Genomic DNA, 57,671 nt, shown 5'->3' on the forward strand with positions numbered 1-57,671 from the left:
GCGTAACAGTAACGTCTATTTGCGCGATATTTTTAACCAGAGTTTCGGTTTTACGGCTGCCGACCTGCGCCCGGAAATAGCTTGCGAGGCGTTTTTTCAGGTCTTTTGCCTTACCAACATAGATAACCGTGCCGCCGGCGTCATACATACGATAGACGCCGGGCTGGCTGGTTACGGTCTTAAGAAATGCTTTAGCATCAAAACGATCATTCACCGCTTAACAACGTCTCCGCATTGAACAATCCATGTCTGATAGCCAGGTGAGTTAACTCCACATCGCCGCTGATGTTCAGCTTGCTGAACATCCGGTAGCGGTAGCTGTTTACCGTTTTGGGACTGAGGTTCAACTGCTCGGAAATTTCGTTAACCTTCTTTCCTTTGGTAATCATTAACATAATCTGCAGTTCACGGTCAGAAAGGCAGCTGAACGGCGTTTCGGCTTCCGGCTCAAGCTGGCTTAACGCCATCTGCTGGGCAATGTCGGAGGCGATATAGCGCTGCCCGGCATGCACAGAACGTATGGCGTTCACCACTTCCTGCGGTGCGGCTCCTTTGCTCAGATAGCCGGCGGCCCCCGCCTGCATCACTTTCGCAGGTAAAGGATTTTCTGTGTGGATAGTCAACATGATGACTTTAATGTCGGGTGCATAACGCACAATCTTACGGGTGGCTTCCAGCCCCCCGATACCCGGCATATTCATGTCCATCAGCACGATATCGACTACATTGTTGCGACACCACTTTACGGCATCCTCACCGCACTGGACCTCACCGACAACCTTTATGCCTTTGATATCTTCAAGAATGCGTCGTATCCCTGCGCGCACCAGTTCGTGGTCATCAACAAGAAGAACGCTAATCAAGGAACAATCTCCAAAAAATAGGGGAGTAACGCAATCAGTCTCTGTTATTGCGACAGATATTACTTGTTTTTCAACAAAGAATGAATACAGATTAATATGTATACCCGATAAACTCTGCGGAACAGGCCTAATTTTTCGTATTTTCACACCTGACGACGCGAGCTTGCGACGTTGCGGGCGGATAAAAATCCGACTGCGCATATACCTGATCGAGGGGTCGCAGACAAAACAAGGGTGCAGTAAACACCCCGCCTGAGTAAAAATCAACGCGAGCAATCATAACCAGGCGTAATAATAACATCCTTTTCGCCGAGAATTAACTCTTTAAAATCACGGCGCGATAATAGCACATGCCTGACTGCAACGTTATCACTTTAGGCCTAAAATCATTGCCTGTCGCTATATGTATCAGCAAAGCCGTATTATTTACGATAGCACCCGCCAATCAGCTCGCAGAAACATGCACATAAAGTGCTTATTAATCCTTTAAAAATATGCGTAATGCAATGTTGCAGACTTAATTCAACATACCTATTCACCAACGCGCAATAACTGCCAAGTATAATAAATACCATTAATATTCATCAGTCGACGAGGCTGCTGGCCCCACTGCAGTTTATGTTATACTCGCCAGCAGAAAGCGGCGCGACGCCTGGATGATGCGGGCGCCGGCGCAGCGCACATACGCACCTTTTTACGGCTATAGCCGCAGAGAACAGGAGATAAAATGAGCAACATCGATTTCACTACGTCCGCAAATCCAGAGACTCTGGCAACCGAAGTTGCCTGCCTGAAAGCCACATTAACGCTGATACTGAAATCGATTGGTCAGGCTGATGCGGGCAAAGTCATTATCAATCTGGAGCGCTTTATTGATCAGCTCGAAGACCCGACGCAGGCAGAAGTGTTTAAAAACAGCCTGCAGCAAATCAAACACGCCTACCGCCAGTAAGCTACGCAGGAAGCAGGCCGGCGCTGCACCGGCCTGAACGATTTAGCCGCGCCCGGGCTTCAGGGTAAAGCCGCTCTGCATGTCGCCGCCAATTCGCAGGTAACGCACGTCCCCGGCGCGCAGGGTCATCGGCTGCTGCCCGGCGGTCTCGCGCCAGATGCACAGATGGCTCTCAATCATATCCTGGCCAATGCTGACCACGTGATTGCCTACCGGCATACGAAATTCCGCCTTCTCTTTCGTCGCCAGCGACGCGGCGAATTCGCCGTCAACATAAACACCGGTACGGCAGGAGCCGGCCAGCATGCCGCTATCACGCACCACAACGACCGTGGCATACGGTGTGGTCGGCAGGTTTTGATAAAGCATCAGCCGGCTTGGCGGCGGAGATTTAGCCTGCTGCGGCGGTACCGCCTGGGTAGCGCAACCGGACAATAACACAGAGGAAATAAGTAACGCAGCGTAACGCTTCATCCTGAACTCCTTAAAAAAACAGGCCCCAATAGTAACAAGATAATCCCGGCCTGCATCTAGCATCCCGCAGCTTGGCAAAAAATAAGATTAATCCCCACAGCGTCCTGAAGCAACGCCTAGATTACCGGCCAGACGCACAACGATGCAAACCGACATATCTAACGGCTGCAACCGGACTGCCACCCTCGTCCGCCAGACTATCACAGCAATCCTTGACGCCCGGAAAATTAAACGTCAAACGTTCGCCTTGGGTATTGTTAAGAACAAGCCTCGCAATTTATTTGCATTCAAATAGAATTATCCTAGCCATAATTATGCATTAATCTAAAATTCACGATATTAATTACGCTATAGCGCATCGACACAATAATATAAATCTCCGTTATTTTTCCTAATCGTTTATTTTTCCTATAATGCCGGACGTTATCGGCCACCACGCCAGCGTTTTCCCGTGCAGTTATGTCCGCCGGTAATGATAACGACGCGTCTGCCAGCATCACGCTGACAACGTGATACCCGCAGCGGTGCGATACGCCATTTTTATCATCGGCGCTAAAGGAAAGAATCATCTTAATCAGAAACACGTCGCGCTTGATTATAAACAAGCGAATAGGGATATAATGAAAACATACTGATTTTTAATGATCATTCCCGCACGTTTCCTCTCCGGGTGCGTTCAGTGGGCGCGTAACGACGCCAGTAACACCATCTGGCAGGCCGAATATGCCAAATGCAAGGAGCGTGGGTACCTGCACTTTCCGCCAGACGTCGTCAGAGACGTCGAGGTTGATTACCACGATCGATACGTTTCCTGTGAAAAGAACAAGAAAATCTGCCTGGACGGCCACCGTTATGAACACTACATAGCGACAACAACAAAGACGCCTGCAACGCCATCATAAAATCCTGCATGTACGCGAAAGGTTGATATGAAAAGGTCTACGATTGGCCACACAGCTAAACCGACCTGAGCCTACTCGTCATCGCCGTGCGGCATGCCGGTTTTTGGCTTGCTTTTGTCGTCATGCGGCTTATCCTTTGCCGCTGATAATGCCTTGCCCATCAGCCATAACAGTAATGGCACTAACAACAGGCATAATCCCAGAGTAATCAGCGCGTTTGTCATCCTTCATCCGCCTGTTTCGTGGAGTATTATGCCTGAGTGTAGCAGTTTTATGCGTCGGATTCGCGCTCTGTGCCGTGCAGCAGGGTCGCCGTGCGCACCGGCGTCAACGGCGCCCGGGGCGTTGCCAGCGGCCAGCCAAACAGGTAACGCGCCGCCGTTGCGCAGACTTTCCCCTGACAGGCGCCCATCCCGCAGCGGCTGGTCAGTTTGGCGCTGCGCCAGTCTGTCTGTCCGGCCACCTGCCCCAGCGTCACATCCTCGCAGCGACACAGTAGCGTTTGCGCCGTCGCCAGTTTTTTTAACGCGGGATCCAACCGGAACGTCCCCGCGACCACGGCGGCAAAACGCTGCCAGCGCTGACGCGCCCGTAACAGCCTCGCCGGCAGTGACGCACCGCTGGCGGCATAGCCGGCTATCGCCCCCTCCGTCAGCGCCAGTTCACTGCCCCCAACGCCGGCGCACTCCCCCGCCGCGTAAATATGCGCCACGCTGCTCTGTTGCCGGGCGTTCACGGCCACCGCCTGCCGTGCTATCCGGCAGCCCAGCAATAGCGCCAGCTCAATATTCGGCACCAGCCCATAGCCGCAGGCCAGCCAATCACAGGCCAGCCGACGCACGCGTCCACGTTCTTGCACCTCGATACTGCCCAGCCGGTGCTCGCCATGGGCGGCCAACACATAACTGTCGCCGCGGTAACGCGCGTTAAACAGCCGCACGGACTGCCGTAGCTTGCCTGGCCAACGCCATAATCCCCCGACAAAACGCGCCGTGCGCCGCAGAGGCGCCTGTTCCGCCAACAGTACCACCTCGCCGCCGGCCCGGCGCACCGTATCCGCCACCGCCAGCAGTAACGGCCCACTGCCGGCGATCGCCACCCGCTGGCCGCGGATGTCCAGCCCCTGCTTGATTTGCGCCTGCAGGCCGCCGGCGCCGGTCACGCCCGGCAATGTCCAGCCGGGAAACGGCAGCAACAGCTCACGCGCGCCGCAGCACAGGATAAGACGCCGATACTCAATCATCCCGCAATGCTGCGCATCCTCATACAACAGCCGCCGCATGCCGCACAGCGCCACCACTTTGCAACTGTGCAGCCAACGGATATTGCGTTGCGCCGCCACCGCCTGGCGGTAATAACGCGCCAGCGCCGGCAGCGCCACCGCCGGTCCGGTGCGCCAGATTTGCCCCCCCGGATGTGGGTTATCGTCCAGTAACAGCACCGATTTGCCGCTTTGCGCCGCAGCCAGCGCGGCGGATAATCCGGCCGGCCCCGCGCCAATCACCACGATTTCACCGTACAGATCAGCCATTGTCGCTCCTGGTTATATGCATATCGGCCTGGCACAACGTCTGGCAAGCCAGGCGTCGGACGCCGTTAATGCTGACACGGCACTCCTGACAAATACCCATGCTGCAAAACGGCGCGCGCGGTTGCCCAGAGACCGACAGGCGACAGTGCGGTTGTGACGTCATACTCAACGCCGCCGCAACGCTGATGCCCACCTTGACCCACAGGCGTTCCCCATCAATCGTGATGGCAATCTTGCTCATGCGGAAACCTCCTCAACCGTCAGCAGCCGAACAGGCCGGTAAGGCGTATCGTCAATCGCCGGGCGCTGCCGCAGCAGACGGTCGGCGATCAGCGCCGCGCTGCCGAGCGCGGTGGTCACGCCCAGTCCCTCATGCCCCAGCGCCAGCCACAGGCCGTCATGGACAGGATGAGGGCCCAGCAGCGGCAGCCCGTCTGCCGACGCCGCGCGCTGGCCGGTCCAACAGCGGATGATATTCATCTGCGCCAGCGACGGTACAAACTGTGTCGCCCGCTGCAACATTGTCGCCAGCAGCGACATATCCAACACGTCGTCCGGCGCGTCAAACTGGCGTGAAGAGCCGAGCAGCAACTGGCCGGTGGGGCGCGCCTGCAGATTAAACGCCACTGAGGTGCCATTGCTGGCGTGCGCGCTGGCGCCGTACCCCAATTCCACCAGTTGATGACGAACCTGCGGCGGATAGCGGTCGGTGATCGCCAATTGTCCTTTTTTAGCCCGCAACAGCGGCTCTGCCAGCAGCGCATTGGCCGCCAGGCCGCACGCCAGCAGCACGGCATCGGCCGTCAGCCGCGTGCCATCGGCCAGCCGCACCGCCTGTGGCTCCAGCGCCACGGCGCTGCCGCGATAGCGCACGATCGCCTCTCCCCCCTGCTCTATCAGCCAGCGGGCCACATTCGGCGCGTATACAATGCCGTCACCGGGGACGTGCAGCCCGCCGGCCAAACCGTGACGCAACAGCGGCTCACACCGCCGCAGCTCACCGGCGCTGACCAGACGGCTCTCCGCTTCAGCGGCGGCCAACCGCTGCTGCTTTTGCTCCGCCAGCGCCAGCTCATCTTCATGCTCAGCCAGCCACAGCGTGCCGCAGCTGCGCCAGGCGCAATGCTCCGGCATCTGCGCAACCAGCTCGCGCCACAGACGCAGCGAATAGGCGCAGAGCGCCAGCTCGGCCGGGTTGTCGGCCATACAGACCAGATGCCCCATGCCTGCAGCGGTCGCCCCCGGCAGGCCGTCATCCACCAGCGCTACCCGTAGCCCCCGACGCGCCAGCTGCCAGGCGCAGGCGCTGCCGATAATCCCGGCGCCGACCACAATCACGTCGGCGCGTTTCATGCACGGATCCCCCAGACAAAGGGATCGCGCGGGTCGAGCAGCAGCCGGCTGTCGGCGCACACATAGGCCTTGCCGCGAATCGACGGCTGGATCCCATGGGCCAACGGCTGATAACTGGCGTGAAATTCACTGCCGATAACGCTAGCCTGACGCCAGATCGCCCCCGGCGACAGCTTGCCGTCGTCCGCCAGACAGGCCAGCTTGGCGCTGGTGCCGGTGCCACAGGGCGAGCGGTCATAGGCCTTGCCAGGACACAGCACAAAGTTGCGGCTGTCGGCGCGTTCGTCATCGGCAAACAGTTCGATATGATCAATCACGCCGCCATCCTCGCCGCATATGCCCGCCTGTTCCAACGCCTGCCGCACCGCCCAGCTGAACGCGGTCAGCGCGTCAATATTGCCACGCGTCACCGCCAGTCCATGTTCGGCGATCAAGAAGAACCAGTTGCCGCCCCAGGCAATATCGCCGCAGACGCTGCCATAGCCGGGCACCTCAATGGTCACCGCGCGGCGATAGCGGTAGGCCGGTACATTTTGCACCGTGACGCTGCCGTCCTGATGCAGCCTGGCACTGACCGTACCCACCGGCGTCTCAATCTGGTGGTCGCCGGGGCGGATGCGGCCCAGATAGGCCAACGACGCTATCAGACCGATGGTGCCGTGCCCACACATGCCGAGATACCCCGTATTATTGAAAAAGATCACGCCGGCGCTGGCCGTCGGCGAGCAGGGACGGCACATCAGCGCTCCGACCAGCACATCGTTGCCGCGCGGTTCAAGAATAATGGCGCTGCGCCAGTGGTCATGGCATTCGGCAAACAGCGCCTTACGTTCCGCCATACTGCCGTCGCCCAGATTGGGGAAACCGTCAACGATCAGGCGCGTGGGTTCACCTCCGGTGTGGGAATCAATCGCCCGTAGTGCGGTGATGGACGTGGAATCGGTCATCGGGATCTCCAGCGAGTTGATAAAATCTTCACGCCAGCCTGACTGAATTCCCCGCCGCCGGCTTGATGCATTTCGGCGCAATGCATGGCGAAATCAGCACAGTCGCCCCCGCCTTCGGCCTGTCGGTCACTAACAACCCATAATAATCTCTTATTTATCATGGCATTATTTTTATGCCAAATCAGCCAAAGCGCATGGTGCGCCAGCGCAGGCGGCCTGGCAGCGGTAAAATTATGCGGTGATCCGCAGTTTTGGCGGACGACGCTTGCCAAGTTAAATAAAAGTTAATATTGATCCAAAACCGTTAAATCCAGCGGCCAACAGAAAAGGTACAGCGATGCGTTTAGCCAGCAATCCCCCGTCTTCCCCGCCCGCGCCTGAGATGACGGCAAGGGCGGCAGACGACGACTTTGCCGTCGAAAAACTCAGCCGGCTGTGCGACGGCCTGGCGCAGCAGCGCCCCCACGACCTGCATAGCGTACTCAATGCTCTGGCGCTGATTGCACCGCTGCTAAACGCCATTCCCAACGTGGTGTTTTTCCTGAAAGACGCCCAGGCCCGCTATCTGCTGGCAAATCTGACGCTGGCAAAGCGCTGCGGGTTCAAAACGGTGACGCCGCTGCTGGGCAAAACCTCCGCCGATGTGTTCCCCGCGCAGCTCGGCGCCGGCTATACCGAGCAGGATCTGCGCGTTCTGCGCCACGGCGTACATATTCAGGATCAGTTGGAAATGCACCTGTACAGCGGCCGAGAAACCGGCTGGTGCCTGACGCAAAAGCTGGCGCTGTGCAATACGCAGGGCAAAATCATCGGCATGGCGGGCATTTCACACGATCTGCAGGAGGCCAAAGCCAACCACCCGGCCTATCAGCGGTTGGCGGCGCTGGATGACTATATCCGCCGGCATTACGCCAGGCAGATTGCGCTGGAGGAACTGACCGCATTGACCGGGCTGTCGGTGGCGCAGATCGAACGCTACTGCAAGCGCATCTTCCACCTGACGCCACGCCAGATGATCCACAAAGTACGGCTAGAAAAGGCCAGTGCGCTGCTGGCCGGCGACACGCCGATTACCGATATCGCCCTGCAGTGCGGCTATACCGATCACAGCGCCTTCAGCCGCCAGTTTAAAGCCATGACCGGCTCAACACCGCGGGATTTCCGCACTTCATTACACGCCTAACGCCCTCGCCGTAAAGCCGCCAATGGGCTTTCCGCTCACGGCAACGGTCGGCGTTGTTCCCGCTGACTGTGCTGATTTCGTCATGCCCGGCGGCGAAAAGCGTCAAGCCGTCGCCGCGGATTCCGGTCACTCTGTTATCGAATTTCACCAATAACTCACCCTCAATTAACACATTCGACGACAGGAAAAACAGCATGAGCCAAAAAGCCATTAACTGGAGCGGCGTGTTCCCCGCGGTCAGCACCCAATTCCGCAGCGATTTTTCTCTCGATCTGGAAGCCACCCACCGGGTGGTGAGCAATCTGGTTGACGACGGCGTCTCCGGGTTGGTGGTATGCGGCAGCGTCGGCGAGAACACCTCGCTCAGCGCCCAGGAAAAACTGGCGGTGATCGAAGTGGCGAAAGACGCCGCCCGGGGTAAAGTGCCGGTGATTGCCGGCATCGCCGAATTCACCACCGCTTTCGCACAGGATATGGCGCAGCAGGCCGCCAAAGCCGGCGTCGACGGTATTATGGTGATGCCGGCCCTGGTGTACTCGTCCAAACCGCACGAAACCGCCGCGCATTTCCGCAGCGTCGCCGCCGCCACCGATCTGCCGATTATGGTCTACAACAACCCGCCGATTTATAAAAACGACGTCACGCCGGAGATCCTGATCTCGCTGGCGGACTGCGACAACATCGTCTGTTTCAAAGACTCCTCCGGCGATACCAGCCGCTTTATCGATCTGCGCAACACGGTCGGCGACCGCTTTGTGCTGTTCGCCGGGCTGGACGATGTGGTGGTGGAAAGCATCGCCGTCGGCGCCGAGGGCTGGATTTCCGGCATGTCCAACGCCTTCCCCCGCGAGGGGGAAACGCTGTTCCGGCTGGCGAAGCAAAAACGCTTCGACGAGGCGCTGGCGCTGTACCGCTGGTTTATGCCGCTGCTGCACCTCGACGCACGACCGGATTTGGTGCAGTGCATCAAGCTGTGTGAAGAGCTGGTTGGCCGCGGCAGCGCGGTCACCCGCCCGCCGCGTCTGGCGCTGGAGGGCGAAACCCGTCAGCAGGTGGTCGCCGTCGTCGAACAGGCGCTGGCACAGCGTCCGGCGCTGCCGGACGTCGGTCTGTAAATCCTGACGCGCCCCTTGCCGCATTCAGGGGCGCCGCAACCACAGCGGGGACACTATGCCTATCACCACCCTCAGCGGAAAGCAGTTTATCGGCGGCCGCCGCGTCGCCAGCGGCACGGCCGACCTTATCAGCCTGCGTGCCGATAACGGTCAGCCCACCGGCTATCGCTTCCATCAGGCCAGTCGGCACGAGGCCGCTTGCGCCGCACTCGCGGCACAATCAGCGTTTGTTGCCTACGCACAGACCAGCTGCCAGCAGCGCGCGTCCTTCCTTGACGCCATTGCCGATCAACTTGATGCGCTGGATGATGACTTTTTTACCGTCGTCCAGCAGGAAACCGCGCTGCCGCCGGCGCGCCTGCAGGGTGAACGCGCCCGCACCAGCGGCCAAATGCGGCTGTTCGCCGAACTGCTGCGCCGTGGCGACGTTATCGGCGCGCGGATTGACAGCGCCCAGCCAGAACGCACGCCGCTGCCGCGCCCGGATTTACGTCAGTACCGCACCGCCATCGGCCCGGTGGCGGTATTCGGCGCCAGCAATTTCCCGCTGGCGTTCTCCACTGCCGGCGGCGATACCGCTGCCGCGCTGGCCGCCGGTTGTCCGGTGGTGTTTAAAGCGCACGGCGGCCATATGGCCACCGCAGAGCTGATCGCACAGGCGATCGAACGTGCGGTAGCACAGCAGCAGATGCCCGCCGGGGTGTTCAATATGATCTTCGGCGACCGTATCGGCGCCGATCTGGTACAGCACCCGGCCATTCAGGCGGTCGGCTTTACCGGCTCGCTCAAGGGCGGCCGCGCGCTGTTCGATCTGGCGCAGCAACGCCCGCAGCCGATCCCGGTGTTCGCCGAGATGTCGAGCATCAACCCGGTGATCGTGCTGCCGCAGGCGCTGGCGCAGCGCGGCCGGCAAATCGCACAGCAGTTGGCGGCGTCGGTTACTCTGGGCTGCGGCCAGTTCTGCACCAAGCCCGGTTTGATCCTCGGCGTGCGCAGTCCGGCACTTGAACAATTTATCACCGCGCTGAGTCAACAGATCGAAGCGGCCGAACCGCAGACCATGCTCAATACCGCTACTTTGCACCATTATCATCAGGGGCTGAACGAACTGGAACAGCATCCAGGCATCGCGCACCTGGCCGGCCGGCGTGACGCCCCTGGCCATCAGGCCTGCGCGCAGCTGTATCAGGCGGAAGGCCGGCTGCTGTTGACGGCGGATACGCGGCTGCAGGAAGAGGTGTTTGGCCCGGTCGCCATCGTGGCGGCGCTGGACGACGAGCAACAGCTGCAGCAGGCGCTGAACGCGCTGCAAGGGCAACTGACCGCCACGCTGCTGGCCGATGACGCCGACCTGACCGCCGCCGCGCCGCTGCTGGCCTGTTTAACGCATAAAGCCGGGCGGGTGTTGTTTAACGGCTACCCCACCGGGGTGGAAGTTTGCGACGCCATGGTGCACGGCGGGCCTTACCCCGCTACCAGCGACGCCCGCGGCACCTCGGTCGGCACGCTGGCGATCGAGCGTTTTATGCGGCCGGTCTGTCTGCAAAATGCGCCGCCGTCGCTGCTGCCTCCTGCCCTGCAGGATGAAAATCCGCTTAATTTGCTGCGACTGGTAAACGGCGTTTACCGGCGCGATCCGCTGTGAACAGCACCTGCAATGAGATAATAAAAGGGTAGCCACCATGACCACACAGGGTAAATTCAAGAAGCAGCTGACGCTCACCGATCTGACATTTATCGGCCTGGGCGCCATTTTTGGCTCCGGCTGGCTGTTCGCCGCCAGCCACGTCTCGTCCATCGCCGGTCCGGCGGGGATCTACTCCTGGCTGATCGGCGGGCTGGCGGTGCTGCTGCTCGGCATTGTCTATTGCGAACTGGGGGCGGCGCTGCCGCGCGCCGGCGGCATCATCCGCTATCCGGTATTTTCTCACGGCGAGCTGATGGGCTACCTGCTCGGCTTTATCACGCTGATCGCCTTCTCCAGCCTGATCTCGATTGAAATCGTCGCCGCCCGCCAGTACGCCGCCGCCTGGTTTCCCTTCCTCAGCCAGCCGGATTCGGGCGATCCCACGCTGTTCGGCTGGCTGGTGCAGTTGCTCCTGCTGTGCCTGTTCTTCGCGCTCAACTATTACAGCGTGAAGACCTTCGCCAAATCCAACAACTTCATCAGTATTCTGAAATTCCTGGTGCCGCTGCTGGTGATAGTGGTGCTGTTTACCTTCTTTAAGCCGGAAAATCTGCACAGTCAGGGCTTCGCCCCTTACGGCGCAGCCGGCGTGGAGGCGGCAATTTCTGCCGGCGGCATTATTTTCGCCTATCTGGGGCTGACGCCGATTATCTCGGTAGCCAGCGAAGTGCAAAAGCCGCAGCGCACTATTCCCATCGCCCTGATCCTCTCCGTACTGCTCTCGACGGTGATCTATGTCCTGCTGCAGCTGGCTTTTCTCGGCAGCATTCCCGCCGAAATGCTGAGCGGCGGCTGGTCAGGCATCAGCAAGCAGTTCTCGCTGCCCTACCGCGATATCGCCATTACGCTCGGCATGGGCTGGCTGGCGTTTCTGGTGGTCAGCGACGCGATTATCTCCCCCAGCGGCACCGGCAACATCTATATGAACGCCACGCCGCGCGTAGTCTACGGCTGGGCACGCGCCGGCACCTTTTTTAAAGTTTTTACCCGCGTCGACGGCGAATCCGGCATTCCGCGCCCGGCTCTGTGGCTGACCTTCGCGCTGTCGATCTTCTGGACGCTGCCGTTCCCGTCCTGGGAGCGGCTGATCGGCGTGGTGTCCGCCGCGCTGGTGCTGAGCTATGCCATCGCGCCGGTTACCGCCGCCGGGCTGCGTCGCAACGCGCCGGATCTGCAGCGGCCGTTTTTGGTGCGCGGCTTCTGCGTGCTCGGTCCGCTATCGTTTATTATTTCCGCGCTGATCGTCTACTGGTCCGGCTGGAACACCATTTCCTGGCTGCTGGGCCTGCAGATCCTGATGTTTCTTATCTATATCCTGTTCAAAAAGCAGGTGCCGACGCACGCCGTCAGTCTGCGCCAGCAGGTTTACTCTTCGCTGTGGCTGGTAGCCTTCTATGCGCTGATCATTATCGTCTCCTATCTGGGCAGTTTCGGCGGCATCGGCGCCATCGGCCACCCGTGGGACACCCTGACGGTGGCGGTGATTGCATTGGCGATCTACTACTGGGGCGCCTATACCTGTTTACCTCAGGCAAATTTTGTCGGGGATGAAGAAGAGTAAATAAGGAGGGTATCACCATGACGGCAAGCGTACGCCTGACGCTAGATCAGGCCTACCACTTAGCACAGCGCGCACTACGCAGCAACGGATTCAGCGCCGAACACGCCGACGCGGTGGCGCAGAACGTCACCGCCGGAGAGCGCGACGGCTGCGCCTCGCACGGGCTGTATCGCATTCTCGGCTGCGTACACTCGCTGCAGATGGGGAAAGTCTCCGCCGATGCCGAACCGGAGCTTATCGACAGCGCCCCCGCCATTATGCGGGTCAACGCCCACGGCGCCTTTTCGCTGGTGGCCTACCGCCGGGCGCTGCCGGCGTTTGTTGACAAAGTAAAACACAACGGCATCGCCGCGCTGGCGATCAACCACTGCGTACACTTCTCGGCGCTGTGGGCCGATATCGAACCGCTGACCGACCAAGGACTGGTGGCGCTGGCCTGTACTCCCAGCCACGCCTGGGTGACGCCGGCCGGCGGCAGCCAGCCGCTGTTCGGCACCAACCCTATCGCCTTTGGCTGGCCGCGCCCCGGGCAGCCGCCTTTTGTGTTTGATATGGCGACCAGCGCCGCGGCGCGCGGCGAGATAGAGCTGCACCGGCGCGCCGGCACACCGCTGCCGCCTGGCTGGGGAATCGACAAGGAGGGACGGCCATCAACCGATGCCGCCAGCGTGCTGGCCGGCGCCATGCTGACCTTCGGCGGGCATAAAGGCTCTGCGCTGGCGGCGATGGTGGAATTATTGGCCGGACCGTTAATCGGCGATATGACCAGTAAAGAGTCACTGGCGTTTGATAATCAGACCGGTTCATCGCCTTACGGCGGCGAGTTGATTATCGCCATGGATCCGCAGCGCTTTTTGGGGGAGCAGCAGGCAAGCTATCTGGCCCACGCCGAAACGCTGTTCAACGATATGCGGCAACAGGGCGCACGGCTGCCCGGCGAACGACGTTTTCGCCAGCGCCCGCAGAGCGAGCAGCACGGCATCGAACTGCCGCAGGCGCTGTACGATGAGATTGAGGCGCTGTGCCGTTAAACCGTCCCCCTCTCCCGTCGGGAGAGGGGTTTACGCTTATCTGACCACCATCACCGAGGTTTTGGCATGGCGCACGATCGCCGCAGCGTTGGAGCCGAGCAGATAGGTTTTGACGCTGGGACGCCGTGAGCCGACCACGATCAGATCAGCGCCGATCTCGTCGGCCAGCTGCAGCACTTCATCACGCGGTGAACCGAAACTGATGGTATAGGACAGACGATCCAGCGGCAGCTCCATTTCCGAAATGATGTTCTTCAGCTTGTCGATCGCGTTAACTTCCGCCTGATTTTCAAATTCTTTAATGCCGAACGAATAGGCAGTGACAAATGCCGATGCGTCCGGCAACGCATGAAACAGGTGTACCTTGGCGCCCGAAACCTTGGCCAGATACTCCACATGCTTGATTGCGTTGTCCGTCAGTTGCGGCTCTTCAAGATCAACCGGTACTAAAATCATCTGGTACATATGTCATCCCTATTTGGTGGTAGCCCTGTGGCTTCCAGCTTACTGCTGAAGACGATGCGGATGAATTGATTTGTCGGTTTTTTGTGATCGGGGGTTAATACTCTTTCACCGCCTGCGCGGCGTTACCAAAAGGCGGGCGAGAAGATCACGCCGGAGGCCGCATACCGTCGCCCCCGGCACAATATTTATGCTTTGGTTTTTTCCAGCTGTTTGATCAGTACATAACGCAGCGAAGACGCATCGGCCGGGACATTCTCCAGCTCGCTGACGTTTACCTGCAGTTTATAGCGATAGCCGGGGGTAAACTCGAAACCTTCAATCTGGGTGTAAAACAGCTCCCACTGCGCATCCGGCGACTGACGCACCTGCATGCATTTCATCGGCGCGACGCCCACGCAATCCACCAGACGGCTGTTGACGTATAAGGTTTCGTTTTTGCCGGCGGCCGGCGCTGACGCTTCCGGCGACGTTGACGGCTGGCTGCAGCCGGTCAGGCTGGCCAGTAATAATAATGCTAATGATTTGTTTTTCATGCTTTGTTCCCTCAGAGGTTAAGGCAGCATGATAGCAACACAATACGCCGCACAACAAAATAAAAAACTATACTTACACCAACCACCAGCTAATCAAATGGCAATAAATAAAAAAGACAGATGAGCCTTCTGGTCGTGCCTGACGCCAAAATCGATGAAAATTCCACCACTCGGCGGCAGGCACAGAAAATTTTGTGCATGACAAGAAATAGGGAGAAAAAGCCGCACATCCACGCCTCTGGGCGGCAAATTTGCGCCAGATCACCTTTCTGACTCAAAGCGAAACGCGACTGCAATTTTGCGCGACACCGCACAAATTTAACGCCCTCTCGCCAGCATGAGCGTGAAACAGATGCGCTAAGCCAATGATTTTTAGCAGCCTGATACTTAACGCCTGCCACAGCCTGACGTAAACCGTTCATCGGCACCGTCCTGTCAGACCCCGGCGGTTCACGCCGGCCCGACGGCAAGCGTTCACATCGGGCCAGGCGTCATTACGCATTAGTTTTTTTCATGCTAAAAATTTAACCTACTGAGATATCAACGAGATAGCTTTGGCAAAGGCTGTTAATTTTTTATTCCTGAGGGTAACCTTGCGTCTCCTGAAGGTCCGATTTACCTCCTGTGAACAAGAAACAACCAACCTTTCCCCTGGGCGTTAAATGTTGTAAACATGTTGCGCAAAGGTGAATTAGTAACACCACCTTAATTCAAGCCGGACAACCGGATAAACGTATAAGAAAGAGCCAATTTAGAGCTCGTAATTTCACTCATGACAGGTAAGACAGGACATCATCAGATGGTAGACCACGCTAAAATTACCGCCGACGCCACGGAGGCGTCAGACGATCATCTACGCAGAAACCTGACCAACCGCCATATTCAGCTGATCGCCATCGGCGGCGCTATCGGCACCGGTCTGTTTATGGGCTCGGGCAAGACCATCAGCCTGGCCGGCCCTTCCATCATCTTCGTCTACATGATCATCGGTTTTATGCTGTTCTTTGTGATGCGGGCGATGGGCGAATTACTGCTGTCCAACCTGCAGTACAAATCCTTCAGCGATTTCGCCGCCGATCTGCTCGGCCCGTGGGCCGGCTTCTTTACCGGCTGGACCTACTGGTTCTGCTGGGTGGTGACCGGGATTGCCGACGTGGTGGCGATCACCGCCTATGCCCAATTCTGGTTCCCCGGGCTGTCGCAATGGATCGTATCGCTGCTGTGCGTACTGGTATTGTTGACGCTCAACCTGGCCACGGTGAAGATGTTCGGTGAGATGGAGTTCTGGTTTGCGATGATCAAAATCGTCGCCATTATCGGCCTGATTATCACCGGGGTTGTAATGATCGCCACCCACTTCCAGTCGCCGAACGGCAGCGTCGCGTCGCTCTCGCACCTGTGGAATGATGGCGGCATGTTCCCGAAAGGCATCAGCGGCTTCTTCGCCGGCTTCCAGATCGCGGTCTTCGCCTTTGTCGGCATCGAACTGGTCGGCACTACCGCCGCCGAAACCAAAGACCCGGAAAAATCGCTGCCGCGCGCCATTAACTCCATTCCGCTGCGCATCATCATGTTCTACGTGTTCTCACTGATCGTCATCATGTCCGTGACGCCGTGGAGTTCCGTGGTGGCTGACAAGAGCCCGTTCGTCGAGCTGTTTATGCTGGTCGGCCTGCCGGCGGCGGCCAGCGTGATTAACTTCGTGGTGCTGACCTCTGCGGCTTCATCCGCCAACAGCGGCGTTTTCTCCACCAGCCGTATGCTGTACGGCCTGGCGCAGCAGGGCGACGCGCCAAAATCGTTCGCCAACCTGTCCAAGCGCGCGGTGCCGGCCAACGGCCTGACTTTCTCCTGCATCTGTCTGCTGGGCGGCGTGGTGCTGATTTACCTGATCCCGAACGTGATGACGGTATTTACCCTGGTCACCACCGTCTCCGCCATCCTGTTCATGTTTGTCTGGACGATAATCCTGTGTTCGTACCTGGTGTACCGCAAACGACGTCCGCAACTGCACCAAAAGTCGATTTACAAAATGCCGGCCGGCAAGCTGATGTGCTGGGTATGTATGGCATTCTTCGCCTTCGTTCTGGTGCTGCTGACCCTGCAGGACGACACGCGCCAGGCGCTGATGGCCACCCCGCTGTGGTTCGTGCTGCTGGGCATCGGCTACCTGCTGGCGCGCAACAAAAAAGCAGCCTGACACTGACTGAAAGGGGAGGCTTCGCCTCCCCAGGTTCTGTCCTGCTCTAACTCTCCGCCAGCGCCTCGCGCTTTTTCTTCCGTCGAATACGCAATTCGCTGACGATCACCCCCAGCACGATCAATGCCCCTCCCAGCAACGCCGCTCCCGGCAGACGCTCACCGGCAATGCGCCCCACCACGCCGGCCCACACCGGCTCGCCGGCATAAATCACCGTCGCCCGCGTCGGCGAAATACTGCGTTGTGCCCAGTTCATGGTGAGCTGAATCAGAGCGCTGGCGATCCCAAGACCGACGGCGCAGTACAGTAAATAATCGGAATAGGCCGGCACCTTTTCGCCGCTCGGCACCATCATCATAAAAGAGAGCAGCGAGGCGGTCGTCAGCTGTACCACGGTCACCCGTTTAACGTTCACTTTCCCGGCATAGACGCTGATAAGTATGATTTCCGCCGCCACCGCCACGGTGCTGATCAGGGTAACGGTTTCTCCCAGGCTAAAGCTGACTTTGCTGCCGTTCGGCCCGGCCAGCAGCATCAGGCCGCTAAAGGCCAGCACAATACCGATCCACGCCATCACGCCCGGAAAACGCTTGAGCACCAGCCACTGCAGCAGCGGCACCATCGGCACGTACATTGCGGTGATAAACGCCGACTGGCTGCTGCTGATGGTCTGCAGGCCGATGCTCTGCAGGCTGTAGCCCACCGCTATCGTCACGCCGATCGCTATCCCCGCCTTACATTCATACCAGGTCAGCCCGCGCAGGCTGCGTAATGAAAACAGCATCAACGCCAGCGCGGCGGCGCCAAAACGCAGCCCGACAAAAAAGAACGGGCCGCTGACCGTCATGGCGTAATGAATCGCCAGGAACGTACCGCCCCAGATCATGGTAATGACAATCAGGATCGCTTCCTGCGGCCTGATCTTCAGCAACAGGCCCGGAGTAGAAGATGTTTTACTCATAGATATCGACTTGCCCTTGATCAACACAGCATGCAATATAATGCACAGTTCCTGCCAGTATGAGACATCACGGAAAAATGAGCAATATAATGCACAATGGCAAGCCCGAGGCCCCCCAGGTGCTGCAGTACCTCAGCAGCAACGTACGCGGTTACCGGCAGCAGGCGGGGCTGAGCCAAACGGCGCTGGCGACGCTGTCCGGCGTCAGCCGCCGTATGCTGGCGGGGATTGAGGCCGGCGACCGCAATGTCAGCCTGGCCGTGCTGGATAAACTGGCGGCGGCGCTCCAGATCTCTTTCAGCGATCTGGTCCAGGCGCCGGCGGCGCGCGGCAGCCACCTGGTCGGCGAGCTGGCCTGGCAGGGGGAGCAGGCAGCCAGCCAGGCCATTTTTGCCGCCAGCGTGCCGGCACGCCAGCGGGTGGAGCTGTGGCAATGGACGCTGATGCCGCACGAACAGTATCACTCGCAGCCCGATGCCGAAGGCTGGCACGAGGTCGTGCATGTCATTGAGGGGTGTCTGACGCTGCAGCTGGAACAGCAGACGCTGACGCTGCGCGCCGGCGAGACTCACGTTTTCAACAGCGATCAACGGTACACGTACGCCAACCGCGGCGAAAGCCCTTTGCGCTTTATCCGCAACGTCTCCTTCTAAAGCTCCGTCGCCTGGCGCTGCAGCCAATGCAGCAAGGTTTCCGCCGCGCTGCCCGGCGCCACCGGCTGCGGTGTCAGCAGGCTGTAACCGCTACCGTCGTGGCAAAACCCGAACGGCGCCGCCAGCAGTCCGGCACTGATATCATCGCGCACCTGTTGCCAGGGCCCGATCGCCACGCCCAGCCCGGCGACCGCCGCCTGCAGGCTGAAATAGAAGTGATCGAAACGCTGCTGCGGCATGCCCTCAATCGAGACCCCCTGCGCCTGCGCCCATTCCGCCCAGGCGTTAGGCCGAGTCGCGGTCTGCAACAGCGCCGCATCGCGGCGCAAACGCGGCTCGGTCTGACTGCCCTCAATAAAATACGTCAGCATTTCCGGTTTGCAGACCGGGCCGACCTTTTCGCTAAACAACGGGATGCTGTGCACACTCCCGCCCCAGTCAAAATCATTACGCCGAATCGCCAGCGTGATGCCGTCCTGGAAAGCAACCGCTCCGCCACCGGCTACCAGCTGCACATGAATCGCCGGATGGGCACGCAAAAATTCCGGTAAGCGAGGAATCAGCCAGCGCATCAGTAACGTCGGCTCACAGGAGAGTACGATCGGCGCGTTTTGCGCCTGCAGATACAGCTCCTGCACGCTCTGCTCAAGGATATCGAACGCCTGTTGACTGGCCTGCCACAGTTTACGCCCGGCCGCCGTCAGATAGACCCGCCGGTAACGCCGTTCGAACAGCGCCAGCCCCAGTTCATTCTCCAGCGCCCGCACCGCCCGGCTGATGGCGCCATGGGTCAGGCTCAAACTGTGCGCCGCCTGGGTAAAGCTTTCCAGCCTGGCCGCCGCCTCAAAACAACGCAGCCCGCCCAGCGAAATGTTTCTGCCGATTTTACGTGAGATAGGCTCACCGATTTTGTCAGTTTTCATCGTTTGTCTCCCTGTCTGCGACGTTCAACAATGCAACCCTATCTAATCAATATTTTATACAGGCCCACTATGACCGAACTTATTGCCGTCGTCACCCTGACTTTACTCGCCGTAATCAGTCCCGGACCGGATTTCGCCATGGTATCGCGCAACAGCCTGACCGGCTCGCGCGCCTCCGGACTTTACTGCGCGCTGGGCATCAGCCTGGGCGTGCTGGTTCACGTGGGATACACGCTGATCGGCGTCGGCCTGCTGATTCAGCGCTCATTGTGGCTATTCACCCTGCTGAAGTTTGTCGGCGCGGCCTACCTGATTTATCTGGGCGCACAGATGTATCGTCATGCGTCGGCAGCGCCGCCCGCCGCCGCAGCGCCTGCGCACAACATCGGTGAATGGCGCGCATTGAAAACCGGGTTTCTGACCAATGTGCTGAACCCCAAAGCCACCATTTTCATCGTCAGCCTGTTTATGCAGGTGGTGAGCCCGCAAAGCGCGCTGTGGGTGCAGATCGGCTACGGCCTCTTTATTTCTCTGGCGCATATGCTGTGGTTTGGCATCGTGGCGCTGTTCTTTTCTGCCCCGGGCGTCAGCGCGCGTTTTCTGCGCCTGCGCCGCGGCATTGACCGCCTGTTCGGCGGGCTGTTAATCACGTTCGGCGCGCTGCTGGCGCTGAGCAACCTGAGCCGCTGACGCTACCCGCGCCGCAACAAACGCGGATAACATAATTTTTATGATATTTTTATATCGTCCGCGCTATTCTATATCTACTTCTATCAATGTGTTGACGCACAGTCCTTCGGCAACCCGGGCGCAAGCATGGTTAAAACAAAACAACTGGTTATTGTTGTTCACCTTTGCAGTTTTTTAGTGGTCCTTTACAGCCTTTCCATGATTCCCCCGTTATTAATGGCGTTGCTCTACAAAGAAAAAAGCATCTTCTCTTTTTTCTATACGCTGGTGATTGCCGCGTCGGCCGGCGGTCTTGGCTGGTTCAGCAGCCGCCAGTCGAAGGTGCAGTTGCGCACCCAGGACGGTTTTTTAATCATTGTCCTGTTCTGGCTGCTGTTTTCCATTATCAGCGCCCTGCCGCTGTGGCTCGACGACACCATGAACATCAGCCTGGTAGACGCCATGTTCGAGGGCGTCTCCGGCATCACCACCACCGGCGCCTCGGTGCTGAACGATGTCTCCTCGGTGCCGAAGTCTTTCCTTTATTATCGCGCGCAGCTGAATTTTGTCGGCGGTTTGGGGGTTATCGTGCTGGCGGTGGCGGTGCTGCCGCTGCTGGGCATCGGTGGCGCCAAGCTGTATCAGTCGGAAATGCCCGGCCCGTTCAAGGAAGAACGCCTGACGCCGCGTCTGGCCGACACGGCCAAAAACCTGTGGCTGATTTATCTGGGGCTCGGGATGCTGTGCACCCTGGCGTTCCGCCTGGCCGGCATGCCTTGGTTCGACGCCCTGTGTCATGCGCTGTCCACCGTGTCGCTGGGCGGTTTTTCGACCCGTAATGAAAGCCTGGGCTATTTCGACAGCGCGCCGATCGAGCTGGTCGGCGGCATTTTCTCCGTACTGGCGGCCATCAATTTCACCCTGTTCTTCGTCGCCATCAGCCGCCGCAGCCTGAAGCCGCTCCTCCGCAATCCCGAACTGCGCTTTTTCCTGCTGATTCTGTCCATTATCGTGGCCATTGTGGTGGCCGAACTGTACCGCTCCGGGATGTACGGCATCAAAGACGCGCTGGTGCACGGCTTTTTCCTCACCAGTTCGATGATGACCGACAACGGTCTGGCCACCGCCGACTACGCCAAAACGCCGACCAATGCCATCCTGCTGCTGCTCGGCGCCAGTTTCTTCGGCGGTTGCGTGGGGTCAACCTGTGGCGGGATTAAAGCGCTGCGCTTTCTGATTATGTATAAAGTGAGCCGTCACGAGGTCAACCAGCTGGTGCACCCCAACGCCATTTTCACCATCAAGGTTGGCGACGCCTCGGTGCACGACCGCGTACTGCGATCGGTATGGAGTTTTTTCTTTCTGTACGTGCTGTTCAGTTGCCTGTTCGTCTGGGCGCTGAACCTGATGGGCTATGACATGATGACCGCGTTCGCTACCGTCGCCGCCTGCATCAACAATATGGGCCTGGGGTTTGGCGAAACGGCGGCCGGCTTCGGCACGCTCTCCGATCCCGCCAAATGGCTGATGTGCGCCGCCATGCTGCTGGGACGCCTGGAGATTTACCCGATTCTGATTTTATGCTCCCGCACCTTCTGGCGTTTCTGATGCCCGCCGCCTGTCGGCATGGTCGACAGGCGGTCTTAATTTCCATTCAAAAACAATCTATTAAGCAAGCTCACCGCCCGTAAATTCAAGTTATGTCAATTTTAGTGTATACTCCTCCAGCACTATTTTTCTGGCGTACACACGCTATTTTCTCTGGAGTTGTTATTTCCAACTACTCGCTTTATCCCAGATAATTTGGACTGCATCACGACGGTAAGGGAGCGCATCTCAATGAAGCGATAATTTGGGTGCAACCGTCGGCAACACTGATGCAGCTTCAAGCATAAAGGGGATATCACTCCCTAACGGACTAGAAGGTATTCTATGAGCCAAAACGACACTGAAAACGTGGCACGTCGTAGCCATATCAATCCTCCGGTATTTTTCATTTCCGCCGCACTGATCATCGTCCTGGTGGCGTTTGCCGCGCTCTATCCCGAGCTGGCCGATCGTAAATTCAAAGCACTACAACAAGGGATATTCACCAACGCCAGCTGGTTCTACATTCTGGCGGTCGCGCTGATTCTGCTCAGCGTCACCTATCTGGGTCTGTCGCGTTACGGCAACATCAAGCTGGGGCCGGATCACGCTCAGCCGGACTTCAGCTATGTCTCCTGGTTCGCCATGCTGTTTTCCGCCGGTATGGGCATCGGCCTGATGTTCTTCGGCGTCGCCGAACCGGTGATGCACTATCTTTCCCCGCCGGTCGGCACGCCGGAAACGGTGGAGGCGGCAAAACAGGCCATGCGTCTGACCTTCTTCCACTGGGGCCTGCACGCCTGGGCGATTTACGCCATCGTGGCGCTGATCCTGGCGTTCTTCAGCTACCGTCACGGCCTGCCGCTGACGCTGCGCTCGGCGCTGTACCCGATTATCGGCGACCGCATCTACGGGCCGCTGGGCCATGCGGTGGATATCTTCGCCGTTATCGGCACCGTTTTCGGTGTCGCCACCTCGCTGGGCTACGGCGTGCTGCAGGTCAACGCCGGCCTGAATCATCTGTTCGGCCTGCCGATCAATGAAACGGTGCAGGTGGTGCTGATCGTGGTGATCACCGGGCTGGCGACGCTGTCGGTGGTATCCGGGCTGGACAAAGGCATCCGCATCCTGTCCGAACTGAACCTCAGCCTGGCGATCCTGCTGCTGGTGCTGGTCGGTATCCTCGGCCCGACCGTGCTGCTGCTGAAATCCTTTGTGGAAAACACCGGCGGCTACCTGTCTGAAATCGTCAGCAAAACCTTTAACCTGTACGCTTACGAGCCGAAATCCAGCAACTGGCTGGGCGGCTGGACGCTGCTGTACTGGGGTTGGTGGCTCTCCTGGTCGCCGTTTGTCGGTATGTTTATCGCCCGCGTTTCCCGCGGCCGCACCATCCGCGAATTCGTTACCGGCGTGCTGTTTGTTCCGGCCGGTTTCACCCTGCTGTGGATGACCTTCTTCGGCAACAGCGCTATTCATCTGATTATGGCTGAAGGCGCGCGCGATCTGGCGACAACGGTGCAGACCGACGTCTCGCTGGCGCTGTTTAACTTCCTGGAGCACTTCCCGTTCGCCAATATCCTGTCGTTTATCGCCATGGCGATGGTGGTGGTGTTCTTTGTCACCTCGGCGGACTCCGGCGCCATGGTGGTTGATACGCTGGCTTCGGGCGGTTCCGACAAAACGCCAATCTGGCAGCGTATCTTCTGGGCCGCGCTGATGGGCGTAGTGGCGATTGCCCTGCTGGTCGCCGGCGGCCTGAGCGCGCTGCAGACGGTCACCATCGCCAGCGCCCTGCCGTTCTCCATCATCCTGTTGATCTCGATTTACGGGCTGCTGAAAGCGCTGCGGGTCGACGCCCATAAGCGCGACAGCCAGACCACCACCACCATCGCGCCAACCGCCGCGCGCAATCCGATCTCCTGGCAGCGGCGCCTGCGCAATATCGCCTACTTCCCGAAACGCTCGCACGTGAAGCGCTTTGTCAGCGAGGTGGTGCACCCGGCGATGACGCTGGTGGAAGCCGAACTGATAAAGCAGAGCACCGAATCCTCCATCGACGATACGCAGGACGACCGTATTCGCTTTGAAGTGGATTTGGGCGACGACCTGAACTTCGTATATGAAGTGCGCCTGCGCGCCTATATTCAGCCGGCCTTCGCCCTGGCGGGGCTGAACGACGAAGAGCGGGACGAAGAGCACAAATACTACCGTGCGGAAATCCACCTGAAGGAAGGCGGTCAGGATTATGATGTGATGGGCTGGACGCAAGAGCAGATCATCCACGATATTCTCGACCAGTATGAGAAGCACCTGCACTTCCTGCATCTGGTACGGTAAAACGCTACCTCAGCCGCCCCTTCCGGGGCGGTTTTTTTTCGCCTCAACGCCTCTCTTTTATGTATCCCCAACAACACATCACCAATATCAATGTGTTGCATTGTTGTATTCATAACGCTGCGATAGGTTAAAAAGCACTGTGAATAAATACAGTGTTTCTTAACTTATCGAGGATTCCACCATGCGTTTTAGCCAACTTTTCTCCCTGTTCGCCATACTCGTCAGCGCGCAAACCTTCGCCGCTACGCCCGAATCAATCGACAACTGCGCCGTCGGCTGCCCGACCGGCGGCAGCACCAACGTGTCGATTGTGCGCCACGCCTACACGTTGAATAACAACAGCAGCACCAAATTCGCCAACTGGGTGGCCTACCACATCACCAAAGATACGCTGGCCAGCGGCAAAAGCCGCAGCTGGAAAACCGACCCCGCGCTGGAGCCGCAGGACACTCTGGCCCCGGCCGACTACACCGGCGCCAACGCCGCGCTGCAGGTGGATCGCGGCCATCAGGCGCCGCTGGCCTCGCTGGCGAACGTGTCGGACTGGGAATCGCTGAACTATCTCTCCAATATCACGCCGCAAAAATCCGCGCTCAATCAGGGATCCTGGGCGGCGCTGGAAGAGCAGGAGCGCAAACTGATCGCCCGCGCCGACGTCAGTTCGGTGTATACCGTCACCGGCCCGCTGTATGAGCGCGAGATCGGCAAACTGCCGGGCACCAGCAAGCCGCACACCATTCCCAGCGGCTACTGGAAGGTGATTTTTATCAACAACAGCCCGGAGGTGAACCACTACGCCGCCTTTATCTTTGATCAGAATACACCGCGCGACGCCGACTTCTGCCAGTTCCGTACCACCGTCAGCGAAGTGGAAAAGCGCAGCGGCCTGATTTTATGGGCCGGTCTGCCGGATGCGGTACAGGAAAAACTGAAGGCCAAGCCGGGCGTCCTGCCCGAACTGATGGGCTGCCAGGGCTAACCCGGCGGAACCACGGCGGGGGCACATGCTCCCGCCAACCAGAAAACTTAAATCTGGTAATCAATCACCGGCTCAAGCTGCGCGGAAAACACCTGATCTTTAATCTCCGTCAGCGTCAGGGTCGGGTTGCACAGCTGAATAAAACGCCAGGCGTAGTTGCGCTGCAGCTGGCTGCGCTTAAGCCCCAGCCAGACGGTATTCGGCTCAAATAGGTGTTCGGCATTGAGGCTGACCAGCCCGCGATCGCGCTCTTTCTCATACGACATATCGGCCAGCACTCCTACCCCTAGCCCCAGCTCCACATAGGTTTTAATCACGTCGGAATCCTGCGCGCTGAGGGCGATGTCCGGCGTCAGCCCTGCCGCCTTAAACGCCGCATCCAGCCGTGAACGCCCGGTAATGCCCTGCCGGTAGGTAATCAGCGGCTGAGTGCTTAACTGTTCCAGCGTTAACGGCCCAGCCTGGGTCAGCGGATGGTTTTCCGGCACCAGAATCGCATGGTGCCAGCGATAGTAAGGAAACGCCGCCAGCGCGTCATCGTTCATCAGCCGCTCGCTGGCGATGCCGATATCCGCCTCTCCGGAAGCCAGCATGGCGACAATCTCCTCCGGCGAGCCCTGATTCAGCACCACCCGCACGCGCGGATACAGCGTACGGAACTCCTTAATCACCCGCGGCAGGCTGTAGCGCGCCTGGGTATGGGTGGTGGCAATATGCAGCTGCCCGTCGTCGTTGCTGCTGAACACATCCGCCAGCCGGCGAATATTGTTGGCATCGTTCAGAATACGCTCGGCCACCACCAGCAACTCCTTGCCCGGTTCGGTCATCCCCAGCAGGCGTTTACCGCGCCGAATAAATATTTCGATGCCCAACTCTTCTTCCAACTCGCGAATATGTCGACTGACCCCCGACTGCGAGGTAAATAAGGTATTGGCCACTTCGGTAAGATTGTAATTACGACGGGCCGATTCCCGAATAATTTTTAATTGTTGGAAATTCATCCTGTCCCCCATTGCGCCAGATTTCCCAATATTGATACGGGGAGTGCGGCAGGCTCACAAATAAGAAATAGCCTTTAGTTATGCTTTTTCACGATAAGTCGCCGCTCGGGCGCCGTATTTTGCCGGCACACAGCCTAAGGAAAACAGAAGAGAAATAAAAACAAGGAGATAGATAACCATAACTAAAGGGCGGTTTATTTACCGCCCTTGCTGACAGTTATTAAATATAGGGATTGGGTATAACCGGGCATCTCCGGCGCTTCAGCCGGCAAGCGGCGTGTGCTGCTGCAGCCACTGGCGCACGCTGCTGGCCAGTTCGCCGATGGCATCATCGCGCATACCGTGGTTTTTCAGTTCGCGGTCGAGCGCAAACAGATACTGGGCATTGGTGCCCAGCGGACCGCTGGCGTTGGCGATCAGCGGCGTCACCACCTGATGGCAGGTGTCCGCTTCAAACAGCGGATGCTGTGCGTCCATCACAAACGCCAGCGCGGTGACCTTCCGGCCGCCGTCCAGCGTCAACTCACACCAGGTCGGCAGGTAACAGCCGGTCACCATTTCACGTTTCCACAGCAGCGCCAGCTCGTCATCCAGCTGCGCTTCCGGCAGGCGGAAAGCCAGGCCGCTTGTCTCCCCGCCGGCTTTCAACGCCAGCATGCGCCCGGGCTGATGCTGGGTGCCGCGCCCGGCGGTCAGACGCAGACAGAACGCCCGGTGCCAGCCCTGCAGGGTGGCGGGCTGCACCTCTTCCGCTTCAAAAATCGGGTTCCACATCAGCGAGCCGTAGCCAAAGACCCAAACCGGGCCGCTGTCCGGCCGCTGCGCCAGCGTACTCGCCAGCGACGCCGCCCGCTGCTCCGGCGTCAGCAACAGCGTCTCTTCAATCGTACCAAATGCCGTTTTGCAATCTGCCTGCTGCAGAAAATCTCGCGTTAACACCGATCAACCTCCCGAGTCGCAGCGCTGCCGCTCCTCTTCGCCACTGATTTAAACATATCACTACGTATACGGAATTTTATTAGTTCACTATTTAACCGTACGATCATGACACTATTCTTTTCCGCAGCGGCAATCAAGTCTGCGGCGCTTTTTAGCCGGCAAAAGTATTTGTACGCAGCAGCAATAATATTAACTCATACGCATAATAAGACATGACTCAGAGTAGGATGGCGGCCAATGTAAGCCGCTGGCTGCTGCAGATGTAATAATAAGCTGGCAAGCCTCTGCCAACGCGAAGAGGCGGAGCCGTTATGCCGTAGTCAATAACGGGCAGCAGACGCTGCCCGTACGTTTAGGATAGTTACTGAATCTGATTGGCCTTTTGCAGCGGCAGCACAAGGTTCATATCGTTCTTGATGTTAGTATCAAACGTCGAGGTAATCTGCTGCAGTATGCCGCGGTCGCCGTCAATTTTCGCTTTTCCCTTGCTGATAAGATCGTCCATCTTCTCCTTCCCCGCCACCACGGCAACCAGATCGGTTTTCGCAATCTGCACGGTGACATCGGCTTTTTGCGCCGGCATGTCATTCGTCAACCTGACGTAGTTCAGCACGCCGTTATGCAGATCCAGAATGAATTTATCATTATCCATATTCAGAGCTATGATATGGTTACCCAGCTTCTCCGCCTTGATCTGATCGGAAATCATACTGATATAGGCGATCAGCATTTCCGGCGGCAGTGCGGCGATAACTTCCGGGGAAGCCGTGCTCAGTTTGTTCGGCACGCTGCCGCCAACGCGCAGTTCATGCGCAGCAGACAGATACAGATTGCGGTACAACGCCGTCTCTTCCTGATAGCCCAACTGCTCCAGCGCATCCGCCATCAGATAGTTAGCCTCTTTGTTGGCCGCGTTATAGGCCACAATGTTATTAAGCAGGTCGGCGGTGAAGCGGTAATCGCCCTCTTTATAACTGCCCAACGCCAGCTCAACCACTTTCTCTTCACCGCCCAACGCCTTCACATAACGCTCGCCGCGGGCGGCATCCGGATATTTTGCCAGTTCGGCGGCGTTACCGCTAAACCACCCCAGATTTTTAATATAAGTCGATTTCAAATTATTGCGGGTATTACCATAGTACGGACGGTTATCCCATTTGTTGAATACCTTTTCCGGCAGCCGCGCGTTTTCCGCAATATCATCCGGACGGTAACCGTAGTTGGCATAATGGATCGTCGTATTATAGATGGATTGGTAGGCATCCCGCTGATCTTTCAGATACTCCACCACATTCTGGTTGCCCCAGACGGGCCAGGTATGCGGGCCGAACTGTACTTCCACGTCATTACCCCAGCGGGCAATCGCAGAGTTGATATACGAGGCCCACTGGCTGGCGTCACGCGTCTGCGCGCCGCGCAGGGTATAGATATTGTGTTGCAGGTGGTTAACTTCTTCCGCCATGGACAGCGCCTTCCACTGCGGAATATACATCACCATCTCCGCCGGCGCTTCCGCCCCCGGCGTCAGATAAAACACAAACTCTACGCCGTCGATCGTGACCTTCTCACCGTCTTTGGCGATCGTCTTGTTAGGCAACGGCAGCGTGGAGGCCCCGTTGGCCAGCACCGGTCCCAGCGCGGCCGTAATACCGCCGGTCGGGCCGGGTTTTAACACATTACCGTACTGATAGCCCGCACGGCGGGCCATAATGTTCCCCGCCATCACGTTTTCACTGACGGCCTCTTCGACAAAACCCTCAGGCGCCAGGAACGGAATTTTACCGCTGGCAATATCCTCCGGCGTCGCCAGGCCTGCCGCGTAAATACCGCCGAAGCCGCCAAAATGGTCGGCATGGCTGTGGGAGATAATGACGCCCTGCAGCGGTTTTTTGCCACGTTCTTTTTCATACAGTTCAATAGAACGTTTGAAACTGTCGGTAGAATACTCAACGTCATACAGGACGATGCCGGTATTAGTTTCAATAATGGTCAGGTTGGCAATATCCTGACCGCGCACCTGATAGATATGGTCGGAAACTTTATATAGCCCCCCGCGGTTAACCAACTGCGCGTGACGCCACAGGCTGGGATTCACTGACGGCGGCGCGTCCTTTTTTTGCATGAAATTCATGCCTGTAACATCAATAACGCCGTCAATATCACCGTTATTAATCAACGGAGCGATAAACCCTTTGTCGGTATTTTCGAAGTCGGTTTTATTCGCAAAATCAAGCCGTTTGTACACCGCCTCGTTATTCGCTTTTGTTGCATCCGTGGCCGGTTTGCTCTCTGCAGTAAACTGATAATCTGCAGCCGTTGCCATGCCGGAAACCACAAGGCCAGCACAGAGTATTGCTAAAGACGTTTTCTTGCACATAGACAGATTCTCCAAGACATATTTTTTATGTATATCGTTACGATTCATTCAGTCTCTGCATAAAAATCACTCTTTCTCTCATCGCATCTACAAGCGTAGCCTTCGTTGATGATTTTTTAAAAAAATGACTAACGGTAAATAGCGCCGCAAAGATGTCACCTTTAATGTCATGTTCTACGCTTTCCGATACGCGCTGTGAAATGACTGACTCCCTCAGTGCTGGATATCCGAACATTATTGGCAAGCAATAAGGCTCAATATCATGAAAAATTGTGCATTACTCATCGCTCTGCCGTTGCTCATGGCGGCCAATATGTCAAACGCCGCCGAAAAACAGGCAGCCGATGCCGCGCAGGCCAATAACCCGTTGGCCAATATGACCGCATTCAATATGCAGAACTACTACATTGGCGACGTCAGCGGGACGGATAACGATGCGAACCAGTTTTGGCTGCGCTATGCGCAACCTTTTTCCGTGGGTGAGAGCCACTGGTTGCTGCGTGCTTCACTGCCGGTGAACACCTACCCCGCTCCGCCAACCGGAGGCCATACAACCGGGCCCGGCGATCTTAACCTCTTCGCATCCTGGCTGATGGATACCGGCAATCCGGCGGTCAGTTTCGGCTTCGGTCCGCAAATCACCGCGCCAACGGCGTCGGACGACGCGTTAGGCAGTGAAAAGTGGTCGGCAGGCCTGGTTAACGTACTGTTCAATGCCAGTTCGCCGACGTTCCAGTACGGTTATCTCGCGTCATGGCAACACAGCTTTGCCGGTGACGGGCAGCGCAACGATGTACATCTGGGCACGTTTCAGCCCTTCATGTTCTATCAGCTCGGCGGCGGAACTTACCTCCGTTCCGCGCCCATCTGGGCGTATAACTTTCAAAATGACAGCTATAGCGTACCGCTGGGGCTGGGTATAGGGCAGGTTATCAAGCAGGGGAAAACGGTTTATAACTTCTTTATTGAGCCGCAGGGTTCAGTCGCCGATCATGGTCCCGGCCAGCCTCGCTGGCAGATTTTTGTCGGCCTGAACCTGCAGTTTATGGATTGATTAACGTATTCCGGGTCAGGGGCAGATGCACTGTCACGCTGGCGATTCTCCCGTCAATGCGGTACGCCGTCGCGGCGAATACTTTTTCTGGCACTCCGACAGCAATTAGCAACGATTCTCATTATCAATGGTCGTGGTATACTGCCGCCACAACGACAACAGGAGAACGCCGTGACTACCGAAGCACCCCGCACCCGCGCCCCCTATTTAATCAGCGTTGCCCGCGTTCATGACGTAACGCCGCACCTGCGTCGCATCACCTTTTATGCCGACGATTTACAGTATTACCCGGCCAACGCCGCCGCGGCGCACATTAAAGTCTTTCTGCCGCGCGCCGGGCAAAGCCAGCCCGATCTGCCGCGCCTGACCGAAAATGGCCCGGTCTGGGCGGCGGACGCCGTACGCCCGCTGGTGCGCACCTACTCCGTACGCGCCATTCGCCCGGAACAGGGTGAAATCGATATTGAATTCGCCATGCACGACCATAACGGCCCGGCGGTCAGCTTCGCCCGTAACGCCAAAGCCGGCGACATCATCGGCATCAGCAATCCCGGCGGGCCGAAACCGATGCTGCCGGAGGCTGACTTTTACTGTCTGGCGGGCGATCCCTCATCGCTGCCGGCCATCGCCGCCCTGCTGGAAAATCTGCCGGCGCGCAGTGAAGGACACGCCTTTATCCGCGTCGACAGCAGCGCCGATGTCCTAGACCTGCGCAAACCGGCCGGTTTTGAGCTGAGCTGGATTATCGGCGGCACCGATAAAACCGCAGCGCTGATTACCCAGTTCTGCGCGCAGCCGCTGCCCGCCGGCCGCACGCATTTCTGGCTGGCCGGCGAGGATCAACTGGTGGTCACCCTGCGTCGCCACCTGCGCCGTGAACGTCAATGTGAGCGTAATCAGCTTTATGCGGTTCCTTACTGGCGTGAGGGGCTAAATGAAGAGGGTTATCATGAGACGCGCCATGAAATCATGGATAATATTGATTCCTGATGCGTTCAACCTGCGTGTATTGACGAGGAAATTCTTCATTAACTGATTTTTTTAGCGGGTTAATGATAAAAAATCGCTTAGCTGCGTAAAAGTAAGTAAAAAAAACCGCATCCCCTGCGGTTTTTTTGTTACTCTATGTCACATAAAGCAAGTTTTTTCTTGCTCATAACGCCACAACATCACTATTCCCACGGTGCAATCCAGTCAGCATATCCTATGATTAAGTATCTTCCGTGATACGCGAAATCGTCGGTTATACAGATGATTAGCACACAGCCGGGAACCTGCAGTTCGAGAAAGGAGACGTACTATCCATGAAGTCGCAACACGATCCTGGCCGATCTAAATCCCGCCATACCGAGTATTCCCTGATTTTTCCGATCGCTGCGCTGGTTGTCTTGAACCTGTGGAGCGAAACCAGCAACTTCCCGCTGATCGTCGGCATTAATATTCTCGCTCTGTTCGGTATTCTGAGCAGCGCCTTCAGCGTCGTGCGCCATGCCGACGTGCTGGCCCACCGCCTGGGCGAACCCTACGGCTCGCTGATCCTCAGCCTGTCGGTGGTGATCCTGGAGGTCAGCCTGATCTCCGCGCTGATGGCGACCGGCGATGCCGCGCCGGCCCTGATGCGCGACACCCTATATTCCATCATCATGATCGTCACCGCCGGTCTGGTGGGCTTTGCCCTGCTGCTGGGCGGACGTAAATTCGCCACCCAGTACGTCAACCTCGGCGGCATCAAACAGTATCTGATGGCGATTTTCCCGCTGGCGGTGATCGTGCTGGTGCTGCCCAGCGCCCTGCCGGGCGGCAATTTCAGCACCGGCCAGTCGCTGCTGGTCGCCATGATCTCCGCCGCCATGTACGGCGTGTTCCTGCTGATCCAGACGAAAACGCACCAAAATCTGTTTGTCTACGAGCATGAAGACGACGATGGCGACCCGCACCACGGAAAACCGTCCTCCCACAGCAGCCTGTGGCACGCCGCCTGGCTGGTGGTGCATCTGGTGGCGGTGATCGCGGTGACCAAATTCAATGCCGGCCCGCTGGAAGGCCTGCTGACCAAAGTGAACGCGCCGGCTCAGTTCACCGGCTTCCTGGTGGCGCTGCTGATCCTGTCGCCGGAAGGCCTGGGCGCCCTGCGCGCAGTGCTGAACAACCAGGTGCAGCGCGCCATGAATCTGTTCTTCGGTTCGGTGCTGGCGACTATTTCCCTGACGGTGCCGGCGGTAACCATTATCGCCACGTTGACCGGCCAGACGCTGATCTTCGGCCTGCAGGCGCCGCATATGGTGGTAATGCTGACGGTGCTGATCCTGTGCCAGATTTCCTTCTCCACCGGCCGCACCAACGTGCTGAACGGCACCGCCCACCTGGCGCTGTTCGCCGCCTATATGCTGACCATCTTCGCCTGATCCCGACGGTAACGGCATGAAAAAAGGGCTGAACGCCGCGTTCAGCCCTTTTGTTTTTCCGCCGGCTACAGCGCGCAGAAAATCCCCACGGCGATACCGCCGGACGGTTGTTCGCCGGCAATAAAAAAGGCCGCATAGCGGCCTTTTTACTCGGGTTAGCGGGAGATTAGCTGTAGGCGTGCAGCGTACGCTGACACAGTGCAGAACGAACGCAATCCTGTTTATCAAAGCGAATAATGCCGACCATTTCATCTTCCTCGAAACGCTGCAGCGCATCATTCAGGCCCGACTCTACCCCGCGCGGCAGGTCGCACTGGGTAATATCGCCGTTGACGATCACCGTCACGTTTTCTCCCAGACGGGTAAGGAACATTTTCATCTGGCTGGTGGTAACATTCTGCGCTTCATCCAGAATCACCACCGCGTTTTCAAATGTCCGCCCGCGCATATAGGCGAAAGGTGCAATTTCAACCTTGCCGATTTCCGGCCGCAGACAATATTGCAGGAAAGACGATCCCAGCCGACGCTGCAGAATGTCGTACACCGGGCGGAAATAAGGGGCAAACTTCTCGGAAATATCCCCCGGCAAAAAGCCAAGATCCTCATCCGCCTGCAACACCGGACGGGTGACAATAATGCGATCCACTTCTTTATGAATCAGCGCTTCCGCCGCTTTCGCCGCACTGATAAAGGTTTTACCGCACCCGGCTTCGCCGGTGGCAAAGATCAACTGTTTATTTTCTATGGCTAACAAGTAATGACCCTGAGCCTCGGTTCGCGCCTCGATGGGTGAGCTATCGCGCTTATCCCGCGCCATGCCGATAGACTCAACGCCACCCATTTGCACCAGCGAAGTCACGCTTTCTTCTTCCAACTGGCGATGACTGCGAGCGTCACGACGAATTACGCGTTTCGCTTCACGACGTGCTTTGATCACTGCTTTCTGTCTTCCCATAGTGGCACCTTACAGTTTGTTTCACCTACCGCAGCGTTATTCACGCGCGATGAATGTTTCACACACGTATTAGGTTTTGGCCTCCTTCAAGCCAATATATATCTCGGCCCTGCGGGCGACGGCCCGAAAAGAGCGGGGACAAGCCAATGGATAAAGTAAATCTGCGGCCGCGTTATTACGCCGAGATCCACCGGACGAAGAGACGAAGTAAACGGAATAAGTGAGTATGGCGTTGCGCGTGACAGTGTAGAAAGTGGCGAGAAAAAGAGAGTCGGAGAGAGAACCCTCGTTACAACGAGAAATCAGGGAGGTGATGTTATTTTTTCTTTGTAGCCCCAACCAGGACTTTACCATTAGCGATCCCCGCAGTGTTATTTACAGCCTCGGGCTGTGCACCGTGTGAAAACTACCGCCAGATGATTACAGTATAATGACAATGCGCCAGTCTGCGTTGCTTAAATGTAAAAAAATTTATTTTTTTGCTTCCCTTTGCGCCGCGCGCTTATTTTTTGCACAGCAACGTTAATATAGCATGCCGGCCGCGCCGGCATGCTATCGGCTATTATTCGAACGAATAGGAAACGCTTACGCCGCCGCCCCAATTGCGTCCCGGTGCCGGCTCATAAAAGCGCCCGTTGCCCTCATTAACAATCACCGAGCCCACGTAGTCACGGTCAAACAGATTATCGACCCGGCCAAAAACGTTGACCAGCCAGTTGCCCAGCGGATAACGGTAACCGCTGTTCAGACCGACGGTGGTATAGGACGGCGCCTGGGCGCTGTTGGCGTCATTCACCTGGATATCGCTCATATAACGCACTTCAGCGCCGGCATACCAGCCCTGTTCCGGCGCCCACGCCAGCGAGGCGTAACCCATATTGCGGGCGATGCCCGGAATACGGTTGCCGCGGCCGATAAACTTATCCGCCGAGCAGGTGGCATCACCGCAAATATCGTCGCGATAGCGCGCGTCCAGCAGCGTCCACGCCATGTTTAACCGCCACGCCTCGCCAAATTGCTGGTCCAGCGCCAGCTCCAGACCACGGCGGCGTGTCTGGCCGGCGTTTTTGTAGCTGCTGCGCCCGTTGCTGCTGTTGGCCGTGACGATCTCATTGCGGGTATCGGTCTGGAACAGCGCCGCGGTCAGCAGCCCGTTGCCGATGCGGGTTTTGCTGCCAACTTCCAGCGTATCGCTGACGGCCGGCTGCAGATCGAAGTTCATGCCGGCCGTACCATCCGGCCGGTAAGAGAGCTCATTGATGGTCGGCGTTTCAAAACCGCGTCCGGCGGCAGCATAAATATTCCAGCCGTCCGCCAGCGCATAGCGCAGTGCGCCGGCGGGCAGCCACTGGTGATAGCGGGCGTTGCCGCTGTCGTCGCCGTTGCCGGGGGTAATAAAGTGGTCATTGGAGTCAAAGTTAACGGTGCTGAAACGCACGCCGGCGTCCAACGTCAGGCGCGGTGTCAGTTGCCAGGAGCTTTGCAGGTACGGGTCGAGGTTCCACATCAGGTTACGCTCGTCACGGCGCAGATTACCCTTAACCCCCAGCTGCTGCACGCCGTTCACCTCGGCAAAGTTTTCATAGCCCTTGCGCTTTTCCGTCATGGTTTCATAGTTCAGGCCACCGGTCAGGGTATAGGGCACGGCGGCGATGGCGCCGCGATGCGTCCAGCGCGTATCAATACCCTGATAGTGGCGCGCCAGCACAATCACTCCACCGGGCTGCTGAGCACTGCGCTGCTGGACAAATACCGGTATCGACTGGTACTGGGTGGTTTCCCGTTCGCCGGCATACATCATCACGCTCAGATCATCATTGTCGCCGAACTGTCGCTGATAGTGCAGGCCGCCCTGGGTCTGCGACACGGTTTTTCGCGTATTGAACTGCTCGGCGCGCGGCGCCTGGCGCGGATTATCCTGCCACTCTTCCCGCGTCAGGCCGCCGGGATCGTCGGCGTTGATATCGACGCTGTTAAACAGCAGCGTTAGGGTGCTGGCATCATCCAGGCGCACGCCCAGTTTGGCGTTGCCCAGATTTTTGCGCGCGCCGCTGTGGTCACGGAAACCTTCGGTGGTAAAGCGCGTCGCAGACACTGCGTAGTTGACGTCGCCGGCCTGACTGCCGTCGCCGGTGGCGCCGCTGGCCTTGACGCCGTAACGCCAGGATCCATAGCTGCCGGCGTACATGCCCGCTTCAACACGGTTCGGCTGGCGACCGGTCTGCGTGGCAACGTTGACCACCCCACCTGAGGCGTTGCCATACAGCGCGGAAAACGGCCCGCGCAGCACTTCCACTTTATCGGCCGACGCCAAGTCGATATTCGAGGTTTGCCCCTGCCCGTCCGGCATGGTGGCGGGAATGCCGTCAACATAAATCCGTACGCCGCGCACGCCATAGGTTGAGCGCGCACCGAAACCGCGCACCGACAGTTGCAGATCCTGCGCGTAGTTCTGGCGATTTTGCACCTGCAGCCCGGGCACGACGCCAAGGCTCTCCGACAGGTTGATTTGCGGTTTGGCGTCGCGCAACTGCTCGCCGTTAACCACGCTGACCGCCGCCGGCGTACTCAGTTCAGACAGGCCGCTGCGCTTGGCCGTGACCACCACGGTTGCCTCATCATCGGCCCCTGACGCCGCGCTGGCGATCAGCGGCCATAAAACAGGCAGCAGCGCCACCGCAGCGGCGCAGGTATTCCCGGAAATAGATTTCATATGTTAATGCCGTGAAAATAGAGAAGAATGCTGTAACAATCAGATGCAAACGGCAATATATACGAATATTGCCGCAGGCAGTGTACAAATCGTTATGACGCCTCCGTTTTCTCCCCGGCGCCTCAGCACTGATAGCCCGTACCAACGTCAAAATTCAGCACAACGCCCTGCCGTGCGTCATAAGCCAGCTGCAGCTGCTGCGGCTTGCGATGCTCCTCCAGGCGCTGCAGCAACTGACGGGAAACCGTCGGCAAAATCTGCTGATTCAGTACGCTGTCGATATGGCGCACGCCGCCCTCCGCCTGCAGGCCGGCCGACACCAGCGCATCACTCAGGCTGTCGTCGACAACGCAGCGCAGATCGTAACGCTGCCGCAGCCGCTGCATAATCTGCTGTAGCCTGCTGGCGACAATCCGCCGCAACGCCTCGACGTCCAGCGGACGGTAGATAAGCACTTGCGCCTGAGCCAGCAGCGCCGGCTGAAAGCGCGCGCGCAGGATCGGCTGCAGCGCGGCGCTCAGCTCGGCGTCCGTCGCATCGGGCTGCGTTACCAACTGCTGGTGCAGTTGCTCGCGCCCCAGCTCACTGCTCATCAGGAACACCGTATGGTGGAAATCAATCAGCCGCCCTTGGCCGTCACGCAGAGAACCGCGCTCAAACAACTGGCAGAGCAACTTCAACACCTCGCCATGAGCCTTTTCCACCTCTTCCAGCAGCACTACGCTGTAAGGACGCAGCCGCACCGCTTCGGTTAACGTCCCCTCCTCCTCTGCCTGCTCGCCATGTCCCCCAATCAGATGCTTCACCGCGCACGCTTCCTGATACTCCGCCATATTGAGGGTCAGCAGTGAGGCGTCGTCCGCGAACAGATTCTCGGCCAGCGCCCGCGCGCTCGCCATTTTGCCCACGCCGGCCGGTCCCAGCAGTAAAAATACCCCCAGCGGCCCATTCTCCAGCCGCAGCTGCGTTGAGGCGGTATACAGCCCCTGCGCCAGCGCGCCCATTGCCGACTCCTGTCCGATCACCTGCTCGGTCAGGCGCTGTTCAAGCTGCAGCAAACAGCTGCGCTCATCCTCTAACAGGCTGCTTAGCGCGATGCCGCACCAGTCGGCGATGACCGTCGCCACCATGCGGGCGTCTACATCCAGCGACAGCAGAGGAACGGACGCCTGCAGCGCCGCCAACTGCTGCTGCAACACCGTGCATTCATCGCTGCGCTCCGCCTGGCGGGCCGTCAGCAGTTGCCGCGCCAGCAGCCGCTCCTGCCGCAGCTGCTGCTCCAGATTCGCCAGTTGCTGCTGCAGCCACTGGCAACGGTCGCAGATATCCGCCAGCCGCGCCGGGTCGACCTCATCACTCTGCGCTTCGTCCTGCTCAATTGCCTGTTGCTCCATCGCCAGCGCCGCCAGTTCCGCGCGGATCTGCGTCAGTGGCGCAGGTTCGACCTCCAGACTCATCCGCACCCGGGCACTGGCGATATCCAACAGATCCACTGCCTTATCGGGCAGCTGACGGCCGCACAGATAGCGACGCGACAGCACCACCGCCGCCTTCAGCGCCGAGTCCTGGATGTAGACGCCGTGGTGTTGGGCATAACGTTCTTTCAGCGCCCGCAGCATCAGGCAGGCGGTCTCATTATCCGGTTCATCGACGCTGACCTTCTGCAGGCAGTGTCCCAGCGCCGTGTCCCACTCGACATGCTGCTGATACTCTTGCCGGTTGGCGGTAATAATCAGGCGCAGCTCTCCCTGCATCAGCGCCGGCTTCAATATCTTGAGCACCTCTTCACTGCCGGCCGACTCGCCGACGCCCACCGGCGTATGCACCTCGTCGATCAGCAGCAGTATCGGTTGCGGCGAACGGCGTATGGCGTCAACCAACTGCAGCAGCCGCAGCGTGAAAGCAGAAAGGTCGCCAGGCCCCGTCTGCAGCAGCGCCACATCCAATCTGCGGATACGCATATTTTTCAGACCGTCCGGCACATTGCCTGCCGCAATACGCTGCGCCAGTCCCTCCACCAGCGCACTTTTGCCGACGCCCGGTTCGCCAACTAGAATCGGGTTGTTTTTACGCCGGCGGGAAAGCACATCGACGATCTGCCGCAGTTCGGCATCACGCCCCAATACCGGATCGAGCTGTCTGGCCTGCGCTTTCGCAGTAATATCCAGGGTGAATTGATCCAACAGCGCTGAACACTCACATTCCGTCATATCCGTAATCCTGGCAAAAGGTGACTCCTGGGACGAAAAACCGCAGCGCTGATTACCGCCCGACTGACTATCCGGCCACGGCGGCGCACACTTCAGCGGCATATCATCCAGACTCAACAGCGTCCCGGCAGCCGTCCGCATGCTCTCGGGACTTAAGCGTCGTAGCCAATAGGCTAAATGCGTTGTCATAATGCTCTTCCTTGTTTGCTGACGCCGGGCAGACTTCTCCCTACCGGCGCGTTTTGTTAGCGTATAGCGTAAATCCCATTCCATGGGGCACTCTCTGCAGGGTTAAGCGGCGCTTCCCGCGGCTTAACCCAAGACATCGCCGGCCGATCGGTTGCCTGACCCGATTAGCCCTGCATCTGCGGTCTGAAGTTTTGCGTGGGTAAGAGGCGTGAAGAATAACGGCGGTCCGACGCCTGACCGACATCGTACTCCCGGCCGCACGCGGCGCCCTGGCGAACAGGCCGCCGCCCTGAAATAAAGCGGATGCGTCAAGCCAATGGCTTCTGGCAATAAACCGTACAACATGGGCGTATTTCCCCAATCCTGTATCTGATAAACTCGTCAGCCTGCGTGCAGACAGACTTAATTACGCCAACGTGGCGTTCGCCCCAAAAAAATTATTTACCTTCACTCGCTGACGGCTCCGATAAAAACTTTCATAAACATTATGAATATCGGAAATTCTTTCAGTTCGTCGTGAAGGAAATAATTAGGACAAATACCTATAGACACAAGTTTAAAAAGCTATGACATATGAAAGGAATTAAAAATATGTAAGGAAATATGTCAGATGGGCCACGTTAACCGTTAACTCCAGCATTCTAATTATTAAGATCCCCCCCAGGAAATGCCAGGCAGAGCGCGTGGTTACAGGCGTGAAGAGATCGCACCAAGATGGTGAGAATCATTAACGAATGCAGGAATGAAACGCAAAATAAGAAAAGTCCTGTTTTTCCCGCCAACAATCTCCGTGCATTTTTATTGTTAACATGAAACTAAAAAAAACATTATGTATTTGCCCGTGGAATATATAAATTTTATGGATCTGTTTTTTTTATAATTATGACTGATACGCATCGCCGATGATGCGTTAATAACTTATCGGCACAATAAAAAACAGAAGATTTACCAGGCCGCTCATCCCCAGCCAGGGGCCAAACGCCAGCGGCTGCTGCGCGCCATGCTTATTCCAGGCGCATCGCAACAGCCTATATGCCAGGCCGCCGCCTGCCGCCAGCAGCAGCAGGGTCGGCAGGCTTTGCCAGCCGCACCAGGCGCCCAATGCCGCCGTCAGTTTAAAGTCGCCGTAGCCAAGTGCCTCTTTACCACTGCCCAGCTTGAACAGCCAAAACAGCAGCCACAGCGCCATATAGCCGGCAGCGGCGCCGATAACCGCCTGATCCAACGGTACAAACCAGCCGTTCAGATTGCACAACAGGCCCAGCCACAGCAAAGGCAACGTCAACACATCCGGCAACAGCATGGTATTGAAATCAATAATCGACAGCGTTAATACCAGCGTGCAAAACAACAGCAGCGCCAACAGCCGCCATCCCGGCGGCAGCCACAGTCCCACCAGCATAAACAGCAGCGCATGCGCCAGCGCCGCCGGCAAGCAGCCGCTTTCAGGCGCGCGTTTACCCAAACACCGCCATAACGCCGCGGCCTCATCCGCCGCAGGTAACTTCAACTGCCGCAGCGCGGCTTGCCGCCAGCGATGTTCCAGTAGCGACGGCAGCTGCAGCGCCACCCGGCTCATCACGCCGCCGACGGCCCACCCCGACAGCATCAGCAGTCCCAGCCAGCATTCCGGGTAAGCAGCGGCCAGGCGTGCAAAAGTATTCATCCATCATCTCCCGCCAATCGTCTCTTCCTGCCATGCTGCCGTATTTTCTCCGCCATAGGTACGGAGAGAACTCAGTTCAGATACGCCTTTTACAGCAAATATCCGAGCGCCGCGTTGCCCCATCGCTTTCGCCAGCCGCACGATCGTGATTAATAGGGTAAACTGGTAGTTCAGCACGGCATCTGCAGCACATTTTAAATCGACAGCGGCGGGGGTTTTATGCCCTCGCCGGGTCAATCATCACCACGGCAAGGAAGTCTGTATGGATTCATCGTATCACCCTACCCGCATGCCTTCCGGCGCGGCAGAACATGTGTGCCGCACGCTCGGCGCACTGCAACGCTCATCGCCGGAGAGCGACAGGCTGTCCGCTAGCGCCTATCAACGCATCCTGCTGTACTGCGGCGTGCGCCCCGATCTCCCCGGCTGGCGTCATTTTCTGCAGGGTGCGCTTACGCTGCTTGGCCTGCTGGCGCTGGTCTGCGGGATCATTTTCTTTATCGCCTGGAACTGGGCGTCCATGCCCAAGATGGCGAAATTCGCCCTGGTGGAAGGCTGGATTCTGGCACTGGCGATCGTCGTCTGCTGGCGACAGGCGCTGGCGCGTATGGCGCTGCTGGCTGTCGGGCTGAGTTTCGGCGGGTTGCTGGCGCTGTACGGACAAACGTATCAGACCGGCGCCGACAGCTGGGAACTGTTCCGCGCCTGGGCGCTGGTGCTGCTGCCGCTGGCGCTGCTGGGGCGTCAGAACGGCCTGTGGATCTGCGCCTGGGCGGTCGCCAATCTCGCCTTTCAGTTCTACTACGCCAACCAGGCGTTACTGCTGATTGGCGACAACGCCTGGCAACGCTTCCCCTGGTCAGCTGACGGCTTGCTGTACGCCTACCTCGCCGCTCAGTTGCTGTGCCTGATACTGCGCGAGGCCCTGGCCGGCGCCGCGCGCCGCCGGCAGCCGGCGTCGTGGCTGGCCAAGCGCTGGCCGTCGCGCCTGATGGCCGGCTACCTGCTGCTGACCCTCACCTTCTGGGTGGCCGGCACGGTGCTGGACTGGAGCAACGCGGACAACCGTCTGATAATCGTACCCTGGGCGCTGTTGCTCCTGATAGGTTACGTCTTTTACCGCCAGCGCCGGCCGGACCTGTGCATGCTGACCCTCGGCATGGCCAGCCTGATGGTGGTGGGCGGCGTAGTGATTCTGCAGCTGCTGTACTTCTCTTGGGAGACCGAAGCTCTGCTGCTTATCGCCTGGGGGGTCGGCCACCCGATGTTGATCTGCGGCCTGATGGCGCTGTGGCTGACGCTGTGCGGAGCATGCCTACTGCGCTGGCGGCGTGAGATGTACCCGCAACAGGCACCGGATATCGCGCCGGATGAGGTCGGCGCGCTGCTGCAGGCGCTGCAACAGCGCCGGTTGCTGAACGCCCGGCAGGCAGCGGCCGTGGCAGATTTCGACCATTCCGAACGGCTGCCCTGGTATCTGCGCCTCGCGCTGACGCTGGGCGGCTGGCTGGCGGCGATGATTATCCTGATGCTGCTCGTTCTGGTGCTGTATGCGGTTGGCCTGCTTGAATCGCTCAACGGCGCTTCACTGGCGTTCTACTCGGCATTGCTGGCCGTGCCGGCCGCTCTGTGGCTGCGCAAACCGACGATCGGTCAGCAGCAGATTGGCATGGCCTGGGCCATCGCCGCCACCTACGGCTTTTATCTGGCGATTATGTTGATCGGCGACGACTATGCGCAACCCAGCATCATGCTGAAAATGCTGTGTTTCCTGCCGGTACTGGCGACCATGGCGTGGGCGATGCCAAACGCGCTGTATCGCCTGATGGCGGTCTGCCTCGGGGTCTTTCTGCTGGTACAGTCGCTGGGCTATTTTAGCAGCCGCTATCTGCCGTCGGCGCTGGCTATCGGCCTGACGGCGCTGCTGGTCGCTCTGCTGCTGGCCGGCTGGCTGCAGCAGGTTATCCGCAACGCATCGCGGCCGGCGACGGGCGACGGCGCATGGCGCTACGGCATTCCCGCCGGGCTGATGGCGCTGTGTCTGGCCGCCATCCACCACAACCTGCTGAGCGATATTTTCGGCCCGTCCTCCGGCAGCACCATGCTGGCGACCATGCTCGGCATCGGCATCGCCGTGGGGTTGATCGGCAGCGCGCTGGCCTATACGCAGCGCACCGCCGCCGACGCGGTGCCGGTCTACCTGCCTGCGGCGCTGTTCTGCGGCGTTATCGCCCTGTTCTCTCCCGGCCTGGGCCTGGGGCTGCTGCTATTGCTGACCGCGCGTTATCTGGGCAGCCGGTTGCTGCTGGCGACGGCGGGCGGCTATCTGCTGCTGTACCTGAGCGACTGGTACTACTTCCTCGGCATCTCGCTGTTGCACAAAGCGCTGCTGCTGATGGTCAGCGGCGTCGTGCTGTTGCTGCTGGCAGTGTGGGTCAAACAATGGCAGGCGCAGGGAGGTAACCATGCAGACTAAATCCGTCATCAAATGGCTGACCGCCGCCGTGGTGCTGGCGGCGCTGCTGCTGGTCAATCTGTCGATTTACCAAAAAGAACGGCTGCTCAAACAGGGCCGCGTGGTCATCCTGCAACTGGCGCCGGTCGACCCGCGTTCGCTGATGCAGGGCGACTATATGGCGTTGGACTATGCGCTGGCCGCGCCGCTGCGGGCGCAGGTACGCCAGCTGCAGCAAGCCTGCTGGGTCGGCGGCTGCCAGGCGCCGGCGACCAGCGGCCAGTTGGTGGTCGAACTGGATGCACAGCAGCAGGCGGTCAACGCGCATTTTTATCGCGGGGAACCGCTGAAGCCACAGCAAATCCTGATGCAATACCATCTGTCCCCCACCGGGCTGCAGATCGGCACGCCGAGCTACTTTTTCCAGGAAGGGCACGGCGATAGATTCGCTCAGGCGCGTTACGGCGAGTTCCGTGTCGATCGGGACGGCACCGCGCTGCTGACCTATCTGCGTGACGCCGACGGCCGGCGCATTCTGCCATAATCTCTCTCCCACGGCTGACGCCACGTCGGCCGCGGGCTTAACATATAAACGCGCCCCATAAAATACTCCTTAATATCCATCCGCTCCCTGTCAATCCCCCACAAATTGTTAATCTAGTTAACGATTAGTTAACGTATTATCTCAAACGCATATAACTCGATAAATCAGCTCGTTTTAGCACTGGCTGGCATTGATGCCGGCATTTTATTGACCAGGAAAATACCCAATGAACATCCAAATCAATGGACGGATGGTACCGCTCGACGATAGCCTCCGCGACACTCCCCTGCTTTACATCCTGCGTAACGATCTGGCGTTGAACGGCCCGAAATACGGCTGCGGCCTGGGTGAATGCGGCGCCTGCACCGTACTGATCGACGGCGTCACCGCCCGCTCTTGTTCCGTTAACGCCGCCAGCGTGGTCGGCAAATCGGTCACCACGCTGGAAGGCATCGGCAACGCCGAACATCTGCATCCGGTACAGCAGGGCTTTATTGATGAACAGGCGGCCCAGTGCGGCTACTGCACCAACGGCATGATCATGACGCTGGTGGCGCTGTTTGAACGCGAACCGCAGGCCGACGAACAGACCATCAAGCAAGAACTGGCCTTCAACCTTTGCCGCTGCGGCACGCATATTGAAATTCTGCGGGCGGCGGAACGCGCCAAACAGATTCTGGCAGAGCGGGGTAACGCGTGATGAACAGCATGGAAATCACCCGCCGCCGTTTACTGCAGGCCGGCGGGCTGGTGATGGTCAGCAGCCTGTTGCCGGTGTCATTCGACGCCCTGTCGGCTACGCCGGCCCCACGCCCGGCCTCACCGCCGCCCGACCGCGTCGACAGTTTTATTGCGCTGTCCGCCGACGGTAAAGTCACCGCCTTTAACGGCCACGTCGATCTCGGCACCGGGGTGAAAACCGCCCTCAGCCAAATCGTCGCCGATGAGCTGGACGTCGATCTGGCCGCCGTCACCATGATTCTCGGCGATACCCGCCGCACGCCGAATCAGGGGCCGACCATCGCCAGCGCCACCATCCAGGTCACCTCGATACCGCTGCGTCAGGCGGCGGCGCAGGTACGCCAACATCTGCTGCAGCTGGCGGCGCGGGCGTTCAACCTGCCGGAAAACCAACTAGCCGCCGAGCGCGGCTATGTGTTCGAGCGCGCCAACCGCGCGCGCCGTCTGAGCTACGGCGAACTGGCGCGCGGCCAGGATCTGCACCTGCCGCTGGATACCACGGCGCAGCTGAAGGAGCACGCCCAAAGCCGCTATGTCGGCCGGCCCGTAGCGCGCGTGGATATTCCCGCCAAAGTTACCGGCGGACTGAGCTACGTTCACGACGTGCGCGTGCCGGGCATGCTGCACGGCCGGGTGATTCGCCCGCCCTATGCCGGCGCCGACAGCAGCGCGCCGCTCGGCAAGGCGCTGGTGTCCGTCGATGCGGCATCTATCGCCCACCTGCCGGGCATCGTCAAACTGGTGGTGATTAACGATTTTATCGGCGTGATCGCCGAGCGCGAAGAGCAGGCCATCGCGGCGATGAACCAGCTGCGGGTCACCTGGCGCGACTGGCAGGGGCTGCCCGATCTGGCCGCCGGCCTGCACGATACGCTGACGGCGCATCCGAAACAGGACCGTATGCTGCAGGACGACGCCGGGATCGAGCAGATTATCAGCGCGCTGCCCACGCCGGTGAACGCCGATTATCTGTGGCCCTTCCATCTGCACGCTTCCATCGGCCCTTCCTGCGCGGTCGCCGACGTGCGCGACGGCCAGGCGGAGATCTGGTCAGGCAGCCAGAATCCGCACGACCTGCGCAAGGACATCGCCAAACTGCTGGATCTGACCGACGAACAGGTGCATATCCAGCGTCTGGACGCCTCCGGCTGCTATGGCCGCAACGGCGCTGACGACGTAAGCGCCGACGCCGCGCTGCTGTCGCAGGCGGTGGGCAAGCCGGTGCGGGTGCAGCTGATGCGCGAACAGGAAAACGGCTGGGAACCGAAAGGCACCGCGCAGCTGATCCGGGTGCGCGGCGGGCTGGATGCCGCACATCAGGTGGCCGCCTATGATTTTAAAACCTGCTATCCCTCCAACAACGCCGTGACGCTGGCGCTGGTGCTCAGCGGCAAGGTCGCCAATCAGGCCGACGTCCAGCAAATGGGCGACCGCACCGCCATCCCGCAGTATCGCTACCCGCATATGCGCGTTGTGGCGCAGGATGCCGCACCGATCGTGCGCGCCTCCTGGATGCGCGGCGTGTCGGCATTGCCGAACGTGTTCGCCCATGAGTCCTGGATCGATGAGCTGGCCTATCTGGCGGGCGACGATCCCATCGCCTACCGCCTGCGCTACCTTGACGATCCGCGCGCGCTGGCGCTGATCGACGCGCTGAAAAAACAGGCCGACTGGCAGCCCGGCCGAGCGCACCGTCATCCGGCGCCCGCCTCGCAGGAGTGGGTCAGCGGCCGCGGCTTTGCCTACGCCCGCTATTTCCACAGCAAATTCCCCGGCTTCGGCGCCGCCTGGGCCGCCTGGGTATGCGACGTCATGGTCAGCCGCCGCACCGGACAGGTAAAAGTGAAGAAGGTGTTTGTCGCCCATGACTGCGGCCGCATCGTCAATCCGGCCGGCGTGCGTCATCAGGTGCACGGCAACGTGATCCAGTCCACCAGCCGCGTGCTCAAGGAGTTCGCCACCTTTGACGGCGCCGGCACCACCTCGCTGGAATGGGGCGGCTATCCGATTCTGCGCTTTGACGAACTGCCGGAGGTGGATGTGCAGCTGCTGGATAACCCCGATCGGCCGCCGATGGGGGCCGGCGAGTCCGCCTCGGTGCCCAGCGCCGCCGCCATTGCCAATGCGCTGTTTGACGCGCTGGGCGTCCGCCTGCGGGAAGTGCCGTTCACTCCCGAACGCATTCTGCAGGCCCTGACCACCGCTCACTGACGCCCGACGGCAAGGAAACCACCATGAAGAGTAAAAGCAAAAAAGTTCTCGGCTGGGGCGCTGCGGTTGTCGCCATCGCCGCAGTTGGCGCCGGCATCGCCAGCTGGCAGCCGTCCATCGCCCCGCTGAAGGAGACGGATCACCAGACGTTCAGCGCCGAACAGATCGCCCGCGGCGAAAAGCTCGCGGCGCTCGGCGACTGCGCCGTCTGCCATACCCGCCCCGGCGGTGAACGCAATACCGGCGGCCTGGCGATGACGATCCCGTTCGGCACCATCTACTCCACCAATATCACGCCGGATCGCGAAACCGGCATCGGCAGCTGGAGCTATCCGGCCTTTGAGCGCGCCATGCGCCACGGCGTCGATCGCGACGGCCACTATCTGTACCCGGCGTTCCCGTACACCTCCTTCACCCGCACCAGCGATGAGGATCTGCAGGCGCTGTACGCCTGGCTGATGTCGCAGCCGCCGGTGCGCTACCAGCCGCCGGAAACCAGGCTGAACTTCCCGTTCAATATCCGTCAGGGGATCGCCGCCTGGAACTGGCTGGTTCTGCAGCCCGGCGCCATGCAGCCCGATCCGGCGCACGACCGGGCCTGGAACCGCGGCGCCTACCTGACCGAAGGGCTGGGCCACTGCAGCGCCTGCCACTCGCCGCGCAATATGCTGTTTGCCGAACAGGGCGGCAAGGCGCATCTGTCCGGCGGCGTCGCCGAAGGCTGGAACGCGCCGGCGCTGACCGCGCACTCCAACGCGCCGATTAGCTGGAATTACGCCGATCTGCTGGGCTTTATGCGCAGCGGCTATTCCGCCAATCACGGCGTGGCCGCCGGCCCGATGGGCCCGGTGGTGAATGAGGGACTGTCGCAGCTGCCGGAAGAGGATCTGCAGGCGATGGCCGTCTATCTGGCCTCGTTCAATCAACCGCAGCCGGACGACGATGCGGCCGCGGTGAAACAGCAGTTGCTGCACCGTGAGACGCAGGCAAAAACGCTGGCCTCGGAGGGCGCACGCCTGTATTCCGGCGCCTGTATGGCCTGCCATGCGCAGTCGGAAGGAGCGCCGCTGGCCGGGGTGCGTCCGGCGTTGTCGCTCAATACCAACCTGAACGACGCCAGCCCCGACAACGCCATCCGCGTGGTGCTGAACGGCATTGCCGCGCCGGCGCTCGGCACCATGCCGGCGTTCGCCGGCCACCTCAGCGACCGGCAAATCGCCGTGCTGCTGAACTACCTGCGCACCGAGCAGGCGGGCAAAGCCGCCTGGCCGGATCTGCAACAGCGGGTGACCGCGCTGCGCAACGCGCGGTAATCCGCCGTTCCCGGCCCGCTGCGGGCCGGGACGTTACTCTCCCTGCGCCAGATCCGCCACCACCTGGCGGTAGGCGGCAATCGCCAACGCCACGTCCGGCGTCGCCACCGCTTCCGCCGGATGATGGCTGATCCCTCCCTTGCAACGCACAAACAGCATGCCGACCGGCCAGCGTTCCGCCATGGCGATGGCGTCATGCCCCGCGCCGCTCGGCAGCGACAGTGAACGCCCCTGCACCTGCCGCACCGCCTGCTCCAGCGCCGTCTGCAGCCGCGCGTCGCACGGGGTGGCGCCGATGTGATAATACGCCTGGGCGTCAAAACGCAGCCGACGCCGCCCGGCAATCGCCTCGGCCTCGGCCAGCAGCGTCTGCAGCAGCGCCGCCAGCGGCGCATCCTGCGGGCCGCGAATGTCCAGCGACAGCCTGACCTCGCCGGGGATCACGTTCACCGCGCCGGGCGCGCACTGTACATCGCCGACCGTGGCCACCAGGTTGCCGCCCTGCAGGCCGGCGGTGCGCTCGACAAACACCATCCACTCGGCGGCGGCGGCCAGCGCGTCTTTACGCTGCTGCATCGGCACCGTGCCCGCATGGCCGGCCTCGCCGGTAAAGCAGCAGTTGAGACGGCGCGCGCCGTTGATCGCCTGCACCACCCCCAGCGCCAGCCCCGCCTGCTCCAGGCAGGGGCCCTGTTCGATATGCAGCTCCAGATAGGCGACGATCTCACCGGCGGCGCGCGCCGCCTGATGAATCTGCGCCGGATCCAGCCCGGCGTCGCGCATCGCCTGCGCCACGCTGACGCCCTGCGCGTCGCTCTGCGCCAGCCAATCGTCCGGCCAGCTGCCGGTCAGGCCGCGGCTGCCGAGCAGCGTAATGCCAAAGCGCGTGCCCTCTTCGTCGCCAAAGCCGACGATCTCCAGCGCCAGCGGCAGACGACGCCCCTGCAGCTGCAGCGCCTGCACCACCTCGATCGCCGTCAGCACCCCCAGCATACCGTCATAGCGCCCGGCATTGCGCACCGTGTCCAGATGCGATCCGAGCAGCAGCGCCGGCGCGCCAGGCTGTTCGCCCTCGTAACGCCCGCAGATATTGCCCACGGCGTCCTGCCAGACCTGCATCCCCGCCTCCGCCATCCAGCGGCCCACCAGCCGGTTGGCCTGCAGATGCTGCGGCGAAAGGTAGACGCGCGTCAGGCCGTCCGGCGTTTCGCTGAGCGCCGCCAACTGGTCGGCGCGCGTCATCACGCGCTCGGCGGCCTGCATGTCCGTCGTCTGCGCAGTCAGCGTTTCGCTCATGCCACATCCCCGCTGCCGTAGTGATCCCACGCCGCCTGCAGCGCCGCGCCCTGCGTGGTGGCGAACTTCAGGTGATTGAGCACCGACTCCAGCGCGCTCAGGGTGGTCATCACACAGTCTTTACGCGCGTTATAACCCATGGTGCCGATGCGCCACACCTTGCCGTGCAGCGGGCCGAAGGAGGTGCCGATCTCAATGCCGAAGTCATTGAGCAGCAGCTGACGCACCCGATCGCCGTCGATCCCCGCCGGGATCACCACCCCCAGCACGTTATTCATCTTGTGGCGCAAATCGCCGAAGGTTTCCAGCCCCATCGCCTGGATGCCTTTCAGCAGCGCATCGCCGTGCAGCTTATGGCGGGCGATGCCGTTATCCAGCCCCTCTTCCAGAATCAGACGCGCGCACTCGCGGGCGGCAAACAGCGCCGAGGTGGCTTCGGTATGGTGGTTGAGCCGCTCCGGCCCCCAGTAGTCCATCACCATGCCCAGATCAAAGTAGTTGGAGTAGATCATCTCCTCCTCGCCGTCCTGGTGCGCCGCGGTGCGGATCCCCGCCTCCACGCACCTGCGGCGGCGGATCTCCGCCTCCATGCGCGGGCTGAGAGTAATCGGCGAGGTGCCGGACGGGCCGCCCAAGCACTTCTGCATGCCCGCCGACACCGCATCCAGCCCCCAGGCGTCGCTCTCCAGCGCATTGCCCGCCAGCGACGCGGTGGCGTCGGTATAAAACAGCACGTCGTAACGGCGGCAGATAGCGCCCAGCTCCGCCAGCGGCTGCAGCATGGTGGTGGAGGTATCCCCCTGCACCGTCAGCAGCAGGCGCGGACGCACGCGCTTGATGGCGTCCTCAATCTGATCCGGCGTAAACACCTCGCCCCACGGCACATCGATGGTGTGCACCTCAGCGCGACAGCGGCGGGCGATTTCACACAGCAAATGACCAAAGCGGCCAAACACCGGCACCAGCACCTTATCGCCGGGGCGAATGGCCGACACCAGCAGCGCTTCAATCCCGGCGCGCGAGGTGCCGTCCACCAGCATCGTCCAGCGGTTTTCGGTGCGGAACACGCCGCGATACAGCGCCATCACCTCATTCATATAGTGGGTCATCGCCGGATCGTATTGACCGATCAGCTGGCTCGCCATGGCGCGCAGCACGCGCGGATCGGCATTGATTGGCCCCGGCCCCATCAGCAGGCGCGGCGGCGGATTGATTTGCGAATATTGAGCGATAGCCATCGTGTTTTCCTTTCGTTAGTTAAGACCGCGCACGGAGGAGATAAACTGTTTGAGTTCAGGGGTCTGCGGATTGGCGAACAGCGTGTTGCCGTCGCCCTGCTCCCAGACGCGCCCCTGATGCATAAACACCACGCGGTCGCCCACTTCGCGGGCAAAATTCATTTCATGGGTCACCAGAATCAGCGTCATGCCCTCGGCCGCCAGCTGCTCCAGCACTTTCAGCACCTCGCCGACCAGCTCCGGGTCCAGCGCCGAGGTAATTTCATCGCACAGCAGCACCTTCGGCGACATCGCCAGCGCGCGGGCGATCGCCACCCGCTGTTGCTGGCCGCCGGACAGGCTGGCGGGGGAGAAATCCAGCCGGTCGCCCAGCCCGACCTTCTCCAGCATGCGGGCAGCCAGTTCGCGGCACTCCGCCGCGCTTTTCTTCAGCACCCGGCGCGGCGCCAGCATCACGTTTTCCAGCGCCGTCATATGCGGGAACAGGTTGAAGCTCTGGAACACCATGCCGACCGAGCGGCTGATTTCCCGCGCCTGCGCGTCGCGGTCGGTAATGGTCATACCGCCCAGTTTGATGCTGCCCTCCTGGTAGCCTTCCAGCCCGTTAATACAGCGCAGCAGCGTGCTTTTGCCGGAGCCGCTGCGGCCGATAATCGACACCACTTCCCCCATCGCGATATCCAGATCGACGCCCTTGAGCACGTGGTTGTCGCCGTAATACTTCTGCACCTGATTAATGGTGATGAGCGGCATTGAATTTATTCTCCAGATAGCGGCTGTAGCGGGACAGCGGATAGCACAAAACAAAGTAGCCCAGCGCCACCAGCGCAAAGACCTTGAACGGCTGGTAGGTGACGTTGGTCAGCATGGTGCCGGCCTTGGTCAGCTCGACAAACCCGATGATCGACGCCAGCGCCGTGCCTTTCACCACCTGCACGGCGAAGCCCACCGTCGGCGCGATGGCGATGCGCAGCGCCTGCGGCGCCACCACCCGCCACAGCGTCTGGCCGAACGACAGGCCGAGGCAGCGCGCGGCTTCCCACTGCCCCTTCGGCAGGGCGCGAATGCTGCCGTACCAGATATCCAGCAAAAATGCGCTGGTGTAGAACGTCAGCGCCAGCGCCGCCGCCGTCCATGGCGAGACGTCCACGCCGAACAACGCGACGCCGAAGAATGCCAGAAACAGCTGCATCAGCAGCGGCGTGCCCTGAAACAGGGCGCTGTAGCCGCGAATCAGCAATCCGAGCCGGCGGCCGCCGTTCAGGCGCAGCAGCAACAGCGGCAGCGTCACCAGCGCGCCGCCGATAAACGCCGTCAGCGACAGCAGCACCGTCCAGCGGCCGGCCAGCAGCAGGTTGCGCACGATATCCCAGTCGGTAAAAGAGGCCATCATGCCGCCACCCCCAGCCATTTACGCCCCGCCGCCATCATCAGCTGACGCATGGCGACGGACAGCAACAGATAGAGGCCGGTGGTCACCAGATACACCTCGAAGCTGAGGAAGGTGCGCGACTGGATCAGGCTGGCGGCGAAGGTCAGTTCCTCATAGGAGACCTGCGACACCACCGACGACCCCAGCATCACGATAATGCACTGGCTGACCAGCGCCGGATAAATACGCTGCAGCGCGGGCGGCAGCACCACCCGCAAGAACGTCTGCCCGCGGCTCAGCCCCAGCACGCGTCCGGCCTCCCACTGTCCTTTCGCCGTCACCTGGATGCCGGCGCGGACAATCTCCGTGCTGTAGGCCCCCAGATTGACCACCATCGCCAGCAGCGCCGCCTCGCCCACCGTCATTTTCAGCCCCAGGTTGGGCAGGCCGAAGACGATAAAGAACAGCTGCACCACAAACGGCGTATTGCGGATCAGCTCAACATAGGCGCCCCACAGGCGGCTCAGCCAGCCGGCGCGCCCGCTGCGAATGGCCGCGCCGACGATGCCGAGCGCCAGCCCGCCGCAGGTCGCCAGCAGCGTCAGCTGTACGGTAACCCACAGCCCCGCCAGCAGCTCCGGCCAGTACGGCCAGAGTGCGGAAAAATCCAATTGTTGCGTCATGACGGTGCGCCTTACAGCGTGAGGCTGGCAGGCAGCGGCGCTTTCAGCCACTTCTCGGACAGCGCATTCAGCGTGCCGTCCTTGATGCCCTGTTCAATCAGCGCGTCGACCTTGGCCTTCAGCGCCGGCTCGCCCTTTCTCAGGCCGATAAAACAGGGAGAATCTTTCAGCATAAAGCTCGCCACCGGCGCTTTGGCCGCGTTTTGCCGGCTGATGGCCGCCACCACCAGGTTGCCGGTGGCGACATACTGCACCTGGCCGGACAGATACGCCGACAGCGTGGTGTTATTGTCTTCATAGCGCTTAATCTGCGCCGCCGCCGGCGCAATGGCGCTCAGCACCATGTCCTCTACCGCGCCGCGCGTCACGCCGACGCTGTGGCCGGCCAGCGCGGCGGCATCGCTGAGCGGTGCCGTTTTCGGGCCGAACACGCCGAGGAAGAACGGCGCATAGGCGCGGCTAAAATCCATCACCTTTTCCCGCTCGGCATTTTTACCGAGGCTGGAAATCACCAGATCGACCTTATCGGTCTGCAGATAAGGCACCCGGTTGGCGCTGCTGACCGGCACCAGCTGCAACTTCAGTTTCATCTGCTGCGCCAGGTAGCGCGCCATATCGATGTCATAGCCCTGCGGCTGCAAATCGGTGCCCACCGAGCCGAACGGCGGAAAGTCCTGCGGCACCGCAATGCGGATAGCGCCGCGCTGCTCAATCCGCTGCCACTGGTCAGCCTGCGCCGCGGCAATGTTAGCCAGCAGACAGGCAGCGCCGGCCAGTGCGATGATGATTCTTCTCATTAGCGTTTCCCCGTAAAATTAGCATGAAACAAAAGGTTCCATAAAACCAATTCTGCAACTAATGTGCCAATCACGGCCGACGCGACGCTGACGCCGTAAAGAAACCACGCCCGCAAAATAAATGGCTGATTTTCAGTATGGAAGGAGGGTCAGGACGGCGGTGCAGCGGCAATCATCGTGAGGTACCCCTAACCCTGACGCACCAAAACAAGGCAAAGCACCATGCTGGCGCCCCGTTAACGCTGTTCCAGCTCGTCCAGCTGCTGGTAAAGGGTGGCGATCTGATGAATACGCGGGCGCCCGCTGTCCAGCAGCTGATGCAGCAGCGCATTCGCCAGCAGGTTGATCAGGCTGTTGGCGACGGCATAGCTGTCATAGGCGGACACGCTGTCCAGCGGCGCGCACAGCTGCCAGCGCGTCAGCGGAAACAGGCTGTGCGCCTGCGGCTCGCACAGCAGCAGCACCGGCACGCCGTCCGCCTGCAACTGCTGCAGCAGCGGGCGGACAATGCGCGGACGGCGGCGGAACGCCACCATCACCACCAGATCCTGCGCCGAGGCGTCCACCAGCTCTTCGCTCAGGCTCTGCCCCGGCTGCGGCAGCAGCAGCACCTGCCCGCGCGCCTGCAGCAGCTGCTGGCGCAGGTGCAGGGCCGCGGGATAGGCATTGCGCATGCCGATAATAATGATGCGGCGCGCCTTCGCCAGGGCGTCGATCGCCTCGGCGAACTGCTGCGCGTCGATGGCGTTGACCCACTGGGTCAGGTTGGCCATTTCCTGCTTATAGTGGCGCGCCAGCAGCGTATTGCCCTGCACCGCGTCGCGGTTGTCGGTCAGCGGCATGCCGCTCTGGCGCAGGGTGCGCAGCTCATCGCGCATATCTTTGTATTTGTCATAGCCGAGCCGCTTGAACAGACGGCTGACCGTCGCCTTCGACACCCCGCTCAGCCGCGCCAGCTCCGCGCTGTTATAGCTGATCAGGTCGTTAAAGTGGTCAAAGATAAAATCCGCCACGCGCTGCTCCTGCGGCGACAGGGCGGCGTACTGCGCCTTTAAACGTTCATCAAGCTGTTGCATCACGGCCTCTGTAACTTTCGTTTCACCGGACTATAGCCGCAAAGGCCGCCATCGTGCACGCCGGCGCGCAAAAAAAATTTCGCTGACGCCGCCCGTTGCGCAGAGATGGAACAACTTTTGCAACCTCGACGGCAGACGATAACCACGAGGACGATCCATGCAGAGTAATGTAGCGACCCGCGGGATGGCGGTTACGCCGCACCATCTGGCCAGCCAGAGCGCGCTGGCGGTACTGCGGGAAGGCGGCAGCGCTATCGAAGCGATGGTGGCCGCCGCCGCCACTATCGCGGTGGTCTACCCGCATATGAACGGGCTGGGAGGCGACGGTTTCTGGCTGATCGTGCCGCCGGACGGTGAACCGGTGGCGATCGACGCCAGCGGCGCCGCAGGATCGCTCGCCACGCCGGCGGCCTATGCCGATCTGAAGCACATTCCCCATCGCGGCCCGCGCGCGGCGCTGACCGTCGCCGGCACCGTCAGCGGCTGGGATGAGGCGCTGCGCGTGTCCGCCAAGCTGTGCGGACGTTCACTGCCGCTGCCGCACCTGCTGGCGGACGCCATTGACTATGCCGCGACGGGCATTCCCGTCACCGCCTCGCAGGCCGCCGCCAGTGAGGCGAAATACGCCGAACTGTGTGACCAGCCGGGCTTTGCCGACGCCTTTTTGCCCGGAGGGATGCCGCCGAAGGCCGGCAGCCGTTTTCACCAGCCGGCGCTGGCGACCACCCTGCGGCAGCTGGCGCAGGACGGGCTGGACAGCTTTTACCGCGGTGCGCTGGCCGAGCGGTTGGCGGCCGGCATGGCGCAGCTGGGTATGCCCGTCACGCTGGCGGATTTACAGCGGCACCGCGCGCGCCGCAGCCGGCCGTTGCGGCTGCAGCATCGGCAGGGCGAGGTCTGGAACCTGGCGCCGCCGACCCAGGGGCTGGCGTCGCTGGCGATCCTCGGCATCAGCGATCGATTGGCGATGGCCGACGCGGACGAAGCAACAACCATTCACCGTCTGGTCGAGGCAACCAAACTGGCCTTCGGCCTGCGCGACGCGCATATCACCGACCCCGCCAGTCTGACCGGCGACAGCCAGGCGCTGCTCGCACCGGCGGCGCTGCAGGCGCTGGCGGCGCGGGTGGACGAACGACAGGCAGCCCCGTGGGGCGCGGGCAAAGGCCCGGGCGATACGGTGTGGATGGGCGTGATCGACAACAGCGGCCTCGCCGTCTCGTTTATTCAGAGTATCTATCACGAATTCGGCAGCGGCGTGGTGCTGCCGGACAGCGGCATCGTCTGGCAAAACCGCGGCGCCGCCTTCAGCCTGGATCCGCAGCATTTGCTGGCGCTGGCGCCGGGCAAGCAGCCGTTCCACACCCTCAACCCCGCCGCCGCGCGCCTGAACGACGGCCGCGTGATGGTGTACGGTTCAATGGGCGGCGACGGTCAGCCGCAGACGCAGGCGGCGCTCTTCACCCGCTACGTACTGCAAAACGCGTCGCTGCAGGAGAGTATCAGCCGGCCGCGCTGGCTGCTGGGGCGTACCTGGGGGCAAAGCTCCGAGTCGCTCAAGCTGGAAGGCCGCTTCCCGCCGGAAATCATTACGCACCTGCGTGCGCTGGGGCATGAGGTGGAGGTGCTTGCCGACTTCACCGAGGCCATGGGGCACGCAGGCGCCATTGTCCGCCACCCGGACGGCCTGCTGGAAGGGGCATTCGACCCGCGCAGCAACGGCAGCGCCGCCGGCTTTTAAGGAGAACAGCATGACTCATTTACCCCCGGACTGGCGCGCCTACCTCGCCCAGATGGAACAGATCCTGATGCTGGAGCTGGACGATGAGCGGCGCGCAGAACTACAGCGCCAGTTTATCCGCATTGCCGCGCTGGCGGAGCCGCTGATGGCGTTTCCGCTCGATGAACGGCTGGAGGTTGCAGGAGTGTATCAGGCATGAAATTACATCAGTTAAGCATCCGCGATATTCAGCGGGCGCTCGGCAACGGCGAACTCAGCGCACAGGAGATCGCCCGCCGCACGCTTGACGATATCGCCCGCGTCAATCCGCAGATCAACGCCTGGACCACGGTCACCGCGCAGCGGATGCTGGCGGAGGCGGCGCAGATTGATACGCTGCGGCGGCAACACCAGCCGCTGCCGCCGCTGGCGGGCGTCCCTTATGCGGTGAAAAACCTGTTTGACGTGGCGGAGCACACCACGCTGGCGGGCGCGCAGCTGTTCAGCGAGCGGCCGCCGGCCGCGGCCGACAGTTGGGCGGTGCGTCAGCTGCGGCAGGCCGGCGGTCTGCTGTCCGGCATGCTGAATATGGATGCCTACGCCTACGGCTTCACCACCGAAAACAGCCACTACGGCGCCACCCGTAATCCGCACGATCTGCAGCGCATCGCCGGCGGTTCATCCGGCGGTTCAGCGGCGGCGGTCGCCGCCGGCACGGTGCACTTCTCCCTCGGCTCCGACACCAATGGCTCCATTCGCGTGCCGGCCTCGCTGTGCGGCATTTTCGGCCTGAAGCCGACCTTCGGCCGGCTGTCGCGCGCGGGCACTCAGCCGTTTGTCGCCAGCCTCGACCATATCGGCCCCTTTGCCCGTCGCTGCAGCGATCTGGCGACGGTGTACGATGCGCTGCAGGGCCGCGACCCGAAGGACGCCTTTCAGGCAGAGCGCCCGGCGCAGTTGACCGCCATGCAGCTGACGCGCGGTATGGAGGGCCTGCGCTGCGCGGTGCTCGGCGGTTATTTCACCACCTGGTGCGATGACGACGCCCGCGACGCGCTGCGGCGTGCCGCCCGGGCGCTGGAAGCGCATGATGAGCTGATGTTCCCCGAAGCGGAACTGGCCCGCTCCGCAGCCTTTATCCTCAGCGCCTCCGAAGGCGGCAACCAGTATCTGCCCGCCCTGCGCCGCGAGCCGGCGCGCTTCGAGCCGCATTCACGCGAGCGCCTGCTCGCCGGGGCGATGATCCCCGCCGCCTGGTACGTGCAGGCGCAGCGCTTCCGCCGCCATGCGCAGCAGCAGTTTATGGCCCTGTTCCGCCATGCCGACGTGCTGCTGGCGCCGGCGACGCCGTGCTGTGCAACGCCGATCGGCGCGCAGGAGATGGACATTAACGGCCAGCCGCTGCCGATACGCGCCAGCATGGGCATGCTGACGCAGCCGATATCGTTTCTCGGGCTGCCGGTGGTCAGCGCGCCGCTGCGCACCGCCGCCGGACGCCCCATCGGTTTGCAGCTGATTGCCGCGCCGTTTAACGAACAAGCCTGCCTGCGCGCCGCCGCCGCGCTGGAACAGCTGGGCATTGCGGTGGCCGATGCCGCGGAGGTAGCCGCATGATCACGCCCCCAGAGATTAACCATCCTCTGACGCTGGCCGAAGTGACCGCCGCGTTTGACCGCTACGAGCAGGCGCTGGTCAGCAACGATATCGCCGTGCTGGACGAGCTGTTCTGGCACAGCGAACGCACGGTGCGGCTGGGCGCCGGCGAGAATCTGTACGGCATCGGCGATATCCGCGCTTTCCGCGCGGC

Annotated in this window: 51 protein-coding genes (2 of these 51 running past the window's edge); 24 read left to right on the top strand and 27 right to left on the bottom strand. The window is 60.2% G+C overall.

Annotated elements, in window-relative coordinates; genetic code table 11:
* Positions 1 to 214 carry the start of an excinuclease ABC subunit UvrC gene (gene uvrC / locus FO014_RS01400; RefSeq protein ID WP_160027244.1) on the bottom strand. Its footprint begins 1,619 nt before the window's first position, so 214 of the gene's 1,833 nt are visible here — the first part of the coding sequence; it begins with the start codon at positions 212 to 214; its stop codon lies off the left edge, out of view.
* Positions 207 to 863: a UvrY/SirA/GacA family response regulator transcription factor gene (uvrY, locus tag FO014_RS01405; protein ID WP_054306303.1), complete on the bottom strand. Its 657-nt coding sequence runs from the start codon at positions 861 to 863 to the stop codon at positions 207 to 209. Before uvrY ends, uvrC begins: the two co-directional genes overlap by 8 nt.
* Positions 864 to 1,590: 727 nt before the next feature.
* On the opposite strand from uvrY, the gene FO014_RS01410 reads away from it, so the two are divergent.
* Positions 1,591 to 1,815, top strand: a complete 225-nt coding sequence (locus tag FO014_RS01410; RefSeq protein ID WP_160027246.1) for a DUF2594 family protein — start codon at positions 1,591 to 1,593, stop codon at positions 1,813 to 1,815.
* A 42-nt stretch (positions 1,816 to 1,857) separates the two neighbouring features.
* Here the strand turns inward: FO014_RS01410 and FO014_RS01415 are convergent, their stop codons facing one another.
* The 6 genes from FO014_RS01415 to FO014_RS01435 all read right to left on the bottom strand — a co-directional run bounded on the left by FO014_RS01415 (position 1,858) and on the right by FO014_RS01435 (position 7,022).
* Positions 1,858 to 2,289, bottom strand: a complete 432-nt coding sequence (locus FO014_RS01415) for a hypothetical protein (protein WP_160027248.1) — start codon at positions 2,287 to 2,289, stop codon at positions 1,858 to 1,860.
* 973 nt (positions 2,290 to 3,262) lie between these two features.
* Entirely contained in the window at positions 3,263 to 3,415 is a 153-nt protein-coding gene (locus tag FO014_RS23740; protein WP_201282906.1) for a hypothetical protein, read from the bottom strand.
* Positions 3,416 to 3,462: 47 nt separating this feature from the next.
* Positions 3,463 to 4,722 carry an NAD(P)/FAD-dependent oxidoreductase gene (locus tag FO014_RS01420; RefSeq protein WP_160027250.1) on the bottom strand — a complete coding sequence of 420 codons (1,260 nt, stop codon included), beginning with the start codon at positions 4,720 to 4,722 and terminating at the stop codon, positions 3,463 to 3,465.
* Positions 4,715 to 4,963 (bottom strand): 2Fe-2S iron-sulfur cluster-binding protein, encoded by a 249-nt coding sequence (locus FO014_RS01425; RefSeq protein ID WP_160027252.1) that lies wholly within the window; start codon positions 4,961 to 4,963, stop codon positions 4,715 to 4,717. The genes FO014_RS01420 and FO014_RS01425 overlap by 8 nt, the downstream gene beginning before the upstream one ends.
* Positions 4,960 to 6,075, bottom strand: a complete 1,116-nt coding sequence (locus FO014_RS01430; protein ID WP_160027254.1) for an NAD(P)/FAD-dependent oxidoreductase — start codon at positions 6,073 to 6,075, stop codon at positions 4,960 to 4,962. The genes FO014_RS01425 and FO014_RS01430 overlap by 4 nt, the downstream gene beginning before the upstream one ends.
* Positions 6,072 to 7,022, bottom strand: coding sequence for a 4-hydroxyproline epimerase (locus FO014_RS01435; protein ID WP_160027256.1), 951 nt, complete (start codon positions 7,020 to 7,022; stop codon positions 6,072 to 6,074). Before FO014_RS01435 ends, FO014_RS01430 begins: the two co-directional genes overlap by 4 nt.
* A 382-nt stretch (positions 7,023 to 7,404) precedes the next feature.
* Here FO014_RS01435 and FO014_RS01440 point away from each other — a divergent pair, with 382 nt between their 5' ends.
* From FO014_RS01440 to FO014_RS01460, 5 genes are all read left to right on the top strand, one after another.
* Complete coding sequence (locus FO014_RS01440; protein ID WP_246168053.1) at positions 7,405 to 8,205, top strand: AraC family transcriptional regulator; 801 nt, start codon at positions 7,405 to 7,407, stop codon at positions 8,203 to 8,205.
* A 194-nt stretch (positions 8,206 to 8,399) separates the two neighbouring features.
* Positions 8,400 to 9,320, top strand: a complete 921-nt coding sequence (locus FO014_RS01445; RefSeq protein ID WP_160027260.1) for a dihydrodipicolinate synthase family protein — start codon at positions 8,400 to 8,402, stop codon at positions 9,318 to 9,320.
* Between the two features lie 55 nt (positions 9,321 to 9,375).
* Positions 9,376 to 10,965 carry an aldehyde dehydrogenase (NADP(+)) gene (locus tag FO014_RS01450; RefSeq protein WP_160027262.1) on the top strand — a complete coding sequence of 530 codons (1,590 nt, stop codon included), beginning with the start codon at positions 9,376 to 9,378 and terminating at the stop codon, positions 10,963 to 10,965.
* Between the two features lie 37 nt (positions 10,966 to 11,002).
* Positions 11,003 to 12,568 (top strand): APC family permease, encoded by a 1,566-nt coding sequence (locus FO014_RS01455; RefSeq protein ID WP_160027264.1) that lies wholly within the window; start codon positions 11,003 to 11,005, stop codon positions 12,566 to 12,568.
* 17 nt (positions 12,569 to 12,585) lie between these two features.
* On the top strand, positions 12,586 to 13,599 hold the full coding sequence (locus tag FO014_RS01460; RefSeq protein ID WP_160027266.1) for an Ldh family oxidoreductase: 1,014 nt from the start codon (positions 12,586 to 12,588) through the stop codon (positions 13,597 to 13,599).
* 36 nt (positions 13,600 to 13,635) lie between these two features.
* Here FO014_RS01460 and FO014_RS01465 read toward each other — a convergent pair whose 3' ends face one another.
* The 3 genes from FO014_RS01465 to FO014_RS01475 all read right to left on the bottom strand — a co-directional run bounded on the left by FO014_RS01465 (position 13,636) and on the right by FO014_RS01475 (position 15,019).
* Positions 13,636 to 14,064: a universal stress protein gene (locus FO014_RS01465; protein WP_160027268.1), complete on the bottom strand. Its 429-nt coding sequence runs from the start codon at positions 14,062 to 14,064 to the stop codon at positions 13,636 to 13,638.
* A 185-nt stretch (positions 14,065 to 14,249) separates the two neighbouring features.
* Positions 14,250 to 14,597 carry a DUF4377 domain-containing protein gene (locus FO014_RS01470; RefSeq protein ID WP_160027270.1) on the bottom strand — a complete coding sequence of 116 codons (348 nt, stop codon included), beginning with the start codon at positions 14,595 to 14,597 and terminating at the stop codon, positions 14,250 to 14,252.
* Between the two features lie 89 nt (positions 14,598 to 14,686).
* The gene (locus FO014_RS01475) at positions 14,687 to 15,019 is read right to left on the bottom strand and encodes a hypothetical protein (RefSeq protein ID WP_160027272.1); all 333 of its coding nucleotides are present in this window, start codon (positions 15,017 to 15,019) and stop codon (positions 14,687 to 14,689) included.
* A gap of 377 nt (positions 15,020 to 15,396) precedes the next feature.
* On the opposite strand from FO014_RS01475, the gene cycA reads away from it, so the two are divergent.
* Complete coding sequence (gene cycA, locus FO014_RS01480) at positions 15,397 to 16,797, top strand: D-serine/D-alanine/glycine transporter (protein WP_160027274.1); 1,401 nt, start codon at positions 15,397 to 15,399, stop codon at positions 16,795 to 16,797.
* Between the two features lie 46 nt (positions 16,798 to 16,843).
* Here the strand turns inward: cycA and FO014_RS01485 are convergent, their stop codons facing one another.
* Positions 16,844 to 17,758, bottom strand: a complete 915-nt coding sequence (locus FO014_RS01485; protein ID WP_160027276.1) for a DMT family transporter — start codon at positions 17,756 to 17,758, stop codon at positions 16,844 to 16,846.
* Positions 17,759 to 17,835: 77 nt separating this feature from the next.
* Between FO014_RS01485 and FO014_RS01490 the strand changes: the two genes are divergently transcribed.
* Complete coding sequence (locus FO014_RS01490; RefSeq protein ID WP_160027278.1) at positions 17,836 to 18,411, top strand: helix-turn-helix domain-containing protein; 576 nt, start codon at positions 17,836 to 17,838, stop codon at positions 18,409 to 18,411.
* On the opposite strand, the gene FO014_RS01495 is transcribed toward FO014_RS01490, so the two are convergent.
* A complete protein-coding gene (locus tag FO014_RS01495) occupies positions 18,408 to 19,334 on the bottom strand; it encodes a LysR family transcriptional regulator (RefSeq protein WP_160027280.1) in 927 nt (308 codons plus the stop codon). The two genes, FO014_RS01490 and FO014_RS01495, sit on opposite strands and share 4 nt — an antisense overlap.
* 69 nt (positions 19,335 to 19,403) lie before the next feature.
* Between FO014_RS01495 and FO014_RS01500 the strand changes: the two genes are divergently transcribed.
* From FO014_RS01500 to FO014_RS01515, 4 genes are all read left to right on the top strand, one after another.
* Positions 19,404 to 20,024 (top strand): LysE family transporter, encoded by a 621-nt coding sequence (locus tag FO014_RS01500; protein WP_160027282.1) that lies wholly within the window; start codon positions 19,404 to 19,406, stop codon positions 20,022 to 20,024.
* A gap of 126 nt (positions 20,025 to 20,150) precedes the next feature.
* Positions 20,151 to 21,611 (top strand): TrkH family potassium uptake protein, encoded by a 1,461-nt coding sequence (locus FO014_RS01505; protein WP_160027284.1) that lies wholly within the window; start codon positions 20,151 to 20,153, stop codon positions 21,609 to 21,611.
* A gap of 324 nt (positions 21,612 to 21,935) precedes the next feature.
* Positions 21,936 to 23,930 carry a BCCT family transporter gene (locus tag FO014_RS01510; protein WP_160027286.1) on the top strand — a complete coding sequence of 665 codons (1,995 nt, stop codon included), beginning with the start codon at positions 21,936 to 21,938 and terminating at the stop codon, positions 23,928 to 23,930.
* 181 nt (positions 23,931 to 24,111) lie between these two features.
* Positions 24,112 to 24,909 carry a DNA/RNA non-specific endonuclease gene (locus FO014_RS01515; RefSeq protein ID WP_160027288.1) on the top strand — a complete coding sequence of 266 codons (798 nt, stop codon included), beginning with the start codon at positions 24,112 to 24,114 and terminating at the stop codon, positions 24,907 to 24,909.
* A gap of 47 nt (positions 24,910 to 24,956) precedes the next feature.
* Here FO014_RS01515 and cbl read toward each other — a convergent pair whose 3' ends face one another.
* From cbl to FO014_RS01530, 3 genes are all read right to left on the bottom strand, one after another.
* A complete protein-coding gene (gene cbl, locus FO014_RS01520) occupies positions 24,957 to 25,910 on the bottom strand; it encodes an HTH-type transcriptional regulator Cbl (protein WP_160027290.1) in 954 nt (317 codons plus the stop codon).
* Between the two features lie 261 nt (positions 25,911 to 26,171).
* Positions 26,172 to 26,849 carry a gamma-glutamylcyclotransferase gene (locus FO014_RS01525; protein ID WP_160027292.1) on the bottom strand — a complete coding sequence of 226 codons (678 nt, stop codon included), beginning with the start codon at positions 26,847 to 26,849 and terminating at the stop codon, positions 26,172 to 26,174.
* A 361-nt stretch (positions 26,850 to 27,210) separates the two neighbouring features.
* The gene (locus FO014_RS01530) at positions 27,211 to 29,172 is read right to left on the bottom strand and encodes an alkyl/aryl-sulfatase (protein WP_201282907.1); all 1,962 of its coding nucleotides are present in this window, start codon (positions 29,170 to 29,172) and stop codon (positions 27,211 to 27,213) included.
* 367 nt (positions 29,173 to 29,539) lie between these two features.
* Here FO014_RS01530 and FO014_RS01535 point away from each other — a divergent pair, with 367 nt between their 5' ends.
* The 3 genes from FO014_RS01535 to chaA all read left to right on the top strand — a co-directional run bounded on the left by FO014_RS01535 (position 29,540) and on the right by chaA (position 32,685).
* Positions 29,540 to 30,280, top strand: a complete 741-nt coding sequence (locus tag FO014_RS01535; protein WP_246168055.1) for a hypothetical protein — start codon at positions 29,540 to 29,542, stop codon at positions 30,278 to 30,280.
* A gap of 171 nt (positions 30,281 to 30,451) precedes the next feature.
* The gene (locus FO014_RS01540) at positions 30,452 to 31,270 is read left to right on the top strand and encodes a siderophore-interacting protein (protein ID WP_160027298.1); all 819 of its coding nucleotides are present in this window, start codon (positions 30,452 to 30,454) and stop codon (positions 31,268 to 31,270) included.
* A gap of 314 nt (positions 31,271 to 31,584) precedes the next feature.
* On the top strand, positions 31,585 to 32,685 hold the full coding sequence (gene chaA, locus FO014_RS01545; protein ID WP_160027300.1) for a sodium-potassium/proton antiporter ChaA: 1,101 nt from the start codon (positions 31,585 to 31,587) through the stop codon (positions 32,683 to 32,685).
* Positions 32,686 to 32,851: 166 nt separating this feature from the next.
* On the opposite strand, the gene phoH is transcribed toward chaA, so the two are convergent.
* The 4 genes from phoH to FO014_RS01565 all read right to left on the bottom strand — a co-directional run bounded on the left by phoH (position 32,852) and on the right by FO014_RS01565 (position 40,418).
* Positions 32,852 to 33,640, bottom strand: coding sequence for a phosphate starvation-inducible protein PhoH (phoH, locus tag FO014_RS01550; RefSeq protein WP_105230606.1), 789 nt, complete (start codon positions 33,638 to 33,640; stop codon positions 32,852 to 32,854).
* Positions 33,641 to 34,202: 562 nt separating this feature from the next.
* Complete coding sequence (pqqU, locus tag FO014_RS01555; protein WP_160027302.1) at positions 34,203 to 36,353, bottom strand: TonB-dependent receptor PqqU; 2,151 nt, start codon at positions 36,351 to 36,353, stop codon at positions 34,203 to 34,205.
* A 122-nt stretch (positions 36,354 to 36,475) separates the two neighbouring features.
* Entirely contained in the window at positions 36,476 to 38,752 is a 2,277-nt protein-coding gene (locus FO014_RS01560; protein WP_160027304.1) for an AAA family ATPase, read from the bottom strand.
* Between the two features lie 910 nt (positions 38,753 to 39,662).
* Complete coding sequence (locus FO014_RS01565; protein ID WP_160027306.1) at positions 39,663 to 40,418, bottom strand: prepilin peptidase; 756 nt, start codon at positions 40,416 to 40,418, stop codon at positions 39,663 to 39,665.
* Between the two features lie 262 nt (positions 40,419 to 40,680).
* Between FO014_RS01565 and FO014_RS01570 the strand changes: the two genes are divergently transcribed.
* From FO014_RS01570 to FO014_RS01590, 5 genes are all read left to right on the top strand, one after another.
* Positions 40,681 to 42,894, top strand: a complete 2,214-nt coding sequence (locus tag FO014_RS01570; protein WP_160027307.1) for a DUF2157 domain-containing protein — start codon at positions 40,681 to 40,683, stop codon at positions 42,892 to 42,894.
* Entirely contained in the window at positions 42,884 to 43,417 is a 534-nt protein-coding gene (locus tag FO014_RS01575) for a GDYXXLXY domain-containing protein (RefSeq protein ID WP_160027309.1), read from the top strand. The genes FO014_RS01570 and FO014_RS01575 overlap by 11 nt, the downstream gene beginning before the upstream one ends.
* Positions 43,418 to 43,643: 226 nt before the next feature.
* The gene (locus tag FO014_RS01580; protein WP_160027311.1) at positions 43,644 to 44,117 is read left to right on the top strand and encodes a (2Fe-2S)-binding protein; all 474 of its coding nucleotides are present in this window, start codon (positions 43,644 to 43,646) and stop codon (positions 44,115 to 44,117) included.
* Complete coding sequence (locus tag FO014_RS01585; protein ID WP_160027313.1) at positions 44,117 to 46,369, top strand: xanthine dehydrogenase family protein molybdopterin-binding subunit; 2,253 nt, start codon at positions 44,117 to 44,119, stop codon at positions 46,367 to 46,369. The genes FO014_RS01580 and FO014_RS01585 overlap by 1 nt, the downstream gene beginning before the upstream one ends.
* Positions 46,370 to 46,392: 23 nt before the next feature.
* Positions 46,393 to 47,682: a c-type cytochrome gene (locus FO014_RS01590; RefSeq protein WP_160027315.1), complete on the top strand. Its 1,290-nt coding sequence runs from the start codon at positions 46,393 to 46,395 to the stop codon at positions 47,680 to 47,682.
* A 33-nt stretch (positions 47,683 to 47,715) separates the two neighbouring features.
* On the opposite strand, the gene hpxK is transcribed toward FO014_RS01590, so the two are convergent.
* The 7 genes from hpxK to hpxU all read right to left on the bottom strand — a co-directional run bounded on the left by hpxK (position 47,716) and on the right by hpxU (position 54,144).
* Positions 47,716 to 48,978, bottom strand: a complete 1,263-nt coding sequence (hpxK, locus tag FO014_RS01595; protein WP_160027317.1) for an allantoate amidohydrolase — start codon at positions 48,976 to 48,978, stop codon at positions 47,716 to 47,718.
* Positions 48,975 to 50,216, bottom strand: coding sequence for a pyridoxal-phosphate-dependent aminotransferase family protein (locus FO014_RS01600; RefSeq protein ID WP_160027319.1), 1,242 nt, complete (start codon positions 50,214 to 50,216; stop codon positions 48,975 to 48,977). Before FO014_RS01600 ends, hpxK begins: the two co-directional genes overlap by 4 nt.
* A 15-nt stretch (positions 50,217 to 50,231) precedes the next feature.
* Positions 50,232 to 50,969 (bottom strand): amino acid ABC transporter ATP-binding protein, encoded by a 738-nt coding sequence (locus tag FO014_RS01605; protein WP_105230595.1) that lies wholly within the window; start codon positions 50,967 to 50,969, stop codon positions 50,232 to 50,234.
* Positions 50,950 to 51,606 (bottom strand): amino acid ABC transporter permease, encoded by a 657-nt coding sequence (locus FO014_RS01610; RefSeq protein WP_199776409.1) that lies wholly within the window; start codon positions 51,604 to 51,606, stop codon positions 50,950 to 50,952. Before FO014_RS01610 ends, FO014_RS01605 begins: the two co-directional genes overlap by 20 nt.
* A complete protein-coding gene (locus FO014_RS01615; protein ID WP_160027321.1) occupies positions 51,606 to 52,271 on the bottom strand; it encodes an amino acid ABC transporter permease in 666 nt (221 codons plus the stop codon). Before FO014_RS01615 ends, FO014_RS01610 begins: the two co-directional genes overlap by 1 nt.
* An 11-nt stretch (positions 52,272 to 52,282) precedes the next feature.
* Entirely contained in the window at positions 52,283 to 53,068 is a 786-nt protein-coding gene (locus FO014_RS01620; RefSeq protein ID WP_111737344.1) for a transporter substrate-binding domain-containing protein, read from the bottom strand.
* A 236-nt stretch (positions 53,069 to 53,304) separates the two neighbouring features.
* Positions 53,305 to 54,144, bottom strand: a complete 840-nt coding sequence (hpxU, locus tag FO014_RS01625) for a MurR/RpiR family transcriptional regulator HpxU (RefSeq protein WP_160027323.1) — start codon at positions 54,142 to 54,144, stop codon at positions 53,305 to 53,307.
* Positions 54,145 to 54,301: 157 nt separating this feature from the next.
* On the opposite strand from hpxU, the gene hpxW reads away from it, so the two are divergent.
* The 4 genes in view from hpxW to hpxZ are tightly spaced (at most 10 nt apart) and all read left to right on the top strand, a layout consistent with a single transcriptional unit that may run on beyond the window.
* Positions 54,302 to 55,885, top strand: a complete 1,584-nt coding sequence (hpxW, locus tag FO014_RS01630; protein WP_160027325.1) for an oxamate amidohydrolase — start codon at positions 54,302 to 54,304, stop codon at positions 55,883 to 55,885.
* Between the two features lie 10 nt (positions 55,886 to 55,895).
* Entirely contained in the window at positions 55,896 to 56,084 is a 189-nt protein-coding gene (hpxX, locus tag FO014_RS01635; RefSeq protein ID WP_105230589.1) for an oxalurate catabolism protein HpxX, read from the top strand.
* A complete protein-coding gene (locus tag FO014_RS01640) occupies positions 56,081 to 57,478 on the top strand; it encodes an AtzE family amidohydrolase (protein WP_160027327.1) in 1,398 nt (465 codons plus the stop codon). Before hpxX ends, FO014_RS01640 begins: the two co-directional genes overlap by 4 nt.
* Positions 57,475 to 57,671, top strand: the 5' portion of a protein-coding gene (gene hpxZ, locus FO014_RS01645; RefSeq protein WP_105230587.1) for an oxalurate catabolism protein HpxZ. Its footprint extends 190 nt past the window's final position; the window shows 197 of its 387 coding nt (coding positions 1–197); it begins with the start codon at positions 57,475 to 57,477; its stop codon lies beyond the right edge, outside the window. Before FO014_RS01640 ends, hpxZ begins: the two co-directional genes overlap by 4 nt.

The organism is Serratia rhizosphaerae (assembly GCF_009817885.1).
Lineage (GTDB): Bacteria > Pseudomonadota > Gammaproteobacteria > Enterobacterales > Enterobacteriaceae > Serratia_B > Serratia_B rhizosphaerae.

Bases quoted from the DNA above. Each gene is read 5' to 3' on its own strand.
- FO014_RS01410 (WP_160027246.1), top strand. From the start codon at position 1,591: ATGAGCAACATCGATTTCACTACGTCCGCAAATCCAGAGACTCTGGCA.
- FO014_RS01415 (WP_160027248.1), bottom strand. From the start codon at position 2,289: ATGAAGCGTTACGCTGCGTTACTTATTTCCTCTGTGTTATTGTCCGGT.
- FO014_RS23740 (WP_201282906.1), bottom strand. From the start codon at position 3,415: ATGACAAACGCGCTGATTACTCTGGGATTATGCCTGTTGTTAGTGCCA.
- FO014_RS01420 (WP_160027250.1), bottom strand. From the start codon at position 4,722: ATGGCTGATCTGTACGGTGAAATCGTGGTGATTGGCGCGGGGCCGGCC.
- FO014_RS01425 (WP_160027252.1), bottom strand. From the start codon at position 4,963: ATGAGCAAGATTGCCATCACGATTGATGGGGAACGCCTGTGGGTCAAG.
- FO014_RS01430 (WP_160027254.1), bottom strand. From the start codon at position 6,075: ATGAAACGCGCCGACGTGATTGTGGTCGGCGCCGGGATTATCGGCAGC.
- FO014_RS01435 (WP_160027256.1), bottom strand. From the start codon at position 7,022: ATGACCGATTCCACGTCCATCACCGCACTACGGGCGATTGATTCCCAC.
- FO014_RS01440 (WP_246168053.1), top strand. From the start codon at position 7,405: ATGACGGCAAGGGCGGCAGACGACGACTTTGCCGTCGAAAAACTCAGC.
- FO014_RS01445 (WP_160027260.1), top strand. From the start codon at position 8,400: ATGAGCCAAAAAGCCATTAACTGGAGCGGCGTGTTCCCCGCGGTCAGC.
- FO014_RS01450 (WP_160027262.1), top strand. From the start codon at position 9,376: ATGCCTATCACCACCCTCAGCGGAAAGCAGTTTATCGGCGGCCGCCGC.
- FO014_RS01455 (WP_160027264.1), top strand. From the start codon at position 11,003: ATGACCACACAGGGTAAATTCAAGAAGCAGCTGACGCTCACCGATCTG.
- FO014_RS01460 (WP_160027266.1), top strand. From the start codon at position 12,586: ATGACGGCAAGCGTACGCCTGACGCTAGATCAGGCCTACCACTTAGCA.
- FO014_RS01465 (WP_160027268.1), bottom strand. From the start codon at position 14,064: ATGTACCAGATGATTTTAGTACCGGTTGATCTTGAAGAGCCGCAACTG.
- FO014_RS01470 (WP_160027270.1), bottom strand. From the start codon at position 14,597: ATGAAAAACAAATCATTAGCATTATTATTACTGGCCAGCCTGACCGGC.
- FO014_RS01475 (WP_160027272.1), bottom strand. From the start codon at position 15,019: ATGAACGGTTTACGTCAGGCTGTGGCAGGCGTTAAGTATCAGGCTGCT.
- cycA (WP_160027274.1), top strand. From the start codon at position 15,397: ATGGTAGACCACGCTAAAATTACCGCCGACGCCACGGAGGCGTCAGAC.
- FO014_RS01485 (WP_160027276.1), bottom strand. From the start codon at position 17,758: ATGAGTAAAACATCTTCTACTCCGGGCCTGTTGCTGAAGATCAGGCCG.
- FO014_RS01490 (WP_160027278.1), top strand. From the start codon at position 17,836: ATGAGCAATATAATGCACAATGGCAAGCCCGAGGCCCCCCAGGTGCTG.
- FO014_RS01495 (WP_160027280.1), bottom strand. From the start codon at position 19,334: ATGAAAACTGACAAAATCGGTGAGCCTATCTCACGTAAAATCGGCAGA.
- FO014_RS01500 (WP_160027282.1), top strand. From the start codon at position 19,404: ATGACCGAACTTATTGCCGTCGTCACCCTGACTTTACTCGCCGTAATC.
- FO014_RS01505 (WP_160027284.1), top strand. From the start codon at position 20,151: ATGGTTAAAACAAAACAACTGGTTATTGTTGTTCACCTTTGCAGTTTT.
- FO014_RS01510 (WP_160027286.1), top strand. From the start codon at position 21,936: ATGAGCCAAAACGACACTGAAAACGTGGCACGTCGTAGCCATATCAAT.
- FO014_RS01515 (WP_160027288.1), top strand. From the start codon at position 24,112: ATGCGTTTTAGCCAACTTTTCTCCCTGTTCGCCATACTCGTCAGCGCG.
- cbl (WP_160027290.1), bottom strand. From the start codon at position 25,910: ATGAATTTCCAACAATTAAAAATTATTCGGGAATCGGCCCGTCGTAAT.
- FO014_RS01530 (WP_201282907.1), bottom strand. From the start codon at position 29,172: ATGGCAACGGCTGCAGATTATCAGTTTACTGCAGAGAGCAAACCGGCC.
- FO014_RS01535 (WP_246168055.1), top strand. From the start codon at position 29,540: ATGTCAAACGCCGCCGAAAAACAGGCAGCCGATGCCGCGCAGGCCAAT.
- chaA (WP_160027300.1), top strand. From the start codon at position 31,585: ATGAAGTCGCAACACGATCCTGGCCGATCTAAATCCCGCCATACCGAG.
- phoH (WP_105230606.1), bottom strand. From the start codon at position 33,640: ATGGGAAGACAGAAAGCAGTGATCAAAGCACGTCGTGAAGCGAAACGC.
- pqqU (WP_160027302.1), bottom strand. From the start codon at position 36,353: ATGAAATCTATTTCCGGGAATACCTGCGCCGCTGCGGTGGCGCTGCTG.
- FO014_RS01560 (WP_160027304.1), bottom strand. From the start codon at position 38,752: ATGACAACGCATTTAGCCTATTGGCTACGACGCTTAAGTCCCGAGAGC.
- FO014_RS01565 (WP_160027306.1), bottom strand. From the start codon at position 40,418: ATGAATACTTTTGCACGCCTGGCCGCTGCTTACCCGGAATGCTGGCTG.
- FO014_RS01570 (WP_160027307.1), top strand. From the start codon at position 40,681: ATGGATTCATCGTATCACCCTACCCGCATGCCTTCCGGCGCGGCAGAA.
- FO014_RS01575 (WP_160027309.1), top strand. From the start codon at position 42,884: ATGCAGACTAAATCCGTCATCAAATGGCTGACCGCCGCCGTGGTGCTG.
- FO014_RS01580 (WP_160027311.1), top strand. From the start codon at position 43,644: ATGAACATCCAAATCAATGGACGGATGGTACCGCTCGACGATAGCCTC.
- FO014_RS01585 (WP_160027313.1), top strand. From the start codon at position 44,117: ATGAACAGCATGGAAATCACCCGCCGCCGTTTACTGCAGGCCGGCGGG.
- FO014_RS01590 (WP_160027315.1), top strand. From the start codon at position 46,393: ATGAAGAGTAAAAGCAAAAAAGTTCTCGGCTGGGGCGCTGCGGTTGTC.
- hpxK (WP_160027317.1), bottom strand. From the start codon at position 48,978: ATGAGCGAAACGCTGACTGCGCAGACGACGGACATGCAGGCCGCCGAG.
- FO014_RS01600 (WP_160027319.1), bottom strand. From the start codon at position 50,216: ATGGCTATCGCTCAATATTCGCAAATCAATCCGCCGCCGCGCCTGCTG.
- FO014_RS01605 (WP_105230595.1), bottom strand. From the start codon at position 50,969: ATGCCGCTCATCACCATTAATCAGGTGCAGAAGTATTACGGCGACAAC.
- FO014_RS01610 (WP_199776409.1), bottom strand. From the start codon at position 51,606: ATGGCCTCTTTTACCGACTGGGATATCGTGCGCAACCTGCTGCTGGCC.
- FO014_RS01615 (WP_160027321.1), bottom strand. From the start codon at position 52,271: ATGACGCAACAATTGGATTTTTCCGCACTCTGGCCGTACTGGCCGGAG.
- FO014_RS01620 (WP_111737344.1), bottom strand. From the start codon at position 53,068: ATGAGAAGAATCATCATCGCACTGGCCGGCGCTGCCTGTCTGCTGGCT.
- hpxU (WP_160027323.1), bottom strand. From the start codon at position 54,144: ATGCAACAGCTTGATGAACGTTTAAAGGCGCAGTACGCCGCCCTGTCG.
- hpxW (WP_160027325.1), top strand. From the start codon at position 54,302: ATGCAGAGTAATGTAGCGACCCGCGGGATGGCGGTTACGCCGCACCAT.
- hpxX (WP_105230589.1), top strand. From the start codon at position 55,896: ATGACTCATTTACCCCCGGACTGGCGCGCCTACCTCGCCCAGATGGAA.
- FO014_RS01640 (WP_160027327.1), top strand. From the start codon at position 56,081: ATGAAATTACATCAGTTAAGCATCCGCGATATTCAGCGGGCGCTCGGC.